Origin of the sequence: Bartonella sp. AP7XZML (assembly GCF_042195745.1) — a bacterium.
Classification (GTDB): domain Bacteria; phylum Pseudomonadota; class Alphaproteobacteria; order Rhizobiales; family Rhizobiaceae; genus Bartonella.
This window is the reverse complement of the sequence record NZ_JBHIOT010000095.1, coordinates 1-57,671: the sequence shown is the minus strand read 5'-3', so window position 1 is coordinate 57,671 and position 57,671 is coordinate 1. Positions and strand designations below refer to the sequence as shown.

At 38.0% G+C, this 57,671-nt stretch carries 52 protein-coding genes and 1 pseudogene (1 of these 53 running past the window's edge); 31 read left to right on the top strand and 22 right to left on the bottom strand.

Translation table 11 applies throughout. The features are described 5' to 3' along the window. A protein-coding gene (locus tag ACFILT_RS07320) for an energy transducer TonB (RefSeq protein WP_375612954.1) crosses the window boundary here: on the top strand, positions 1-568 show its 3' portion. Its footprint begins 203 nt before the window's first position; only the last 568 of its 771 coding nucleotides appear in the window; its start codon lies off the left edge, out of view; it ends in the stop codon at positions 566-568. A 967-nt stretch (positions 569-1,535) separates the two neighbouring features. On the opposite strand, the gene ACFILT_RS07315 is transcribed toward ACFILT_RS07320, so the two are convergent. After that, positions 1,536-3,626, bottom strand: a complete 2,091-nt coding sequence (locus ACFILT_RS07315; protein ID WP_375679025.1) for a lytic transglycosylase domain-containing protein — start codon at positions 3,624-3,626, stop codon at positions 1,536-1,538. 250 nt (positions 3,627-3,876) lie between these two features. Here ACFILT_RS07315 and dapA point away from each other — a divergent pair, with 250 nt between their 5' ends. Together dapA and smpB are read left to right on the top strand one after the other, a co-directional pair. Next, the gene (gene dapA, locus ACFILT_RS07310; RefSeq protein WP_375611210.1) at positions 3,877-4,761 is read left to right on the top strand and encodes a 4-hydroxy-tetrahydrodipicolinate synthase; all 885 of its coding nucleotides are present in this window, start codon (positions 3,877-3,879) and stop codon (positions 4,759-4,761) included. An 18-nt stretch (positions 4,762-4,779) separates the two neighbouring features. Beyond that, on the top strand, positions 4,780-5,256 hold the full coding sequence (gene smpB, locus ACFILT_RS07305; RefSeq protein ID WP_012231306.1) for an SsrA-binding protein SmpB: 477 nt from the start codon (positions 4,780-4,782) through the stop codon (positions 5,254-5,256). 48 nt (positions 5,257-5,304) lie between these two features. Here smpB and ACFILT_RS07300 read toward each other — a convergent pair whose 3' ends face one another. After that, positions 5,305-5,973 (bottom strand): uracil-DNA glycosylase, encoded by a 669-nt coding sequence (locus ACFILT_RS07300; protein ID WP_375679871.1) that lies wholly within the window; start codon positions 5,971-5,973, stop codon positions 5,305-5,307. A gap of 571 nt (positions 5,974-6,544) precedes the next feature. Here ACFILT_RS07300 and rpoZ point away from each other — a divergent pair. From rpoZ to panB, 11 genes are all read left to right on the top strand, one after another. After that, positions 6,545-6,943, top strand: a complete 399-nt coding sequence (gene rpoZ, locus ACFILT_RS07295; RefSeq protein WP_375679026.1) for a DNA-directed RNA polymerase subunit omega — start codon at positions 6,545-6,547, stop codon at positions 6,941-6,943. Positions 6,944-7,071: 128 nt separating this feature from the next. Further along, complete coding sequence (locus ACFILT_RS07290) at positions 7,072-9,297, top strand: RelA/SpoT family protein (RefSeq protein ID WP_375679823.1); 2,226 nt, start codon at positions 7,072-7,074, stop codon at positions 9,295-9,297. A 16-nt stretch (positions 9,298-9,313) separates the two neighbouring features. Beyond that, a complete protein-coding gene (gene pyrE, locus ACFILT_RS07285) occupies positions 9,314-9,892 on the top strand; it encodes an orotate phosphoribosyltransferase (protein WP_375679046.1) in 579 nt (192 codons plus the stop codon). A 93-nt stretch (positions 9,893-9,985) separates the two neighbouring features. Continuing rightward, a complete protein-coding gene (locus ACFILT_RS07280; protein ID WP_375606309.1) occupies positions 9,986-10,576 on the top strand; it encodes a DUF2062 domain-containing protein in 591 nt (196 codons plus the stop codon). A gap of 20 nt (positions 10,577-10,596) precedes the next feature. Further along, the gene (gene acpS, locus ACFILT_RS07275; protein ID WP_375634162.1) at positions 10,597-10,998 is read left to right on the top strand and encodes a holo-ACP synthase; all 402 of its coding nucleotides are present in this window, start codon (positions 10,597-10,599) and stop codon (positions 10,996-10,998) included. 79 nt (positions 10,999-11,077) lie between these two features. Beyond that, the gene (gene lepB, locus ACFILT_RS07270; protein ID WP_375611213.1) at positions 11,078-11,890 is read left to right on the top strand and encodes a signal peptidase I; all 813 of its coding nucleotides are present in this window, start codon (positions 11,078-11,080) and stop codon (positions 11,888-11,890) included. Then, positions 11,871-12,578: a ribonuclease III gene (rnc, locus tag ACFILT_RS07265; protein ID WP_375634160.1), complete on the top strand. Its 708-nt coding sequence runs from the start codon at positions 11,871-11,873 to the stop codon at positions 12,576-12,578. The genes lepB and rnc overlap by 20 nt, the downstream gene beginning before the upstream one ends. After that, positions 12,571-13,476, top strand: coding sequence for a GTPase Era (gene era / locus ACFILT_RS07260; RefSeq protein WP_012754937.1), 906 nt, complete (start codon positions 12,571-12,573; stop codon positions 13,474-13,476). Before rnc ends, era begins: the two co-directional genes overlap by 8 nt. A gap of 25 nt (positions 13,477-13,501) precedes the next feature. Next, on the top strand, positions 13,502-14,248 hold the full coding sequence (gene recO, locus ACFILT_RS07255) for a DNA repair protein RecO (protein ID WP_375631707.1): 747 nt from the start codon (positions 13,502-13,504) through the stop codon (positions 14,246-14,248). A gap of 23 nt (positions 14,249-14,271) precedes the next feature. Further along, positions 14,272-15,132 carry a pantoate--beta-alanine ligase gene (panC, locus tag ACFILT_RS07250; protein ID WP_375671825.1) on the top strand — a complete coding sequence of 287 codons (861 nt, stop codon included), beginning with the start codon at positions 14,272-14,274 and terminating at the stop codon, positions 15,130-15,132. After that, positions 15,129-15,944, top strand: coding sequence for a 3-methyl-2-oxobutanoate hydroxymethyltransferase (panB, locus tag ACFILT_RS07245; RefSeq protein WP_375679028.1), 816 nt, complete (start codon positions 15,129-15,131; stop codon positions 15,942-15,944). The genes panC and panB overlap by 4 nt, the downstream gene beginning before the upstream one ends. A 99-nt stretch (positions 15,945-16,043) precedes the next feature. Here the strand turns inward: panB and ACFILT_RS07240 are convergent. The 3 genes and pseudogenes from ACFILT_RS07240 to ACFILT_RS07230 all read right to left on the bottom strand — a co-directional run. Then, positions 16,044-16,186, bottom strand: a pseudogene (locus ACFILT_RS07240) (integrase); the annotation flags it as partial. Between the two features lie 351 nt (positions 16,187-16,537). Further along, the gene (locus ACFILT_RS07235; protein ID WP_375610152.1) at positions 16,538-17,155 is read right to left on the bottom strand and encodes a YfbR-like 5'-deoxynucleotidase; all 618 of its coding nucleotides are present in this window, start codon (positions 17,153-17,155) and stop codon (positions 16,538-16,540) included. Further along, on the bottom strand, positions 17,148-18,020 hold the full coding sequence (locus ACFILT_RS07230; protein ID WP_375679822.1) for a YgfZ/GcvT domain-containing protein: 873 nt from the start codon (positions 18,018-18,020) through the stop codon (positions 17,148-17,150). Before ACFILT_RS07230 ends, ACFILT_RS07235 begins: the two co-directional genes overlap by 8 nt. Before the next feature lie 64 nt (positions 18,021-18,084). Here ACFILT_RS07230 and ACFILT_RS07225 point away from each other — a divergent pair, with 64 nt between their 5' ends. Beyond that, positions 18,085-19,413, top strand: coding sequence for a dihydroorotase (locus ACFILT_RS07225; RefSeq protein WP_375679030.1), 1,329 nt, complete (start codon positions 18,085-18,087; stop codon positions 19,411-19,413). Positions 19,414-19,829: 416 nt separating this feature from the next. Here ACFILT_RS07225 and ACFILT_RS07220 read toward each other — a convergent pair whose 3' ends face one another. Next, positions 19,830-20,198: a TIGR02301 family protein gene (locus ACFILT_RS07220; RefSeq protein ID WP_375679032.1), complete on the bottom strand. Its 369-nt coding sequence runs from the start codon at positions 20,196-20,198 to the stop codon at positions 19,830-19,832. Between the two features lie 499 nt (positions 20,199-20,697). On the opposite strand from ACFILT_RS07220, the gene cysS reads away from it, so the two are divergent. The 5 genes from cysS to pssA all read left to right on the top strand — a co-directional run bounded on the left by cysS (position 20,698) and on the right by pssA (position 26,580). Further along, on the top strand, positions 20,698-22,206 hold the full coding sequence (gene cysS, locus ACFILT_RS07215) for a cysteine--tRNA ligase (protein WP_375679033.1): 1,509 nt from the start codon (positions 20,698-20,700) through the stop codon (positions 22,204-22,206). Positions 22,207-22,245: 39 nt separating this feature from the next. Beyond that, complete coding sequence (locus ACFILT_RS07210) at positions 22,246-22,917, top strand: DUF421 domain-containing protein (protein WP_375679047.1); 672 nt, start codon at positions 22,246-22,248, stop codon at positions 22,915-22,917. A gap of 115 nt (positions 22,918-23,032) precedes the next feature. Further along, positions 23,033-24,916, top strand: coding sequence for an ABCB family ABC transporter ATP-binding protein/permease (locus ACFILT_RS07205; RefSeq protein WP_375612940.1), 1,884 nt, complete (start codon positions 23,033-23,035; stop codon positions 24,914-24,916). 117 nt (positions 24,917-25,033) lie between these two features. Beyond that, on the top strand, positions 25,034-25,732 hold the full coding sequence (locus ACFILT_RS07200) for a phosphatidylserine decarboxylase (protein WP_375640554.1): 699 nt from the start codon (positions 25,034-25,036) through the stop codon (positions 25,730-25,732). Between the two features lie 8 nt (positions 25,733-25,740). Continuing rightward, positions 25,741-26,580 (top strand): CDP-diacylglycerol--serine O-phosphatidyltransferase, encoded by an 840-nt coding sequence (gene pssA / locus ACFILT_RS07195; protein WP_375611225.1) that lies wholly within the window; start codon positions 25,741-25,743, stop codon positions 26,578-26,580. Between the two features lie 70 nt (positions 26,581-26,650). Here pssA and ACFILT_RS07190 read toward each other — a convergent pair whose 3' ends face one another. From ACFILT_RS07190 to rpsF, 9 genes are all read right to left on the bottom strand, one after another. Beyond that, positions 26,651-27,400, bottom strand: coding sequence for an SDR family NAD(P)-dependent oxidoreductase (locus ACFILT_RS07190; protein WP_375679048.1), 750 nt, complete (start codon positions 27,398-27,400; stop codon positions 26,651-26,653). 2 nt (positions 27,401-27,402) lie between these two features. Continuing rightward, the gene (gene purF / locus ACFILT_RS07185) at positions 27,403-28,896 is read right to left on the bottom strand and encodes an amidophosphoribosyltransferase (protein WP_375610159.1); all 1,494 of its coding nucleotides are present in this window, start codon (positions 28,894-28,896) and stop codon (positions 27,403-27,405) included. Between the two features lie 82 nt (positions 28,897-28,978). Further along, the gene (locus ACFILT_RS07180; RefSeq protein ID WP_375629260.1) at positions 28,979-29,554 is read right to left on the bottom strand and encodes a CvpA family protein; all 576 of its coding nucleotides are present in this window, start codon (positions 29,552-29,554) and stop codon (positions 28,979-28,981) included. A 142-nt stretch (positions 29,555-29,696) separates the two neighbouring features. Next, complete coding sequence (gene radA, locus ACFILT_RS07175; RefSeq protein WP_375612937.1) at positions 29,697-31,073, bottom strand: DNA repair protein RadA; 1,377 nt, start codon at positions 31,071-31,073, stop codon at positions 29,697-29,699. A 6-nt stretch (positions 31,074-31,079) separates the two neighbouring features. Next, positions 31,080-32,570, bottom strand: a complete 1,491-nt coding sequence (locus tag ACFILT_RS07170) for a replicative DNA helicase (protein WP_375610161.1) — start codon at positions 32,568-32,570, stop codon at positions 31,080-31,082. 594 nt (positions 32,571-33,164) lie between these two features. Further along, positions 33,165-33,761: a 50S ribosomal protein L9 gene (rplI, locus tag ACFILT_RS07165; RefSeq protein ID WP_273791080.1), complete on the bottom strand. Its 597-nt coding sequence runs from the start codon at positions 33,759-33,761 to the stop codon at positions 33,165-33,167. A gap of 25 nt (positions 33,762-33,786) precedes the next feature. Next, positions 33,787-34,767 carry a hypothetical protein gene (locus ACFILT_RS07160; RefSeq protein ID WP_375629257.1) on the bottom strand — a complete coding sequence of 327 codons (981 nt, stop codon included), beginning with the start codon at positions 34,765-34,767 and terminating at the stop codon, positions 33,787-33,789. Positions 34,768-34,916: 149 nt separating this feature from the next. Next, the gene (rpsR, locus tag ACFILT_RS07155) at positions 34,917-35,165 is read right to left on the bottom strand and encodes a 30S ribosomal protein S18 (protein ID WP_012754957.1); all 249 of its coding nucleotides are present in this window, start codon (positions 35,163-35,165) and stop codon (positions 34,917-34,919) included. Next, complete coding sequence (gene rpsF / locus ACFILT_RS07150) at positions 35,165-35,572, bottom strand: 30S ribosomal protein S6 (RefSeq protein WP_375612935.1); 408 nt, start codon at positions 35,570-35,572, stop codon at positions 35,165-35,167. Before rpsF ends, rpsR begins: the two co-directional genes overlap by 1 nt. Before the next feature lie 335 nt (positions 35,573-35,907). Between rpsF and ACFILT_RS07145 the strand changes: the two genes are divergently transcribed. The 7 genes from ACFILT_RS07145 (at position 35,908) to gmk (ending at position 42,316) form a co-directional block, all read left to right on the top strand. Then, positions 35,908-36,495 carry an undecaprenyl-diphosphatase gene (locus tag ACFILT_RS07145; RefSeq protein ID WP_375679821.1) on the top strand — a complete coding sequence of 196 codons (588 nt, stop codon included), beginning with the start codon at positions 35,908-35,910 and terminating at the stop codon, positions 36,493-36,495. Between the two features lie 76 nt (positions 36,496-36,571). Further along, positions 36,572-37,516 (top strand): ACP S-malonyltransferase, encoded by a 945-nt coding sequence (gene fabD, locus ACFILT_RS07140; protein WP_375679035.1) that lies wholly within the window; start codon positions 36,572-36,574, stop codon positions 37,514-37,516. A gap of 18 nt (positions 37,517-37,534) precedes the next feature. Further along, positions 37,535-38,272 carry a 3-oxoacyl-[acyl-carrier-protein] reductase gene (gene fabG, locus ACFILT_RS07135; RefSeq protein WP_375679036.1) on the top strand — a complete coding sequence of 246 codons (738 nt, stop codon included), beginning with the start codon at positions 37,535-37,537 and terminating at the stop codon, positions 38,270-38,272. A gap of 260 nt (positions 38,273-38,532) precedes the next feature. Continuing rightward, positions 38,533-38,769: an acyl carrier protein gene (locus tag ACFILT_RS07130; protein ID WP_004860281.1), complete on the top strand. Its 237-nt coding sequence runs from the start codon at positions 38,533-38,535 to the stop codon at positions 38,767-38,769. A 101-nt stretch (positions 38,770-38,870) separates the two neighbouring features. Further along, entirely contained in the window at positions 38,871-40,133 is a 1,263-nt protein-coding gene (gene fabF / locus ACFILT_RS07125) for a beta-ketoacyl-ACP synthase II (RefSeq protein WP_375622331.1), read from the top strand. Positions 40,134-40,229: 96 nt separating this feature from the next. Then, positions 40,230-41,339 (top strand): endolytic transglycosylase MltG, encoded by a 1,110-nt coding sequence (gene mltG, locus ACFILT_RS07120; RefSeq protein WP_375611236.1) that lies wholly within the window; start codon positions 40,230-40,232, stop codon positions 41,337-41,339. Positions 41,340-41,638: 299 nt separating this feature from the next. Continuing rightward, positions 41,639-42,316 (top strand): guanylate kinase, encoded by a 678-nt coding sequence (gene gmk, locus ACFILT_RS07115; protein WP_375652280.1) that lies wholly within the window; start codon positions 41,639-41,641, stop codon positions 42,314-42,316. A gap of 29 nt (positions 42,317-42,345) precedes the next feature. On the opposite strand, the gene rsmA is transcribed toward gmk, so the two are convergent. The 6 genes from rsmA to lptF form a co-directional block, all read right to left on the bottom strand. Further along, entirely contained in the window at positions 42,346-43,176 is an 831-nt protein-coding gene (gene rsmA / locus ACFILT_RS07110; protein WP_375679820.1) for a 16S rRNA (adenine(1518)-N(6)/adenine(1519)-N(6))-dimethyltransferase RsmA, read from the bottom strand. Next, on the bottom strand, positions 43,167-44,180 hold the full coding sequence (gene pdxA, locus ACFILT_RS07105) for a 4-hydroxythreonine-4-phosphate dehydrogenase PdxA (RefSeq protein WP_273791070.1): 1,014 nt from the start codon (positions 44,178-44,180) through the stop codon (positions 43,167-43,169). Before pdxA ends, rsmA begins: the two co-directional genes overlap by 10 nt. Next, on the bottom strand, positions 44,180-45,136 hold the full coding sequence (locus ACFILT_RS07100) for a SurA N-terminal domain-containing protein (protein ID WP_375612927.1): 957 nt from the start codon (positions 45,134-45,136) through the stop codon (positions 44,180-44,182). Before ACFILT_RS07100 ends, pdxA begins: the two co-directional genes overlap by 1 nt. Before the next feature lie 109 nt (positions 45,137-45,245). After that, positions 45,246-47,606: an LPS-assembly protein LptD gene (locus ACFILT_RS07095; RefSeq protein ID WP_375679819.1), complete on the bottom strand. Its 2,361-nt coding sequence runs from the start codon at positions 47,604-47,606 to the stop codon at positions 45,246-45,248. Beyond that, on the bottom strand, positions 47,607-48,698 hold the full coding sequence (gene lptG / locus ACFILT_RS07090) for an LPS export ABC transporter permease LptG (protein ID WP_375645472.1): 1,092 nt from the start codon (positions 48,696-48,698) through the stop codon (positions 47,607-47,609). After that, positions 48,695-49,885: an LPS export ABC transporter permease LptF gene (lptF, locus tag ACFILT_RS07085; protein ID WP_375679041.1), complete on the bottom strand. Its 1,191-nt coding sequence runs from the start codon at positions 49,883-49,885 to the stop codon at positions 48,695-48,697. The genes lptG and lptF overlap by 4 nt, the downstream gene beginning before the upstream one ends. 396 nt (positions 49,886-50,281) lie before the next feature. On the opposite strand from lptF, the gene ACFILT_RS07080 reads away from it, so the two are divergent. From ACFILT_RS07080 to ACFILT_RS07070, 3 genes are read left to right on the top strand one after another with little or no spacing between them, the layout of a single operon-like run. Next, positions 50,282-50,728 carry a DNA polymerase III subunit chi gene (locus tag ACFILT_RS07080; protein WP_375612923.1) on the top strand — a complete coding sequence of 149 codons (447 nt, stop codon included), beginning with the start codon at positions 50,282-50,284 and terminating at the stop codon, positions 50,726-50,728. Next, positions 50,728-50,907, top strand: a complete 180-nt coding sequence (locus ACFILT_RS07075; RefSeq protein ID WP_375611245.1) for a hypothetical protein — start codon at positions 50,728-50,730, stop codon at positions 50,905-50,907. Before ACFILT_RS07080 ends, ACFILT_RS07075 begins: the two co-directional genes overlap by 1 nt. Then, positions 50,894-51,160, top strand: a complete 267-nt coding sequence (locus tag ACFILT_RS07070; RefSeq protein ID WP_375679042.1) for a hypothetical protein — start codon at positions 50,894-50,896, stop codon at positions 51,158-51,160. The genes ACFILT_RS07075 and ACFILT_RS07070 overlap by 14 nt, the downstream gene beginning before the upstream one ends. On the opposite strand, the gene ACFILT_RS07065 is transcribed toward ACFILT_RS07070, so the two are convergent. Next, positions 51,157-52,446 carry an MFS transporter gene (locus ACFILT_RS07065; protein WP_375679043.1) on the bottom strand — a complete coding sequence of 430 codons (1,290 nt, stop codon included), beginning with the start codon at positions 52,444-52,446 and terminating at the stop codon, positions 51,157-51,159. The two genes, ACFILT_RS07070 and ACFILT_RS07065, sit on opposite strands and share 4 nt — an antisense overlap. A gap of 572 nt (positions 52,447-53,018) precedes the next feature. Between ACFILT_RS07065 and ACFILT_RS07060 the strand changes: the two genes are divergently transcribed. Further along, positions 53,019-57,671 (top strand): pertactin-like passenger domain-containing protein (locus ACFILT_RS07060; RefSeq protein ID WP_375679817.1); only part of this gene is annotated, 4,653 nt, incomplete at its 3' end.

The window sequence follows — 57,671 nt, the reverse complement described above, 5'->3', positions numbered from 1 at the left end:
TAGAGAGTCGGATATTAATACAGAGCAAGAAGTATTACAGTCTGATCTCCTAGAGCAGGAGTCAGAAGGATTGGAATCCGTGGATGAAGTTCAATCGGAAGAACCTCAGCATATAGTAGAACAAGATGACTTAAAGCCTTTGGAAGAACCCCTACCTCAAAAAGTGGAGCATAAAGCGTTTATCAAAAAAACAATACCGATGCCAAAGGCTGTAGTAAAGCGCTCCAATGCAAAGGCGGTACGTTCTTCTTCCATCAACAAGGGCGGCGGTACAGCAGGGCTTGAAGATATGTTGTTAATGGAGTGGTTAGCAAAGGTACAGTCACAATTAGAAAGGCAAAAAAATTATATTGTGGGACAGCGCACCAATCGTACAAAAGGAACGGTGAAGTTAGAATTTATGGTGCATGAGCAGGGGAGTATTTTTTCTAGTCGTGTAGCAGTCTCTGCTGGTGATCCGGAACTTGATCGATTAGCGATGGCAGCCCTTCGACGCGTTGGTTCTTTTCCACCACCACCACCATCAAAAGTGAATAAAACAATTAGAGTATCCCTAATATTTAGCTGATTTTTTATGCGGGGCGCTTTTCTTATAAGATATTGATTTATAATGATTATTTATAATTTTAATGAAAGTTCAAATACAATTTATTCGAATTTTTTTGATGTTGAATCAATCAAAACCATCCGCTTACTTATGATACAAGTTGAGGAGGAGCATGGATAAAAAACTTCTAAAAAGCAGTGAATATACTTCTTATGAGTGCTCTAAATGAAAGGGCTTTTGCAACATTGGGAGTTAAGGGATGATAGAGCTATAGCTTTTATTACTTAAAGGTCTAATCGATTTTTATACCATTCGTGAGAGGATTTTCGTAAGTACTTTTAGATACACCGTTGTGAAATGGGCTTAGAAACATTAAAATAAAACAATAATATAAATAAGAAAAACATACTATTTAGGGATGCTCTGTTTTGTGTGAAGGATGTGAGCTTATATGTAAAAATGAGAAAAAAAGCAAAGCTTCATCTTCATCATTAAAAGATATTGACATATTTCAAAGTCGTAGAACCGAATGAAAAGGGAAGGGGCAGAAGAGAATTGTTTGTCTTTAAGGCTTTCTAACTCAATGAGTCTGTCTTTCTGTTATCAGAGATAATCCAAACGATATATATAATAACGTGCTCTTATTTGGTATAGAAATGTTATAAGCAGGAAAAATAGTCTTAAAAGATGCTGTTTCACAAGATTTGAATATTGACTAATAAGCAACAGTAAAAGGATGAGCTATTTGTTTCACTCTTCTCTTATATTTGTAATCTCTATGATATTGTCGTCTATGTTGAGAAGAAATGAATTATTTGTACTACCTGTTGATTTATAATGATAATTCATCATTTCGAATTTATTAATACTGAATCAATTAAAATTACTTTCTTATACGTCCTAAGAAAGTGGGTATGGTACTATTTAAAAAGGAATAAAAACACTTCTTATCAACGCTTTCAAATGCTATTTGGGAAGTTAAGGCATATTATTTCCGTCGACCAGAAAGCAAGTCGGTTTTTATATCTATTTTCCCAGTGAGTCTTGCTTTGTAGACACCATAATTTTCCATGACACGCATCACGTAATTACGTGTTTCTGTATAAGGAATACGTTCAATCCAATCAATGACGTTATCGAGAGATTGACCTCGAGGATCGCCATAACGTTTTATCCATTCATTGACTCGACGGGGACCCGCATTATAGCCAATAAGAGTTAGTATATAGGATCCATTAAAACGTTCTAATTGTTCATTGAGAAAATGAGCACCTAATGTTGCATTATAATGAGCATCACTGCTAAATTTTTTAGGAGACCATGCGATTGAGTATTTTTTTGCCAGTGCTTTTGCTGTTGTAGGAAGCAATTGGAGTATACCTTGTGCACCTGCTTTTGATATGGCTGTTGGATTAAATTCGCTTTCTTGGCGTGCAATGGCATAGATAAGCGATTTTTCTTCTACAGAAATATGAGCAGAAGCTGGTATAGCTCCCAGAGGATGAGAGAGTGCACCGACATTTTTCCCCTGAAAAACAGCCATTTTTCCAATTTTGAGGCTGGTATAATAGTCTCCATTTTTTTCTGCCATAACAGCCAGAAGAGCTAATTCACCGGGGCTTTCTATTTTTTTTCCGAGCTCTCTATAAAAAATTTTAGCAAAATCAGCATAGCCGGCTGCTTCAAGACGTTGAATTGCTTTGATCGCTTTTCGTGCACTAAAATGTTGTCGCTCAGCGGTTGTTGGTTTGGGAAAGAAAACTTTAAGCTTTTTTTGGTTGAGTCGTGCAGCGGCTAATTGACCATAGTAAGTTGCACCAAAATGAGCTGCGCGATGAAAGTATTGCTGGGCATTTTGATGTTCTTTTAGCGCTTCTGCTGTTCGTCCCATCCAGTAATATCCACGTGATGCATAAAAAGGTAAAGAAGAGAGTTGAGGAATACGTGAAAAATGCTGCATTGCCAATTTAGGATTATGAAGAAACCGTAGTGCATACCATCCTGCATGAAACTCAGCATCGACGGCCAATGCAGATGTTATACCAGTGTGCATTGCAACAAGTTGATAAGCAATTTTTGGTTTGTTTAAATCGAGCATTTCACGAGAAAGGGCACGTTGTTCTTTCCACAATGAATGAGGGTTCATAAGGCGGAATGCATCTTTTGATGTTTTCATCATGAGTGCTGCTGCATCATCATATTGCTCTGTTCGTCGAAGATGGCGTATTCGAGCAAACTGAAAAAGAGGATCTTTTTGCCATGATCTCTCTACAGCTTTTAATTTTTGTGTAGCTCTAGGATCATTTTTTTCAACGGCCACAAAAGCATTAAAAAGAGATTGAGCATGGGCTAATTTTGCAACGCGTGCTGCTGAATCAAAACGATGTGCATACAGCATAAACTGCATGCGTTTCAAATGATCAATAGGTTTTAATGCAGCGTTTGCATTTTTAAGAACAAATACTTCTTCTTTTGCATTAAGCTGTGTTTTATGCCACCATGGCGCAATAACGTGTTGAGCACGAGTGGTTTGTCCCGTTGCGATAAGTGCTTTAGCGAAGAGAGCCATCCCTTGTACTGTTTGGGGCGGGTGATGAGAAAATTTTTGGATGATTGCGCGTGTGACGTTGGTTTCGTTAAGAAAAGCACGTTCAGCATTGCGTTGCATCGTTTCTATACCTGGCCATCCTTTTAGCATGTTGATTGCATTAAATATTTCAGAACTGGGTATATTAGCTTGGTTTGACACCCCCAGCGCCCATGTCAAAATATGACGATCAAGGCTATGTTTTTCCATTGAATTACGAAGATTTATTGTTTTTGCAATATTGTTGTTTGCTAGTGCATCTAGCCCAGTTTTCAGTTGCTGAAGTGTAGCGGTATTGTGTGATGTAGTGTGTATCTGTTGAAGAGAGTCTTGAGCTTCTTTTGCGGTAAAGGGAGTAGGGCGAACCAAAGGGATTGGTACTTTCCCTTGCAAAAGGGGTGTTTGCGCGTATCCACTTGAAAATAAAATTCTTATTGCCAGTATAAGTGCAGTAAAGGTTGATACGAAAAGAGAGGTGGAAAATACACGCATAGAGAAAAGACCTTGAGACCTTGCTTTTTGTAAAAACTTAAGGATTTATAGAACACAAGCATGAAAAACGCGTTAATATAGACGGCTTATTTTAAAGAAATGTTCAACATTTAAGGAGGGGCATTTTCATCTTATGAGGGCTTTTTTTGAAATTCATCTTGCTTCAATGATAGAGCAAGATTATGCTCTATTTAAAATTTATAAAAGGCGATTATAAAAAAATAAAAGCAAACATTATAGGGAGTTTATCATGCTCAAGGGAGCTATAACTGCGCTTATCACACCGTTTGATAACAAGGGCGCGATTGATGAGAAGGCGTTTTGTGATTTTGTTGAATGGCAGATCACACAAGGGATTAACGGTGTAAGCCCTGTTGGGACAACAGGTGAATCAGCAACGTTAAGTCATGAAGAACATAAGCGGATTATAGAATTGTGTGTTGAGCAGGTTGCAAAGCGTGTTCCTGTTGTTGCTGGAGCGGGATCAAATAGCACAAGCGAGGCTGTAGAGCTTGCACAATACGCGCAAAAAGCTGGTGCAGATGCAGTTTTGGTTGTCACTCCCTATTATAATAGACCAAATCAATCTGGTTTATACAAGCATTTTTCTTCCATTGCCAAAGCTGTTTCTATTCCGATTATAATTTATAATATTCCTGGTCGTTCTATTATCGATATGGCTGTAGAAACGATGAAAGACCTTTATCAAGATTTTAACAATATCATTGGTGTTAAGGATGCAACGAGCAGAATTGAGCGCGTTAGTGAACAAGGTGAAAAGTGTGGAAAAGATTTTGTGCAGCTTTCCGGTGATGATTGTACGGCGTTAGGTTTTAATGCACATGGAGGTATGGGGTGTATTTCAGTTTCTTCTAATGTTGCTCCAAAGCTTTGTGCAGAGCTTCAAGCCGCTTGTTTTCGTGGTGATTATAAAACAGCACGAGAATTAAATGATCGCTTGATGCCTCTTAATCGTGCTCTGTTTATTGAACCTAGTCCAGCAGGTATTAAATATGCTGCTGCAAAATTAGGATTTTGTGGTGATACTGTGCGTTCTCCTATTGTTCCATTAACAGAAAGAACAAAGAAGATTATTGATGCAGCCCTCAGTCATGCTGGTCTTTTAAAAGCATAAAATGATATTGACAAAGCCATGAATAAAAAAAAGAACGCGCCCGTACGGAAAATAATTGCTGACAATCGTAAAGCACGTTTTAATTTTGAAATCCTTAATAATCTCGAGGCTGGTCTTGTCCTTCAGGGAGCGGAAGTGAAGTCCTTACGTTCTAATCATGCCAATATTGCTGAAAGCTATGCGAGTTTTGAGAATGGGGAATTATGGTTAGTAAACAGCTATATTCCTGAATATACGCAGGCTAATCGTTTTAATCATGAACCACGACGTTTGCGCAAATTATTACTTTCAAAACGTGAGATGGCACGTTTTTTTAATGCAACGTCTCGTGAAGGAATGACACTTGTTCCTCTCAAACTTTATTTTAATGAACGAGGGCGCGTTAAGTTGGAGATCGCTCTAGCGCGGGGGAAAAAGCTTCATGATAAGCGCGAAACGGAAAAAAAACGCGATTGGGGACGTGAAAAAGCAAGACTTTTAAAAAGATATGGCTAATGGATGCGATCTAGATATTCTTTATTTATAGCACTTTTTAAAACAGTTTTAGCATTGATCTAAGTATGTTTTTGCTGCTTGAAAGATTTGATGAAACATGGCGTCTGTCAAACGTCCAGTATTTGTATTATAACGAGAACAGTGATAGCTCGAAAAGATGCGTAATCTGCCGATGTTATTGATTTTGCCGTGTCCAAAAGGGTGAGCTAAAACTTTTGCATTAAGGGCACGTATTGTTGAATGGTGCGCAATGGTGCCTAAGGTAATAACGGCTTTAAGTTTGGGAAGATTTGTTAAAAGAGGTGAGAAGAAATAGCGGCACGTGTTAATTTCTGCACCGGTGGGTTTATTTTCTGGTGGAACACAACGAACAGAGTTAACGATTGCTGCATCAATAAGTTCAAGAGTATCGTCTGCTCTTTCTTCAAAGGTTCCTTGGGCAAAACCAAACTTTTTTAAAGTTGAATACAGTAAGTGCCCAGCATAATCACCAGTAAATGGACGTCCAGTTCGATTTGCTCCGCGTAATCCAGGAGCAAGCCCAACAATAAGAAGGCGTGTTGTGTCTGGCCCTTTATAAGGAAAGAATGGGCGCACTGGTGCGTTATACCAACTTGGTTCTTTTACACGCCAGCCAGCGATAAATTGATGAAGCCTAGGACATAAATTGCAATTTTGGGGTGGTTCTGGGCAAAGTGATGTTAATTGGCTATTCATGGTGTTAGGCATCAATCGTTTTTCTATTTTTTTGAGTCTTTATATAGCGTATATGACGGGTTATGTTTTGATAAACAATCTATAATGAATATAAATAAACTTTTTTAGAAATAAGTTTAATATAAACTTATTGCTCATTATTGTGTAAAGAGAGGTCATCTTTCAGTAATTTATTCGATGAATAAGAGTGCAATACACATGATGTTCAAAGAAAAAAAGTTTTCTCTTTAGATAAAGATATTATCATAAAAAGTATGTATAAGGCTGCTGTTATTGCAAAGGGTTTAAACAGCAGGTATTCCTTTTAAAAGGATAAGGACTCCAGACAAGTATTTTGTCAAGAAAGACCTCCCTTTGTTTGAAGTCAATCTATTGGAATGCTTTTAAAAGAAATTTTGATAACGAGCATGAATAGGTTATACATTTTTATAAATTTTCCAAGAATTTTTTTAAATAAGTTCTTTAATCAAAAAATATAAAAGTTTGTGTTGTTTTTCTTGTGTTTTATTTTGATTATTGTATATACTCCTTTATCCGCTATTAATTTTTTTTATTTGAGAAAGAGGCATAAATGGCCCGCGTAACGGTAGAAGATTGTATTGATAAAGTTGACAACCGCTTTGAATTGGTACTTTTAGCAGGTCATCGGGCGCGTCAGATTTCACAAGGAGCGCAGATTACGGTTGATCGTGATAATGATAAAAATCCAGTTGTTGCTTTGCGTGAAATAGCAGAAGAAACATTGTCGCCTGCTGATTTAAAGGAAGACCTTATTCATTCGTTGCAAAAGCATGTGGAAGTAGATGAGCCAGAAATGGCAAGTGAATTTATTACCCATTCAGGTGAAGTTGAAAGTGTTTTTAATACGTCGTCGCAAGAAGAAGGTACTTCATTTGATCATATGTCAGAAGAAGAGCTTTTAGCGGGTATTGAAGGTTTGGTTGTTCCAGAAAAAAGTGACGATTATTAATTGCAGCAATTTATGTTACAGGAGTAAAGATACCTTGTCATGTAAGGAGCAATTATTTTTCTTGTCTTTTATTGATAGGACATGTTCAATAAAGATTAGAGGTGTGAAAAGATAAAGGATATGCTCGTATGATGCGTCAGTGTGAGCTTGTTGGACGTGTTCAACGTTACAAGTCTGACGTAGATGAGGCTCTTTTAAACAGGGCCTATGATTATGCAATGAAAAAGCATGCACATCAAAAGCGTGCATCAGGTGATCTTTATTTTTCTCATCCTTTAGAAGTTGCTGCTATTTTGACAGATATGCGGTTGGACGAGGCAACGATTGCTGTTGCTCTTTTGCATGATACAATTGAAGATACAAGCGCTACACGAGCAGAAATTGATCAGCTTTTTGGTTCTGAAATTGGGAAGTTGGTTGAAGGGCTTACAAAGCTTAATAAGCTTGATCTTGTATCAAAGAAAGCCGTACAGGCAGAAAATCTTCGTAAACTTCTTATTGCTATTTCTGATGATGTTCGTGTTCTTTTAGTCAAACTTGCTGACCGTCTTCATAATATGCGTACCCTTGGTGTTATGCGTGATGATAAACGTCGGCGAATTGCTGAGGAGACGATGGATATCTATGCGCCACTTGCAGGTCGTATGGGTATGCAGGATATGCGTGAGGAATTAGAGGATCTCTCTTTCTTTTATTTAAATCCAGAAGGTTATCGTACGATTACCAATCGACTTTCTGAATTATTGAAACACAACCGTGATTTGCTTTCCACAATTGAAAATGAATTGACAAAACTTTTTTTCGAGCATGGCATTAAAGCGAATGTTAAAAGCCGTCAGAAAAAGTCGTATTCCGTCTTTCGCAAAATGGAAAGCAAGGCGCTCTCTTTTGAACAATTATCCGATATTTTTGGATTTCGTGTGATTGTTGAGTCCGTGAATGATTGTTATCGTGCTCTTGGTGTCATTCATACGACATGGCCAATGGTTCCTGGTCGTTTCAAAGATTATATCTCTATACCAAAGCAAAATGATTATCGTTCTATTCATACAACAATTGTTGGCCCTTCAAGACAACGTGTTGAGTTGCAAATTAGAACGGCTGCTATGGATGAAGTTGCTGAATATGGGGTTGCTGCTCATTCCATCTATAAAGAGCATGGTTCCAATTATTCGACTGTGAAGTTATCAAGTGAAACGAATGCCTATGCATGGTTGCGTCAAACGATACAATCTTTGTCTGATGGAGATAATCCAGAAGAGTTTTTAGAACATACAAAACTTGAGCTTTTTCAAGACCAAGTTTTTTGTTTTACGCCGAAAGGTCGATTAATTGCTTTTCCTAAAGGAGCTACGCCTATTGATTTTGCTTATGCCGTCCATACAGACATCGGTGATTCTTGTGTGGGTGTAAAAATCAATGGTCGTATTATGCCTTTAATGACCAAATTAAAAAATGGTGATGAGGTTGATATTATTCGCTCACACGCTCAAATTCCGCCAGCAGCATGGGAATTTCTTGTTGTCACGGGTAAAGCACGTTCAGCTATTCGACGAGCAAGTCGTGCAGCGGTACGTAAACAATATTCGGGTTTAGGATATCGTATTCTCGAGCGTTCATTTGAATATATGGGAAAGCAATTTTCAAAAGACCTTTTGAAGAAAGTTTTGCCACGTTTAGCACGTAAAGATGTAGAGGATGTATTGGCTGCTGTTGGGCGTGGAGAGCTGTTTTCCGCTGATGTGATTAAAGCGGTTTATCCTGATTATCAAGATCACCGTGTGGTACAAAAGTCATCTTTTAGGCCTGGGGAAGAAGGTTGGTTTAATATTGAAAATGCTCAAGGTATGATTTTTAAAGTTCCAGAAAATGAAAAGAATGCAAAGGTCGAGAATCATCAATCTAAAGCCTTGCCTATTAGAGGAACCCGTGGAGATATACCCGTACGTTTTTCACCGGAAGGAGCAGTACCTGGAGATCGGATTGTTGGTATTATGCAGCCAGGAGCTGGGATCGTTATTTATCCAATACAGTCTTCAGCTTTGATGGCGTATGATGATCAGCCAGAACGATGGATTGATGTTCGCTGGGATATTGATGCCCAAATGAATGAACGTTTTCCTGCACGGATGAATATTTTGGTTGTAAATAGTCCTGGTTCTTTGGCTGAAATTACACAAATAATTTCTGCTAACGATGCCAATATCCAAAATTTATCTTTTATCCGTACAGCACCAGATTTTACAGAAATTATGATTGATTTGGAAGTGTGGGATTTAAAACATTTGAATCGTATTTTTTCTCAGTTAAAAAAGGCAGGTTCAGTAAGTACAGTACGGCGGGTTCATGGATAAAAAGAAAGATTTTGCAATGAATACACAAGATGTCATTGATATTTTTAAACAAGCAGATGCTATTCTAGAAGGGCATTTTATTTTAACATCGGGGCGCCATAGTGCGACTTATATGCAAAAAGCGAAAGTATTCATGCATGCTAACTTGACGGAAAAGTTATGTCGTGGATTGGCTGAAAAAATCAAAAAATCTATCGAGGGAAAAATTGACTATGTTGTTGGTCCCGCAATTGGTGGTCTTATTCCTTCCTATGAAACTTCACGTCACCTTGGTGTTCCTTCTCTTTGGGTAGAGCGTGTAAATGGCATCTTTGAATTGCGTCGTTTTGAAATCAAGAAGGGTGCACGGGTTGTTATTGTTGAAGATATTGTAACAACGGGTCTTTCCATTCGTGAGACTATTGAAGCGCTTGTTGCAGCAGGAGCAGAGGTATTGGCCAGTGCATGTATCCTTGATCGTTCTGGTGGTAAGGTCAATGTTGGAGTTCCGTTGATTGCGCTTGCTGAATACGAGATAACCTCTTATGCTAGTGATGCACTTCCTGCAGAGCTTTCTGTTCTTCCCGCGATTAAACCAGGCGGTCGAAATATTTAATTGTCGTTCTATTTTTTTTGTGCAAAAGCTTAAAAAGATTAATTTGGATGATATAGATTATTTCATCATCAAAAGATGTATATTGAGAGTCATATGCTTTTTCGTCGTCGAGAACCAATAGATTTTGTAACGCGTATTCGACTTTGGTTATGGCCACGTCGTTCATTTTCTCGCTCATTTTGCTACATACATAAACGTATTTTGCGTATATCAGCAACACCGCATGAAGTAGCATTAGGGGTTGCTGTTGGCGTTTTTTTAGCTTGTTCACCTTTCTTTGGGCTGCATATTATTTTGGCAATATTTTTTTCTTGGCTTTTGCGTGCAAACTTTGCTGCCGCAATCATTGGGACAATTTTTTCTAATCCACTCACATTTTTATTGATTGTCATGGCTGATTATAAAGTAGGGTATTTTTGTTTATCACTTTTTAGCGATGTCAAAGAGATTTCTCTTTCGCAAATTCGTGCTCTATTTAATGGTTTGACATTGTCAAATCTCTCTCTCCTCTTTAAAGGCGCATGGGACACAATTATGAGTCCTATGATTTTAGGGGGAACTCTTTTAGGTATTGTTTTTGGTGGTTTATCTTATATAGGTGTTTACAGAGCAACGGTTCGTTTTAAACAAAAGCGATATCAAAAGATTATAAAAAAAAGGCGTTTAAAGAAGCGCTCATCGTAAGAAAGATCGGGTAATATCTTATGATTATTGGTCTTGGAAATGATCTGGTTGATATACGACGTATTGAGAAAATGTTGGTTCGTTATGGTGAGCGTTTTATCCAACGTATTTTTACGGATATTGAAAGAAATAGATCTGAAAATCTCAAAAAAAGCTCCTCTTCTTATGCAAAAAGATTTGCTGCTAAAGAAGCATGTGCTAAAGCCTTAGGAACGGGAATCGCTTGTGGTATCAATTGGAAAGACATGGGGGTAGTTAATTTGCCATCTGGTAAACCAATAATGCAATTAACAAATCGTGCGCAAATACAACTTCAAAAGTTATTACCTCCTCATCATGATGCAGTTATTCATCTTAGTATAACAGATGATTTTCCTTGGGCACAGGCATTTATTATTATCGAAGCACTTCCACGTGGATAGATGGCATGAGAGATTGTGCTTTTGTTATTTGAATATTATGATGAAAAAAATTATATCTGTGATGAGAAGGCAGTTGGTGATGATCCAAAAAGATAAAGTGCATAAAAAAGAAAAAAAAGGTGGGCTTCGTGAATTTATTTCTGTTTTAATACAGGCTTTGCTTTTAGCAGCGTTTATTCGGACACTTTTTTTCCAGCCGTTTAGTATTCCTTCCGGTTCAATGCGTCCTACTTTGTTGGTGGGAGATTATCTGTTTGTTTCTAAGTATGCATATGGGTATTCTCGTTTTTCCATCCCCTTTTCTCCTCCTCTTTTTTCTGGACGGATTTGGGCATCTCAACCTCAACGTGGAGATGTGGTCGTTTTTCGCTTACCAAGTAATCCGAAGATTGATTATATAAAACGCGTTGTTGGATTACCAGGTGATCGTATACAAGTCCGTCAAAGTGTCCTTTATATTAATGATGAGGCTGTTTCACGTCACTTTATGGGGGAGATTGATAATTCTGATATAACAGAGGTTAACTATCCTGTTGAGGTTTATCGCGAGACAATGCCTAACGGTGTCAGTTATGATACACTTGATTTAGCTTTCATCCCGAAAGTTGATGATACAGAAGTCTTTGAAGTTCCTCAAGGACATTACTTTATGATGGGAGATAACCGCGACAATTCAGATGATAGTCGTTTAGATGTAGGCTATGTTCCAGAAGAAAATCTTATTGGTCGCGCGAGCGTGATTTTCTTTTCTATCAGTAATGGTTCAAGTGCTTGGCAGATTTGGCGCTGGCCATTTGATGTGCGTTGGAAACGTTTGTTTTCTTTCATAAATACGGTTCATGATTTGCCGCTTATCAAGCAAGGAAACAACGATGAAACGTCTCATGATTGATCAGCTTTTCAAGCTGACGGGGCATCGTTTTAAAGATGAAGAGAGGTTAAAGAAGGCATTAACACACTCGAGTGTACAAGATTCGGAACAGGGGAATTATGAACGACTAGAGTTTTTAGGGGATCGGGTTTTAGGGCTTTTGATTGCAGAGATGCTGTATCAACTTTTTCCTCAGGCAAGTGAAGGTGAATTATCAGTCCGTTTAAATCATCTGGTCAATGCACAGACATGTGCTGATATTGCGCGTGAAATGAGGCTTCCTGATATGATCCGTGTTGGTTTTGAGATGAAAAATTTTGAGGGACGTCGACTTATCAACATGCATGCAGATGTCGTGGAAGCTTTGATTGCAGTAATATATCTCGATGGAGGATTGGAAAGCGTTCGCCCTTTTATTCAAAAATATTGGCAAAGTCGGGCAAAGAAAATGGATGCTGGTCGACGTGATGCCAAGACAGAATTACAGGAATGGGCGCATATCCAAGGCAATGCACAACCACATTATCAGGTTATAAAACGTTCAGGTCCAGATCACGATCCTGTTTTTATGGTAGAGGTCAGTATTTCTGGGTTTGCTTCAGAGATTGGGCAGGGAAGCTCCAAAAGATATGCTGAAAGAATGGCAGCTGAAAAAATTTTGCGACGAGAGGGTGTATGGAAAACAGTGGGAAAAAATAATCATGAGTGACGTTATGAAAACGCGTTCTGGGTTTGTTGTGCTTATTGGGATGCCTAATGCCGGTAAATCGACACTGGTTAATCAATTGGTTGGAACAAAGGTTTCAATTGTAACACATAAGGTACAAACAACACGAACTTTAATCCGCGGTATTGTCATTCATGATGATGTGCAAATTGTGTTGGTCGATACACCGGGTGTTTTTCGTCCCCATAAGCGCTTAGAACGAGCCATGGTCTCTGCTGCTTGGGGAGGGGCTAAGAGCGCTGATGTTCTGCTTGTTTTAATTGACGCTCAAAGTGGTCTTTCGGATGAAGTTGATATGATGTTAGATATTGTAAACAATATGAAACAAGAAAAAGTTCTTGTTCTTAATAAGGTTGATACAGTTGTTAAATCATCTCTTCTAGCGTTAACCACTAAAATAAATGAACGTGTAAAGTTTGCGCAAACATTTATGATTTCTGCTCTAAACGGTTCTGGTTGCAAGGATTTACTTCATGCGTTGAGTAACATGATGCAGGAGGGGCCATGGTATTATCCGGAAGATCAAATTTCTGATATGCCCATGCGTCATCTTGCTGCTGAAATTACGCGTGAAAAACTTTTTCTTCGTCTTCATGATGAACTTCCTTATTCCTCAACGGTTGAAACAGAAAACTGGGAAGAGCGTTCAGATGGTTCCGTTAAAATTAATCAAGTTATTTATGTCGAGCGTGAGAGTCAGAAAAAAATTGTCTTAGGAGCAAAAGGCGATACAATTAAAGCGATTGGTCAAGCAGCACGTAAAGAACTCATGGAAATTATGGATCAAAAGGTGCATCTTTTTCTCTTTGTGAAAGTGCGCGATAATTGGGATACCGATCCAGAACGTTATCGTGAAATGGGATTGGATTTTTTAAAATAAGATTTTTAAAAATAATTAAAGTAAAATGAAGTGGAAAGAACAAGCCGTTATACTTGGTACACGCCAATATGGTGAAACAAGTGTTATTCTTGAGATTATGACACGTGAACATGGTCGTTATATGGGAGTGGTAAAAGGGGGGCGCTCGCGTCGCATGGCAGCTCTTCTTCAACCTGGAAATTTTGTGGAGGCTGAATGGTGGGCTCGTTTAGACGAACATTTGGGACTTTTTCGGCTTGAAGCTCTTGATTTACATGCGGCACGATTAATCTGTCTACCAGAAGCACTTTATGCTTTGCAATTGATAGCGTTTCATTTGCGGCTTCTTCCCGAACGTGATCCGCACCCCATTTTATATGATATTTTACACCTTTTTATGCAGAATTTTGATGAACCATTTGTAAATGCAGAATTGCTTGTACGTTTTGAAATGCGGCTTCTTGAAGAACTTGGTTTTGGTCTTGATTTATCTTGTTGTGCTGCAACAGGTCGTCAGGAAAGGCTTCATTACGTATCACCAAAATCTGGTCGGGCTGTCTGTGAAGAAGCAGGGGAACCTTGGAAAAAAAAGCTTCTCATTCTACCACAGTTTCTTGTACAAAGAACGACTCGTCCTGCTGATTTTAGTGACATAATAAATGGTTTTATACTGACGGGTTTTTTTCTTATGCGTCATGTCTGGGAGCCACGAGATATAAAGCAGCCGTCAGTGCGCATGAATTTGATACAATTGTTTGAGCGCCAATTTGGTGTACAGGCATTAATTGGTTGATCTGATGATAATTGAATGGGAAAATGAGAATTTTAAAGACAATTGCTGAAGTCCGCCAATATACTTCAGAGGAACGACGTTTAGGTTTTTCGATTGGTTTTGTTCCAACAATGGGGGCATTGCATGATGGCCATCTTGCATTAGTACAGTATGCAAGAGCAATGTGTGATCGCGTAGTGGTTTCTATTTTTGTCAATCCAAAGCAATTTGGACCTCAAGAAGATTTTTCTCAATATCCAAGAGATTTGAAGGGCGATTGTGCTTTGTTAAAAGAAGTAGGTGTTGAATGTGTTTTTGCTCCTTCTGTAGATGAAATGTGGCCACTGGGGAATGATACAATTGTACAAGTGAAAAAATTATCACGTATTTTGATGGGAAAATTACGTCCAGGGCATTTTTGTGGTGTAACAAGCGTTGTTGCTAAACTTTTTAACATTGTCCAACCAGATAAGGCTTTTTTTGGGGAAAAGGATTTTCAACAAATTTTAATTATTCGGCGTATGGTTGAAGATTTGGCTTTTCCTATTGAAATCGTTGGAGTTCCTATTCTACGGGAGTCAGATGGTGTAGCGTGTTCTTCACGCAATCAGCTTTTAACATTAGAAGATCGTAAAGCTGCCAAAATTATTCCTGAAAGTGGAAAAGCTGCTGAAAAGCTTTATCATGAAGGTGAACGGTCGGTTGATAAATTATGCAAAACTGTTCGTGATATTTTACAACAAGAAACGCGTGCAATCATTGAAGCGATAGATTTACGGGATATGGAAACTTTATGCGTGGTTAAAGGAACATTGAATAAACCAGCAGTTTTACTTCTTACTGTCCGCTTTGGTGAGATAAGGCTGATTGATCAATATATATTGCAAGAGAAGGGTGGAAAATGAGTGTACATAAAACCGTAAAGCGTATAACATCTTCCGAAATACGTGCACGAAAGGGACAACAGCCAATTGTTTCTTTAACAGCTTATCAAGCTTATACTGCGCGGATTGCTGATCCATATTGCGATATCCTTTTGGTTGGTGATAGCGTTGGGATGGTTGTGTATGGGTTTGAGACAACGCTTCCTGTTAATTTAGATATGATGATTTCACACGGGAAAGCCGTGGTGCGTGGATCTCAAAAAGCTCTTGTTGTTATTGATATGCCTTTTGGTTCTTATGAGGAAAGTCCAGAGCAAGCTTTTTTAAATGCATCGCGCATTCTTGCACAAACGGGGTGTGGTGCAGTTAAGCTTGAAGGTGGCGTTTATATAGCCGAAACAATAGATTTTTTGTGTAAACGTGGCATTCCAGTGATGGGACATATCGGTCTTACACCCCAAGCAATGAATCGTTTTGGTGGTTTTAAAACACAAGGACGCAAGGAGAATGATTGGCAAAGAATTGAAGCAGATGGAGCAGCGATTGAAGAGGCAGGTGCTTTTGCTGTTGTTTTAGAAGCAATGGTTGAACCTTTAGCGGTGAAACTGACAGATAAGCTTTCTATCCCTACGATCGGTATAGGGGCGTCCAATCAATGTGATGGGCAAGTATTGGTTATGGAAGATATGTTGGGCTATGGTTCTCATGTGCCAAAATTTGTACGCCGTTATGGAGACCTTGAACAAGCCATGGAAACTGCAATAAAGAATTATGCAGAGGATGTCAAATCTCGTGCTTTCCCAGCGGATAATGAAGTTTATAAACTAAAATAAACTTCAGTTTAAGATGAAAGGTTTGACAAGAGAAAATTTGTTATTTTGATAATGAATGTGCATTATTTAATATATTTTGTATACAATTTGAACTGTGATTTTTTCCATTTCTTTAATGAAGTCACGCCTCTCATGCAAAACAGAACGCCATTGGGTCGCTAATTCACGTGCTTTTTTAAAGAAAGCTTTCTTAAGGTACCCAATCCTATTTCGCGACGGCGTTCGTGAATAGTATAGTGGTAAGTCCCTTATGAAGTGTATAAAATTTATAGAGTACTCCCGTCTTTACGCTTCATAAGAGAGCAAGCCGGCATTATTACACACTTTGCCAATTTTCAATGCTGCGACAGCGCTTAGCACTTGAGATGGTTCATAAGAAGCATTTTAACTCTTTCTTTAAAAAATTTTACCCACACGCCAGACCCGCTTGTGGTGTGCAAGAGAATGATTTTGATTGATTCAATATAAACAGATTTGAAATGAGTGAAGCTTACGATATTAGGAGCTCTCATTCAAAATGAAAAAACAATGAATTATTATTATAAGTCAGTGTGATGATTCTGTAATGACAAGGAATCAACAATGCGAAGGGGCTATAATCTTTGGACATCCAAGTCATTAAAGCGCGTTAAAAATGCGTTTTCAATGTGTTGGGTAGAATAGGGGGATAAATTCAGATCATCGGGTAAAATATTATTGGGAGAGCCAAAATAGTGAAGGGCTTCTTCTGTATTAAATCCAGCAAGCGTAATCGCTTCATAATAGGCAGCGATACGGTCGGCTTGTTTAATTTTTTTTAAAAGTTTTTGAGAAAGATCAACGGGAAGAGAAAAGCGCATGTGGATAGCATCTTGGATGCGCTTTTCAACGCGTTCATATTGTTTTCCTATGACAGCTTTAAAAGGGGAAATCATATCGCCGATGACATATTCTGGAGCATCATGAAGAAGGGCATAAAGACATTCGTTGCTTCCCGATTGTGGAAAAAGTTTTTGAAATATTTGTTCAACCAAAAGTGAATGTTGTGCAACAGAATAGGCATGCTCTCCTCGTGTTTGACCGTTCCAACGTGCTACGCGAGCAAGTCCATGGGCAATATCTTCAATTTCAACATCAAAAGGAGAAGGGTTGAGAAGATCAAGTCGCCTTCCAGAGAGCATTCTTTGCCAAGCGCGGGCTTCTCCATTTTTTAATAATTCAGCTTTAGCCATGAGTGTTTTCTATAGTATTTTCAGGAAAGGTAAAATTCATATTTTCAGCAATGCTTATAGTGACAGGAATGTTTTTTACAGTAAAGGGGATGTTATGATCCATAGCATCTTTGACGTGGTCAATACGCATTAAAGCAAGAGCCTCATTTTCTACACATGTTCCCAAGTAGCCAAGCACTTTTGTTCCTGCTTCAATGCTAGATTGAGGGGTTAATTTACACTGGCCTTTTACAATAAAAATACGGCGACGTGCTGCACGGCGGTGGTGCATTCGTGAAACAATTTCTTGTCCAATATAACATCCTTTATTGAATGCAAGTCCATTGATTTGATCGTAATTAATATCATGAGGAAAGACTTTGCCAATTTCATAGTCTTGTTCACTTTCCGCAATTGCATAACGGATACGCAATTGATTCCATGTGTCATGATATTCTGAAGTTAAAAAAGGTTTTTTGCCATAGATTCGTATTATTTTTTCTTGTTGTGGGAAGCGTTTATCAGCAAAACTTGAATCAAAATTTAAAGCATCTGATTCATTATTCAAAGAAACTGTAACAAGCTCTTGAAATGGTTGTGTAATTTCTACTTTTTTGCGCAGCTTATAGAGCAACAGACGCTTATGGAGCGTATCAGCTAAAGGCATCCTGATATCAATCAGGTAACCATCTTCTTTTTTTCCGATAAGAAAATCAGCAAGAACCTTTCCTTGTGGGGATAAAAGGGCTCCAGGGAAAAGTTCCTGTGGACTGATTTTTTTTACATCTGTCGTGATCAGGGATTGTAGAAAATCTGTTGCTTCTTCGCCTGTAATTTGAATAAGCCCGCGGTTTTTTAAGCAAATGGCATTTTGTTTTTTAATCATGGTTCTTGCCTTTCTGCTCAAAGTTACATAATCGATAAGTGAGCAATATGTAAGGAGCGTGGTTATGTTTAAAGCATTTGATACAATTTTTAAAGGTGCAACACTTGTGAATCATGATGGAAGAAGCAAGCGTGATATTGGTATTACAAATGGTCGTATTGCTGAAATAGGCGACCTTACATGTGCATCCGCTAGTGAGGTCATTGATTGTACAGGGCTTCATATTTTACCAGGAATTATTGATAGCCAAGTGCATTTTCGTGAACCAGGAAATGAATATAAGGAGGATTTGGAAAGTGGCTCGTATTCTGCTGTGTTAGGGGGTGTTACGGCAGTTTTTGAAATGCCTAATACCAATCCATTGACAACATCAGAAGAAACATTAAGCGATAAGGTTCAACGCGCATTTCATCGAATGCATTGTGATTTTGCATTTTGGGTTGGAGGAACGCGTGAAAATGCTCATGAACTATCTGAATTAGAAAGACTTCCTGGTGCGGCTGGAATTAAAGTCTTTATGGGGTCCTCTACCGGTGATCTTTTGGTTGATGATGATGAAAGTGTACGCCTTATTTTGAAGAATACACGCCGTCGTGCGGCTTTTCATTCTGAAGATGAGGCGAGGCTCAAAGAGCGTAAAATATTGCGTATTGAAGGGGATGCATCGTCACATCCGATTTGGCGTGATGAAGTTGCGGCATTAAAATGTACGCAGCGTTTGGTAAAAATTGCTCATGAGACGAAGGCTCGGATTCATGTGTTACATCTTTCGACAGAAGAAGAAATTGATTTTCTAAAAAAACATAAGGATGTTGCAACAATTGAAGTGACACAACATCATTTGACGCTCACGGCTGATGATTATAAGAAGTTTGGTACATTAATTCAGATGAATCCGCCTATTCGTGAGCCGCGCCACCGTGACGCTCTTTGGTACGGTGTTCAACAAGGAATTATTGATGTCTTAGGTTCAGATCATGCGCCTCATACTCTTGAAGAAAAACTTCAACCTTATCCCTCTTCACCTTCAGGTATGACAGGCGTGCAAACAACAGCAGCAATTATGTTGACACATGTGAATGCAGGAAAAATATCTCTTGAACGTTTTGTTGATCTCACTTCACATGGCCCTAGTCGTATTTTTGGTATAAGTTGTAAAGGGCGCATTGCTGTTGGGTTTGATGCTGATTTAACCATTGTTGATCTTAAGCGAGAAGAAATTATTACGAATAGCTTAATTGGTTCGCGTACCGGTTGGACACCTTATGATGGTCAAAAAGTTAAAGGTTGGCCTGTTGGGACTATTATCCGTGGTATGCGCGTTATGTGGGAAGGTGAAATTGTTACACCTTCACAAGGAGAGCCTGTTAAATTTATGGAAACTTTGGTGTAAACAAATTAAAATTATAAGTATGCCGTAAAATACCATCTTTTAGATGGTGATATAGGGTATGTCAGCCTCTTTGGTACATAAGTGTTTTTTTAATGCGAGGTGAATATTCTTAGGCTTGTTTGTAGAAACTATGCAGCAAATTACATGTGTTAGAAGCCAAGAGAAACCTTGTTCAACAAGAACCTAGATTATTTACAGAGCAAATTTAGTTAAAAATCTTTGTCCGTTAAAGTGTGGGGAGGAAGCCAAAGAACGGTTTTGTATGGGGAAAAAGGCGCATATGAATAAAAGCGTATCAAGATATTATTCTTTAAACGTCTCTCTATTTTCAGAGCTGGTTTATTGCTCCCCGCATTTGTGAAAGGAGTATCATTGATATCGCTAAGATTGAGAGAGCTACTTTTTGTATAGATTAATTATTTATAATGCATGAGGAGGTTTTCAGATAAAATTCTTCCTTCCTCAATATATTTTTGATTGGCTTCAATGGCTGCTTGTGTACAATGATGATAATTTTCTGAGAAAGCACGATACGCTTCATTAAACGCTTCATAAAAATAAGCACGTCTTTGTGGAATGGGGCGTTCTGCTTCAATCAGTGCATTCATATAGTCATACCATTGGTTTGTTGGAGGCTCGCAAAGATTTTGGAGAGAATGCAATGATCCCAAAATTTCTGCTAGTCGGAGTAATTTTTTTTCATAGGGTGGAGATTGTTGTGCAAAGGCTGGCATTGAAATGACAAGAAATATTAAAATAATGATGTTTATCAATCTATACTGCATTATTTTTATTGCTTTCTTTGAATAAAGTTCTGTAAAGATGAAATAATTTTGTCATGAGAACGGTGTAAAAAAATAAAGTTAATTGCTACATTATTCTCAATTATTGATTATAAAATATAGGGCGTAAGAGGCAGTAGGGAACCCATTGTGGAATATTGAAAATACTGACGAAGCTTTGTGTGGTTAAAAATTTAAGATTTTCTGCCTGCAAGCTATCTATTTTTCACATAGATTTATATTGTATTGCCTATAGATTTTTTTCTAAGCTCATTTTCTTTAATGAGAGAAAGCATCTCTAATGATAGAACGCTTTTGTCCAATCAAATAAAATAGATTGTTTTTATGATAAACGATGAATACAGCCGTAAATACAATGGGAAAATGGTAAGAAGAATTTACTATAAGATACAAGTTTTTAGCTTAAACCGCGTAATACAATGATTTGAGATAAGATACATCTAAAAGGATCGGTGCATAATATCGTCCATGGAGTCAATAAATGAAAGAGTTGCGATTTTATAATACGCTAACACGTAAAAAAGAAAAATTTACACCAATAGATGCGACAAGAGTACGTCTTTATGTTTGTGGACCGACAATTTATGATTATGCGCATATAGGAAATGCACGTCCTGTTATTGTTTTTGATATTTTATTTCGCTTATTGCGTCATATTTATGGTAATGAGCATGTTCTATATGCGCGTAATATTACAGATGTCGATGATAAAATTAATGCACGAGCAGCTAGCGAATATCCAAACGTATCATTGAATGAGGCTATTCGTCACTTAACAGAACGTACATATTCTCAGTTTCAACAAGATACCATAGCACTTGGTTGTCTGTTGCCAACCAGTCAGCCACGCGCTACTGAGCATTTAGAGGAGATGCGCTCTTTAATTGAAAGATTGCTTGAAAAGGGGCACGCTTATGAAGCGGAAAATCATATATTATTTTCTGTAAGTAGCATAAAAAATCCTCCCCATTATGGGGCATTTGCAAATCGTTCTTTAGATGAAATGAGGGCGGGGGCGCGTATCGATGTTGCTGCTTATAAAAGGGAAGAGATGGATTTTGTTTTGTGGAAGCCTTCTGTGGAAGGAGAACCAGGTTGGGAATCACCGGGCGGAATTCCTGTTTTAGGTCGTCCAGGTTGGCATATTGAATGTTCTGCAATGTCAATGGCAAAGTTATTAGCGCCCTATGGCGGTGGTTTAACCTGTGATGATCCGACCGCCAATGTTTTTGATATCCATGGTGGTGGAATTGATTTAATTTTTCCTCATCATGAAAATGAGATTGCACAAAGTTGTTCAGCTTTTGGGACGGAGCGAATGGCTAATTTTTGGATGCATAATGGTTTTTTACAAGTTGAAGGCAAAAAGATGTCGAAAAGCTTTGGCAATTTCATAACTATTCGTTCTGTTTTAGAGAATAATTTTGGGGAGTTTAATGGTATTTTAGCCGATGAAATGAAGCAAAATTGGGCTGGTTTGTCTGCGCGTTTTTCGATGTTGCAAACACATTATCGTGAACCATTAAATTGGACAGCTCAGCGTTTAATACAATCGAGCAGCGAACTGTATCGTTGGTATGAATGGCTTCGCAGCAAAAAGAGTGAGATGAAAAACAATGAAGCAATTGATGATACTTTGATAGATGCACTTAGTGATGATCTTAATACTCCAAAAGCACTGACTCTTTTGCGAAAATTTTATAAAGAAGGAAATGCTTTGGCTCTTCTGAATGGGATGAATTTATTAGGACTGTTAAGACAAGAATGGATTAAAGAAATAGATTGCCCATTATTTATGAGAAAAACTTTCCTTGATACAAAATTTATTGATCAGCGCATTGCCGAAAGACTAAGACTTATCCATAATAAAGAGTGGGAAGCTGCGGATACAATTCGTGATGAGCTTGCAGCCGAGGGGGTTCTTTTAAAAGACAGTAAGGATCCGCAGAGTGGTGAGCGCATAACTGTGTGGGAAATAAAGCGACACTAATGTCTCTATTCCAGCAGCTCCATAAAAAAGGAGAATATGATGGAATTTTTATATCATTATGGGTATGTCGCACTAAAACTAGTTGTAGGACTTATCGCTTTCCTCTTGATTTTAAGAACCACAGGTCGTGGTAGTCTTAGTCAAATGACGCCAGTTGATTTGGTAAGTAATTTTGTCATGGGAAGTATTATTGGAGGCGTTATTTATAGTCCGGATGTTAGCAGTATTCAATTGTTGATCGTCTTATTTATTTGGCAGACTTTAGTCACATCTCTTAATTTTCTGATGCGCTATTCAGTTTTTTTTCGTCGTCTCATTGCAGGACGACATATTGCATTGGTTTTAGATGGAGTATTTCAAGTGGATAAGATTAAAAAATTAGGTATCAGTGTGAATGATCTGATTACAATGTTGCGCATTAAAGGCTGTAGTTTACATGAAGCTGCTTTCGTTCGTTTAGAAACCAATGGCGATTGTTCCGTTATTAAAAAGGAAGAAGGAAAGAAGTCTATCATTTTAATACAAAATGGTGAAATTCTTGATAAGGGGCTGAAAGAGATTGGTAAAACAAAAAAGTGGCTTCATGCAGAACTGAAAAAAAAACATGTAAAAGTTGAAAATTTATTTGCAGCAGAGTGGTATGAGAATATAGACCCAAATAATAAATTATATAGTGGATTATTTCTTGTTCCTTTTTCAAAAACAGTCTAACTTCAAAAAACGGGTAGGTATAGCTTATTGGAAGCCGTAATGAAGAGATGAATCTATAAATAACCACAGAGGGTATTTTGCCTGTTTGTGCGGATGATAGAGAAGTAAGGACTTTATGAAACGCAATGAAATGACAAAAACTGTATCATCAGATACAGGGAAGACTCTGCACACACTTTACAATTTATGGCCCTATATGTGGCCGGTAGGTCGGCGTGATCTAAAAATGCGTGTGCTATGGGCAATATTTTATCTTGTTTTGGCTAAGCTCGTTCTCATATCTGTACCGTATTTATTTAAATATTCTACGAATGTGCTTGATTCAAGCTTTCAGCTACCTGAATGGTTCCCATCCAGTTGGATTATTCCCATCATGCTCGTTTTGGCATACAATGTCGCGCGTATTATGCAGGCTGGATTAAATCAATTACGCGATTCCCTGTTTGCCACTGTTGGTCAATACGCTGTTCGTCAATTAGCTTATAAAACCTTTGTACATATGCATGAGTTATCTTTGCGATTTCATTTGGAACGCCGAACAGGTGGGCTTTCTCGTGTGATTGAGCGTGGAACAAAAGGAATTGAAGCGATTGTAAGATTTTCAATTCTTAGTACAGTACCGACAGTTTTAGAATTTATATTAACGGCACTGGTATTTTACATAAGTTATGGGTGGCATTATCTTCTCATTGTTGTTGCAACGGTTGGATTATATATCTTGTTTACCATTAAGGCGAGTGATTGGCGTATTCGCATTCGACAAAAAATGAATACAGCGGATACTGAGGCGAATACTCGCGCTGTTGATTCTCTTTTGAATTTTGAAACGGTCAAATATTTTGGTAATGAAACTCTAGAAGCCGATCGATTTGATGCTTCTATGGTAGGTTATGAAAAAGCCGCAACAAAGATTTGGACATCTTTAAGCTGGCTTAATTTTGGTCAGACTCTTATCTTTGGTATTGGAATGACGATCATGATGCTGATGTCAGCTTATGAAGTTTTTTATAAGACACAAACTTTAGGAGATTTTGTTTTTATTAATGCGCTTTTAATGCAACTTTCCATTCCACTAAATTTTATTGGTTCAATGTATCGTGATATTCGACAAGGTTTAACGGATATTGAAGCAATGTTTGATCTTTTAGATGTTCAGAAAGAGATCGTTGATAAATCGGATGCTAAACCGTTAGAGATAAGCGATGGGACCATTTGTTTTCATCAGGTAAAGTTTTCCTATGATTCGAGACGTCAGATTCTCAGAGATATTGATTTTGAAGTTCCTGGAGGAAAAACAGTCGCTATTGTCGGTCCATCGGGTGCCGGTAAATCTACTATTTCTCGGTTGCTTTTTCGGTTTTATGATGTTGATGCAGGCTCTATCACAATTGATGGGCAGGATATTCGTGACGTAACACAAAAGAGTTTGCGTGAAGCGATTGGCATGGTCCCACAAGATACGGTGTTATTTAATGATACAATTGCCTATAATATTTGCTATGGGCGTCCAAGTGCTACAGATGAAGAGATGCGCAAAGCTGCTGAAATGGCACAGATATCAAAATTTATTGAGATATTACCAGAAGGTTTTCAATCTATGGTAGGAGAGCGTGGTCTCAAATTATCAGGTGGTGAAAAACAACGTGTGGCTATTGCACGGACACTCTTAAAAGCCCCTCCACTTCTTATTCTAGATGAAGCAACAGCGGCTCTTGATACGGCGACGGAACAGGAAATTCAACAAGCATTGGATATTGTAAGCCGTGGACGTACAACATTGATTATTGCTCACCGTCTTTCTACTGTTATCAATGCGGATGAAATTTTAGTTCTTAAAAGTGGTCGTATTATTGAAAATGGGACGCATACAGAGCTTTTACGCAAGAAAGGTCTCTATGCTTCAATGTGGAATAAGCAGCTTGAAGCATCGCAAGCGGAAGAAAAATTACGTAAAATGCGTGAAGAAGATGAGACGAGTGTTGTTAATCGTAAAAAATAAATAGAGCAAAATGTAATCTATATCTTTATATGGAGTGATTGATTAAATACATAAAAAGACACAAGAGGAACAAAAAGCTTTGTTGCTTGTTTAAGTTTACGATGAATAGGAAATTATATGAGTATTCTGCAATCTTTCCATAATAGCTTTGTACCGGTTCATAAAGAAGGTTATCCTTTTATTGTAGCGTTTTTTGTTATTTCGCTCATTCTTGGTTGGATATGGAGTCCGTTGTTTTGGTTTGGTCTCGTTCTCACGGTGTGGTGTGTATACTTTTTCCGTGATCCAGATCGTGTGATCCCTTTGAATTCAAATTGGGTTATGTCGCCTGCAGATGGGCGTATTTCATTTGTGGAATCATGTGTTCCACCTGAAGAATTAGGATTAGGGAAAGATGAAATGATCCGTATTTCCATTTTTATGGATGTTTTTTCATGCCATATTAATCGTATTCCTATCAGTGGTACAGTAGAGTCTATCGTTTATCATCCAGGTCGATTTACTAATGCTGACTTTGATAAAGCTAGTCAGTTTAATGAGCGTAATGGGGTGGTAATTGATAGCAAACATGGTAAAATTGGTGTCGTACAAATAGCGGGAATGGTTGCACGCCGGATTGTTTGCTGGTCAAAAGAAAACGATGCCGTTATGACTGGTGAGCGATTTGGATTGATTCGTTTTGGTTCTCGCCTTGATGTTTATATACCAACTGAAATGAAATTGCGTGTTGCAGTTGGACAGACAGCAATTGCTGGAGAAACAGTTTTGGGTTCTTTTGATGATAAGAGTGCCACAACGGATTTCAGATACGATTAGGACTCACAATGAAAAATTTTTCGCCATTTTCTTCATTCAATCCTGAGGGGCAGCATGATGATGTTGCAAATCGGCGGCGTTCACCTACATCAATGCGGTATGTTATTCCTAATATCATTACTATTTTAGCAATTTGTGCAGGGATGAGCAGCATTCGTTTGGCTTTTGAACATCGCTATGAAGCTGCTATTTTAATGGTGCTTTTGGCCGCAGTTTTAGATGGTGCTGATGGTCGCATTGCCCGTTTAATAGATGGTAGTTCATCTTTTGGGGCACAGATGGATTCTCTTGCTGATGTTATAAATTTTGGTGTTACCCCTGCACTCATTGTTTATTCTTTTATCTTGAATCAAGCGAATCATATTGGGTGGGTTGCTGCCCTTGTTTATTGTGTTGCTTGTTGTTTGCGATTAGCACGTTTTAATGTGATGTTAGATAACCCCAATATACCTAAGTGGCAGAGAAGTTATTTTGTTGGTGTTCCAGCACCAGCAGGAGCATTATTACTTTTATTGCCTACCTATTTAGGCACTCTTGGTTTGGTTCCCAATTGGGGGTGGGCATTATTTTTTAGTCTTTATACTGTAATTATTGCTTTTCTTTTGATTAGTCGTTTACCGGTATGGAATGCAAAAACAATTGATCAAAATTTAAGGCGCGATATCGTTATACCGTGCATGTTGGTCATTGTTATTTATGTCGGTTTTCTTGCGACTTACACATGGGAAACTTTATTGATTACAGCTGTTAGCTATATGATTTTTCTCCCTTGTAGTTTTATCGCTTATAATAAACGTGCTACTTTAGAAGAGAAAAAGGCTGATGCTAAAGCTATCCAAGAATTATAAAGTGCTTCATTCTTCTGTCGAAAAGCACAGGAAAAAGAGAGAGTCAAACGATTTACTTCTCATATGATGATCAATCAGGTACATGATAATCTACAAACCGATTTTTATGGACATTAAAGAGTTTTCCAGTTTCCTTTAAATCAGGTGATAACAAATGGACTATCTTTTTTGCAACCTCTTGTGGTGAAGGGAGAGTTTGTGGATCTTCACCGGGCATAGCTTCAGCGCGCATGGCAGTGCGTGTGGCACCAGGGTTGACACAATTAATCTTAATAGGGGTTTGTTTGAGTTCTTCTGCCCAACAGCGGGCAATCACCTCTAAAGCTGCTTTAGAGGCTGCATAAGCTCCCCAGAAAGGGCGCGCAGCATGCGCAACGCTTGAGGATAACAGGATGGCTCGTCCAGCATCAGATTCACGTAATAAAGGCTCAACGGCTTTCATTAAGCGCCATTGGCTGAAAAGATTTATTTGAAAAACATCTTCAAATACCGTGTTTTCTATATGCGCTATTGGTGAGAGTGTTCCAAGAATTCCTGCGTTTGCAATGATAATATCAAGTTTTTTCCAGCGTTTGGCAATTGAGATAGCAAGGGTATCGATGTTTTCCATATGATGCAAGTCAAGGGGAACAAGGGTTGCATGAGCTCCTTTTTCTCGGATTTGATTATCTAATTCAGTAAGTCCACTGACTGTTCGTGCAAGAGCAATAATATGAGCGCCGCGTGCAGCAAGCTCGAGTGCCAAATAATAGCCAATCCCTCTTGATGCGCCAGTAACAAGTGCAACACGCCCATGGAGACTAAAGTCACGTTTTGTCATCATTAATCTCTTGTTTTAAGAACAGATGATTGATGAATTTTGGAGAGATTTTCTTGATCAACCAGATGCGTAGGATAATATCCAGTAAAATAATGGTCAGTAAATTGTGGATCGGCGTTATTCCGTTTTTCCCCTGCTACAGCAAGATATAATCCATCCGTTGAAAGAAATTCTAATGAATCCGCTCCAATAAAATCACACATAGATTTTAAATCTGGATATTGATTTGCTAAAAGGTTTTCAGCTTTAGGTGTATCAATACCATAAAAGTCAGGATAAAAAATCATAGGGCTAGAAATGCGCATATGAACTTCTTTTGCTCCTGCATCGCGAAGCATTCGTACAATTTTAAGGGATGTTGTTCCACGCACAATAGAGTCATCAACCAGAATAACACGTTTTCCTTCAATCACAGGACGGTTTGCCGAATGTTTTAACTTGACGCCAAAAGCGCGAATTTGTTGTGTTGGTTCGATAAAAGTGCGGCCAACATAGTGATTACGAATAATACCAAGCTCGAAGGGAATTCCAATTTCTTGTGCATAGCCAATTGCAGCAGGCGTTCCTCCATCAGGAACAGGAACCACAACATCACCCTCACAAGGGGCTTCCTGTGCTAAACGGATTCCCATATTTTTGCGTGTTGTATAAACACTACGTCCTCCAACGATTGAGTCCGGACGGGCAAAATAAACATATTCAAACAAGCAAAGTTTTTCTGGTTTTGTATTTTCTGGTTTTATAATTTTTTTCGTAATTTCCCCATTTTTTTGTATTTCACATATGATGATTTCTCCATTTTTAACATCACGGACATATTTTGCTCCAATAATATCAAGAGCACAAGTTTCAGAACAAAAGATAGGCTTACCATCAAGTTCCCCCATCACGAGAGGTCTAATTCCTGTTGGATCGCGTGCCGCAATAAGCTTTGTACGTGTGAGCGCTAACATAGCATACCCACCTTCTACTTGCCGAATCGCGTCAACAAAACGATCAGAGGACGATTCATAACGTGAGCGGGCGATAAGATGGAGAAAAACTTCTGAATCTGACGTTGATTGACAGATAGCACCAGAAGCGATGAGTTCACGGCGTAATGTGAGACCATTGGTAAGATTACCATTATGCGCAATAGCAATACCTCCAACTTTCAATTCAGCAAAAAGGGGTTGAACATTGCGTAATGCCACTTCTCCAGTTGTTGAATAACGGGTATGTCCAATAGCACGATTTCCTGGTAAGCGCGCAAGTGTTGCAGGGTTTGTATAGTGATCGCCAACAAGACCTAAATGCTTTTCTTGATGAAATATTTTATTATGGTAAGAAACAATCCCAGCTGCTTCTTGCCCACGATGCTGAAGTGCGTGGAGTCCAAGAGCTGTTAATGTTGCGGCATCTTCATGCCCAAGAATACCAAAAACTCCACATTCTTCATGAAGGGTATCATCATCTAATGAAAATTCTTGACAGAAAACATCGCTTTTTATCATCATATTCTTTCAGTTGTGATATGGAGGAATCATTAATATCACATTTTACATCATTTAGTTCTCTTTCCTCATGAAAAACTATTCTCTATTTTTTGAAAATTATCTTTTCATGAGAGTGTTGCTCATACGTATGTTTATTGCTGTCTTTAAACAAATTTTCCGTCTTTTCGAGAACAGATCCAATATCTTTGGGGAGTATTTCCCAAACTTTTTGTCCCAATGAATCTAAAATAGGCCTTGTTTTTGCATTTTTTAACCAATTCGCTTGAAGCTCGGGTTTAATCAGTGCATTAAGCAGTAACATACCGATGACCATGATAAGTAAACCACGAAGTGCTCCAAAAATAAAACCAATAGCACGGTCAAGGATACCAATTCGACTATCAATAATAAAATCAGAGATCTTCATTGTAATAATTGAAGTAATAATGAGAACAATAATAAAAATTGTGACCAATGTTGTGATCAATGCAATCATTTTATTAGAGAGATATTGTTCAAAGAAAGGTAAGACAGGTTTGAATAAAAACAGTGTCGTAACAGCTGCAACTGCCCAAGAAATCAACGATAACACTTCACGTGAAAATCCTCGAAGCATAGCAAGAAAAGCGGACAACAGGATGATTACTACGACAATTCCATCAAGGATTGTTATGATCATTTGTTTGTTCCTTATACATAAAGTTGTGTTCTTTTAAGTCTGTGTGCAAATATATTTTTTGTTATGCCATTTTTTGTTCTTATAGCAAGGATCTTTTGTATTTTATAGAGTTTTTTCTATATTATCATATCTGTGGTGCAGATCATTTTTTACTTACGGTAAGAGTAGCAACGAGTTCGGGAAGGTCGGAGAAAGTTTTTTGTTGAAAGTTGAGCGACTTCATCATTTCGGTTGTTGTTGTGGGGTGAAAGGCTCCTTGAAAGCCGAGTTTTTTTGCTTCATTGATGCGCTGTGCTGAATGTGCAACAGCGCGGGTAGCTCCTGAAAGACTGACTTCACCAAAATATACATAATCCGTTGGCAATGCGATATTGGCAAGAGAAGATACCAAAGCAGCGGCTACAGCTAAATCAGCAGCGGGTTCTGATATGCGATATCCACCTGCTACGTTCAGATAGACATCATGCTGTCCAAAACGAATGCCACAATGGGCTTCTAAAACGGCAAGAATCATAGAAAGACGATTTCCATCCCATCCGACAACCGCACGTCTTGGTGTCCCAAGGGAAGAAGGAGCAACAAGCGCTTGAATTTCTACGAGTATCGGGCGTGTCCCTTCCATTCCTGCAAAAACAGCAGCGCCTGGTGCTTTTTCATTACGTTCCCCTAAAAATAATTCGGATGGATTTATCACTTCACGTAATCCTTTATCAGACATTTCAAAGACACCAATTTCATCTGTTGGTCCGAAGCGATTTTTTACAGTTCTAAGAATGCGATAATGATGTCCTCCTTCACCCTCAAAATAGAGAACGCCATCAACCATATGTTCAACGACTCGAGGACCAGCAATTTGTCCATCTTTTGTAACATGCCCAACAAGAACAACGGCGGCTCCTGTTTTCTTGGCAAAGCGGATCATTGCCTGAGCACCGATACGTACTTGTGTGACAGTGCCAGGTGCTGAATCTGCTGTATCTGACCATAGGGTTTGAATCGAATCGATAATCACCATATCAAGGTTTTTATGTTCGCTTAAGGTTGCCAGAATATCTTCAACATTGGTTTCAGCAGCAAGTTTCACTTCTGTATTGTTAGCTTCAAGCCTTTGTGCGCGCAGACAAATTTGCGCAATAGCTTCTTCACCTGAAACATAGATGACATTATATCCTTTACGTGATAAAGCAGCGGCTGTTTGTGTCAGCAATGTTGATTTACCAATACCCGGATCACCTCCAACAAGGAGTGCTGATCCACGGACAAAGCCCCCACCGGTAACACGATCAAGTTCAGCAATACCAGAATGAATACGTGGAGCATCTTCGATATTTCCAGAAAGAGATGTGAGTGTGACAATGCGTCCTTTACGAGCATTCTGCTTAGGACCACTTCCTATGCCGCTATTTATAGTTTCTTCGATAAGGGAATTCCATTCCCCACAAGCGCTACATTTTCCTGCCCAACGGGAATGGATGGTTCCGCAATTTTGACAGATAAATTGAATACGATTACGCGCCATGTCGATTTAACCAATTTGCTCTGGAAGGTAATTGCTATCGGCCAGATCACTAAAGCGTGTGAAATCAGATTGAAAGGCAAGGGGCACGATTCCTGTCGGCCCATGGCGCTGTTTTGCAATAATAACATCAGCTTTTCCAAAAGCTTTGTCCATTATTTCTTGCCATTTCGTATGTTCCAAGCTACCTAGTTTTGGTTCTTCATTTTTGAGATAATATTCTTCGCGATAGACAAACAGAACGATGTCGGCATCTTGCTCAATTGAACCAGATTCACGTAAATCTGAGAGCTGTGGACGTTTATCTGTTCTATTTTCTACTTGACGAGAAAGTTGAGAGAGAGCGATAATAGGAATATTCAATTCTTTTGCTAATGCTTTTAATCCTGTGGTAATTTCTGTGATCTCTTGAACACGATTTTCTGATGAACGCTTTGAACTGCTTGTCATGAGTTGGATATAGTCAATAAACAAGATATCTAAACCATGTTGCCGCTTGAGACGCCGCGCACGAGCAGCTAATTGCGTAATTGATATTCCCCCAGTTTGATCAATATAAAGTGGTGCCTTTTGTAGTTGGTTCACCGCACGAATAATTTTTGAAAATTGTTCATCTGAAATATTGCCACGCCGAATATCAGAAGAAGAGACTTCTGTTTGTTCAGAAATAATACGGGTTGCAAGCTGTTCGGATGACATTTCAAGTGAGAAGAATCCCACAATGCCGCCTTCATTTTCTTGGATATTGGCATTACGATTATAAGCATTAGCAATATTAAAGGCAATATTGGTAGCCAGTGAGGTTTTACCCATACCAGGGCGGCCCGCAAGGATAATTAAGTCAGATGCTTGTAATCCTCCCATTTTTTCATCAAGTGTTTTAATATGGGTGGCTATCCCTGATAATTGTGAAGAGCGCTTTTTCGCAGCACTTGCCATATCGATAGCTTTTTTAATAGCCTCATTAAAATTTTCAAATCCACCTCCATATTTCCCTTTTTCTGCTAGCTCAAATAATTGATTTTCAACAGTTTCAATTTGTTGGGTAGGCGTGAGTTCTACAGGAGCATCAAAGGCTGTATTGACAACTTGAGTTCCAAGGTTAATCAAAGACCGTCGGATAAAGAGATCGTAAATGACGCGTCCATAATCTTCAGCGTTAATAATAGTGACTGCCTCTGTGGCTAAGCGAACAACATATTGGTATACAGTAATATCTCCAATTTTTTCTTCCATTTGGATATAGGGCTTGATTGTAACTGGATCTACACGTTTTCCTATTTTAATAAGGTGAGATAAAACATGATAAATTTTTTGATGCAATGGTTCAAAAAAATGTTCTGGTTTTAGAAAATCTGAAACGCGGTCAAGAGAATCATTGTTGATAAAGATGGCACCAAGCAATGCCTGTTCAGCTTCAATATTATGCGGAAGTTGCCGAAAAGAAGGAGAATCCTCTTTCTTTGAAGAGCTGACATTAACAACGTTAGTTTCTTCCATAATATTTTTCCACTAAAATTCTAAGTCTAGCTACTTTAGGCGATAAATTGAAAATCGTATAATTAAAAGAATAGAGCTACAAATCTTCATTTTAAGTTAAAATTATATAATTTTTTAAAACTCTCTTTTCGTTCCTCATTTATCATTTGTGTATTATTTATCTAACGTCTATCTATTTTATTTTATAATATGTGATTTTAAAGTGGAAGTTTTGCTACTCTAAATTTAAGTATTTTTAAGTTACTTAACCTTAAAATTCCAATATCTGTGTAAGTAGAATTATTTTTTTATAACTGAAATTATTTCAGATCATGTGAGGATATAATCAACTTAACGCTCATACAAACTTTAGCCTTAAGGGTAGAACTTTAAATTATTTTTGCTTTATATGCTGGAAAAAAAAGACATTTCACTCTTAGTGATATTATCATTCTCGGCATGTAATGCCTTTAAATAATATATTTCTAATTCTTTCATAAAAATTAGGTTCTTTATGTACGATAGCCATAAAATACTCACTTTTAAAGTGTGAGTATTTTATGAGCGATATTTAAAATGGAATAAAAAATATAAAACAGAAAGCAAAAATAGCAATTAAGCTTCTTGATGAGAACTGTTTATATCGTTGTCATTAATTTCTTCTGCCAATAATTCTTCCTGACTTTCTTCTAATAATTCTTCTTGAATATTATATATTTCTTTAGCCGAAGTGAGGGTTTCACCTTCTGCTTGGCGTTGTGCTTCACTGGTAGAACGCGCAACATTAATAATCACAGAAATTTGAACCTCTGGATGTAAGCTAAGAGTGATAGTGTGAAGACCGATCATTTTTATTGGATGATTAAGTTCGATTTGATTTCTTCCAATAGAAAAGCCTTCATCTGTTATGATTTCAGCAATATCACGTGTTGACACAGAACCATAAAGTTGTCCTGTTTCACCAGCAGAACGAACAACAATGAATGATTGTCCATCAAGTTTTTCAGCAATTTTTTGCGCTTCGCTTTTGCGTTCAAGATTACGTGCTTCAAGTTGTGCACGTTGTACCTCAAAATGTTTTTTATTAGCTTCATTTGCGCGTAAAGCTTTACCTTGAGGCAAGAGAAAATTACGCGCATAACCATCTTTAACTGAGACAATATCACCCATCTGACCAAGACGAGGAATGCGCTCAAGTAAAATAATATCCATAGTTTTTCCTTTCGAACAAATAAATTTAGTGGAGTTTTTTGCGTGATTGAAAATTGTATTGAATAGCAGCCCAAATTCCCATCAAAAGCATCATGAAAACAATAGGTGGAGTAAAAACGACTGTAAAAATAGCAATATAAACAAGAGAAAGTATAATAATCCGACCGTTTACCCCTTTTGTAATATTGTGAAGATATGCTAGACCGCTAATTAATATGATGACAATGTATGCAGTACTAAAGACACGGGTACTCAAGTTAAGAGAAGCGCTCAACTCAATCATCGATGCTATGCAAACAATAATAAAAATAATAATTCCAGAAATTGGAAGGCGGAGAGTTTGGCTCCAATCATCACGGGGTCTTTTCAGCCATTTCATATGTTGTGCTGCTATCATGGAAAAGTAAAGGTTACCAATGAGAAAAACCAAACTATAAATAGTCAAAGAAAAAGCAGTAAAAGTTGCTGTATGCGTCATTAAAAGCTCATTAAAAGCGCGTATATCGGCTTCTTTTATTGACTGTGTTTGTTGCAGAGTTTGTGCTATGTTTTCGGTGATTTTTTTTGCAACGATGGGTGTGGAAGGACGTGTTTGAACATAGAGCCCAATGAAAGTTGCTATAAGAGCGATAAAATTAGTTAAATGAAAAATAACCGATGATAATGGATACCATATCAGTTCGTTTTCTTTTTGCGCTGGTCGTGCAAGCCCAAGAAGCCAAGAAGCATAGACAGCAGGAAGGAAAAATAAGAACATAAAGCCAAGAGCAATATAGGTATTAGTGGTTATGATAAGAACAACAGTGGCACTTATGAGGGCGATGAGACTGGCTAATGTTCCTTGACCGAACGCAACAATAAAAATTGGCAATGAAAGAAAGCAGCCAAGAAGAAGAGAAAAAAAGGGCGCGATATTTGCAACACTGATGATTGCCAGTCCTATCACAACAGCAAACAATCCTGCCAAAATACCGGTTAATATCTCATAAGTACGATTTTTTTTCATTTATTGCTGTCCTGCTTTCTGCAGTTAGAGGCGTGTCAATACCCCAACTTTGACATTTAATAGCTTAACATAGGATACAACAAGCTATTTTTTAACCATATAAGAAATGCAACTGGAGAAACTCTCCAGTTGCATAGCGTATTGATTGCTTACTTTATAACGTACGGAAGTAAGCCTAAAAAGCGAGCACGTTTGATAGCATTAGCTAATTCACGCTGTTTTTTCTGACTAACAGCAGTAATCCGTGAAGGAACAATTTTCCCACGTTCGGAAATATAACGTTGTAACAACTTGATGTCTTTATAATCAATTTTGGGAGCATTGGTCCCTGAAAAAGGACATGTTTTACGACGACGATGAAAGGGGCGACGTGCAGAGTTTTGATTAGTATCAGTCATCATTCTACCCCTTCTATAGTATTTTCACGTTGACGACGTGGAAAACGAGGACGCTCTTCATCATGTCCAATGTGACTATTGCGATCAAGGTGTGAGAGCATAGCAGATTTTTCTTTTTCGTGTTTTTCTACGCGAATGGTCATATAACGCAAAATATCTTCATTGATGCGCATCTGACGCTCCACTTCAGCAATTGCTGAAGCTGGTGCATCAATATTGACTAAGACATAATAAGCTTTACGGTTTTTACGAATACGGTAAGCAAGAGGACGAAGTCCCCAATTTTCTATACGCCCAACTTTTCCACCATGCGCTTCAATGACACCTTTGTAGAGACTCAAAAGTTCATCAACTTGCTGCGGTGCAATGTCTTGTCGGGCAAGGAACATATGTTCATAAAGAGCCATTGTTTTGCCTTTCTTCAATTAAATTTCACCGGTTTTAGCGCAAAGCCTCTGCGACTTGTCTTTTTTGGAAATCCAAAGAAGAAAGGACGCGTTTACAATTCGAGACATCTCAGAGCGGAGATACGGGAGGCCGGAAACATTGTATTTCCTACTGATATTTTACAGCCCTCCGTTCAACCTCCAGCTAAAGTGCCGGCAACGAATATTTCATATCTACAGGTTATCTTTTAAAATAGCAAGTTTATGCACACAAAAAAATTGATTTGTTAAATCTTGATATATTTCCTTCTTCTACAAAAAGATAATACTGTAATATAAAGGCAAAGGAGGGAAAAATGGACTTTTTAAACCAGATTGATGTTACACTCTTTGAAATGTTTGTCGGCAATCATCAAGCTTGGTCGATTGTAGTTTTGTTTAGTATTTTTTGTGCAAAGTTTTTAATTTATATTATTCCTCTCCATCTTTGTGCGTTGTGGTTTTGTGGTGGGGAGAGGGAACGGTGTGTTGTGCTAAGCATTTGCATGAGTATTTGTGCATCTCTTTTCATAGGTTATCTCATTTCTCTTTTTTATTTTCATCCTCGCCCATTCGTGGTAGGGCTGACGACACCGCTTATTCAACATCGTGCAACAGCTTCTTTTCCTAGTAATCATGCCTTGACCATTGCATCTTATGCAGCTAACTTTTATTTTTACCGATACAAAGTTACTTTTAAATTTGCCACCGTGTTTTTGTGCTTGATCTGTTGGGCGCGCATCTTTGTGGGTGTACATTATCCCTTTGATATTTTAGCAGGTGCACTTTTAGGAAGTCTCATAAGTTTGGGTGTTATTCAGTTTATAGCACCCTATTTTCCTAAGTTTTTATATCAAATTCCGCCCTTAAAATATAATTTTAAGTGTGGTATTCGTTTTAAATAAAGGGCTTTATCTTGATTTGTGCGGATGAATAAGGTCAAAAGAAAATAATTTAATTGTACATTTTAGGAGTTGATAAATGGGTGCAGCTTTTGTTTTTCCAGGGCAGGGGAGTCAACTTGTTGGTATGGGGAAAGCGCTTGCAGAGCAATTTATTGTCGCACGGATGGTTTTCGAGGAAGTTGATGATGCTTTGGGTGAGAAATTATCAAAGATCATTTTTGAGGGACCAGCAGATGTTTTAACGTTAACAGCAAATGCACAACCGGCATTAATGGCTGTATCTATGGCTGTCATTTGTGTGATGAAACAATTAGGGCTTCGTATAGAAGAAAAGGTAAGGTTTGTTGCTGGTCATTCTTTAGGAGAATATTCGGCTCTTTGTGCTGCTGGTACATTTACTCTCACAGATACGGCAAGACTTTTGCGTATTCGTGGCAATGCTATGCAGGCTGCTGTCGCGGTTGGTGAAGGTTCTATGGCTGCATTAATTGGTTTAGAAGAGTACATTGTGGAAGAAATTTGTGAAACTGTTTCTGGAGAAGGACTATGTCAGATTGCTAATGATAATGGTGGTGGGCAAATTGTTATTTCCGGTAAAGCAAAAGCAGTTGAGGCAGCGGTAGAGATTGCATCAACAAAAGGTGCAAAACGTGCACTTCTTCTTCCTGTTTCTGCACCTTTTCATTCATCTTTAATGCAACCTGCTGCTGATGCCATGAAGAAAGCACTTTTGACTGTTAACAAAATGTCCCCTATTGTTCCTTTGATTGCCAATGTTTCTGTTGCACCTGAGAGCAATCCAGAGCGTATTACTACTCTTCTTGTCCAACAAGTGACTGGGAGGGTGCGATGGCGTGAAACAATAGAATGGATCGCTGCTAATGGAGTTGATACGCTTTTTGAAGTTGGTTCTGGAAAAGTATTAACAGGTTTAACGCGTCGTATTAACAAAGATATAAAGGGGGTAACCATTGGAACAGTTGATGAAATAGAATCAGCGCTAGGTATGCTCGGCGTTTAATCTATAAGGAGTTAAAAAATGTTTAGATTAACAGGACGTAAAGCTCTTGTAACGGGGGCTTCGGGAGGAATTGGTGAGGCAATTGCACGCTGCTTTCATGCACAAGGAGCCATTGTTGGACTTCATGGAACACGCGAAGAAAAGCTTAGAGAAGTGGCGGCAGAATTAGGGCAGAATGTTTTTGTATTCCCCGCTAATCTTTCTGAACGCCAATCGATTAAACAATTGGCTGAAGTTGCAGAAAGAGAAATGGATGGCGTCGATATTTTGGTTAACAATGCGGGAATCACTAGGGATGGTCTTTTTGTGCGTATGCAAGATAAAGACTGGGATGATGTTTTAGAAGTTAACCTAACAGCTGCTTCTCTTTTGACGCGTGAATTAATACATTCTATGATGCGCCGCCGTTATGGAAGGGTTATTAACATTACATCTGTTGTTGGTGTTGTGGGAAACCCTGGACAAACGAATTATTGTGCTGCAAAAGCAGGCTTGATAGGTTTTTCTAAAGCATTGGCACAAGAAATTGCTTCGCGAAACATCACTGTCAATTGTATTGCTCCAGGATTTATTAAATCTGCAATGACAGACAAGCTTAATGAAAAGCAAAAAGAAGCCATTATGGCTGCGATTCCGATGAAGCGTATGGGAAGTGGGCAAGAAATAGCCGCTGCTGCTGTTTATTTAGCAAGCGATGAAGCAGCCTATACGACAGGTCAAACACTCCATATCAATGGTGGAATGGCAATGATTTGAGTATTTATTTTATTCCACATTGATTTATGAGTTGTATTATTTTAGATAGTAACGATTGAAATGGATAGATGCATCTATTTCTTTAATATGGTCGTTGATCAATTGATGTCGGAATGTCAGATTGGTTCATTTTGTAGGGGATATCCACAGGATGTTTTAAATCATTACTAAAATCTTTTAAAGTAATGCATCTATTGCTTGATTAGATGAACCGATATAGTTAACCAAATTATAGGAAATATAAATTCGAGGATTTCAACATGAGTGATACAGTAGAGCGCGTTAAGAAAATTATCGTGGAACATCTTGGGGTTAATGCTGATAAAGTTGTAGAAAATGCAAGCTTTATCGATGATCTAGGGGCTGATAGCCTTGATACGGTTGAACTCGTTATGGCTTTTGAAGAAGAGTTTGGGGTAGAAATTCCAGATGAAGCTGCTGAAACGATTTTTACAGTTGGCGATGCAGTCAAGTTCATTGATAAAGCTTCTGCGTGATTACTAAAGGGCAAAGGCATAAATTGCTTTTGCCTATATTCTTCGGAGCTCTTTTGAAAAGAGAGCTTTGAGAGGTGAAGTTTAGTTCAAGGTTAGAAGTTATGAGACGTGTTGTTGTTACTGGTTTAGGGTTGGTATCTCCATTAGCTGGTAATACTGAATATAGTTGGAAACGACTTCTTGAAGGAAGAAGTGGTGTCCGACGTATCACTGAGTTTGATGTGTCAGATTTGCCATGCCAGATTGCTGCGCGTATCCCCTTAGGGGATGGAACAGAGGGGACTTATAATGCTGATTTGTATATGGAACCTAAAGAGCAACGTAAAGTTGATGCATTTATTGTTTATGCAATGGCAGCTGCTAACCAAGCGCTTGCAGATGCCGAATGGTTTCCTAAGAGTGATGAAGATCAGATTTGTACAGGCGTGTTAATTGGTTCGGGAATTGGGGGAGTTGAGGGTATTGTTGAAGCTGGTTATACGCTTCGTGATAAGGGTCCACGTCGTGTTTCTCCTTTTTTTATTCCAGGTCGTTTGATTAATCTTGCTTCTGGTTATGTGTCTATTCAATATGGTTTACGGGGGCCTAATCATTCTGTTGTAACGGCTTGTTCAACAGGGGCGCATGCGATTGGTGATGCGGCACGTTTGATTATGTTTGGTGATGCAGATGTCATGGTGGCAGGGGGAACCGAATCTCCAATAAATCGGATATCTCTTGCAGGTTTTGCAGCTTGTAGAGCTCTTTCCACTTGTCGCAATGATGATCCTGAACGGGCGTCACGTCCTTATGATACTGATCGTGATGGTTTTGTGATGGGGGAAGGAGCAGCTGTTGTTGTTTTAGAAGAGCTGGAACATGCAAAAAAACGAGGAGCGCGTATTTATGCTGAGGTTATTGGCTATGGTTTATCTGGTGACGCTTACCACATTACAGCGCCTTCAGAAAGTGGTGAAGGGGCTCAGCGTAGTATGATAGCTGCTCTTAAGCGTGCACAAGTGAATGTAAGTGAACTTGATTATATTAATGCTCATGGTACATCTACGATGGCTGATTCCATAGAGCTAGCGGCTGTTGAGCGTGTTTTAGGGAGTTATGCACCACAAGTTTCTATGTCATCAACGAAATCATCTATCGGGCATTTACTTGGTGCAGCCGGTGCTGCTGAGGCTATTTTTTCTATTTTAGCTATACGGGATAATATAGCCCCAGCGACACTTAATCTTGACAATCCATCGATTGAAACGAAAATCGATCTTGTACCACACAAACCGCGTGAACGAAAGATTGATACGATTCTTTCTAATTCTTTTGGATTTGGTGGGACAAATGCATCGTTGGTGATGCGACGTTTTAGGGGATAATAAGTATTTTTATTTAATTTTTGCTTTTGAGTTTTCTACTTTATTATAAGGTGAATAAGAAATTATAATATTATCCTTAATCGCTATTGAGGGGTTATGTCCGATGTGAAAAATGGAAAATCATTAAAGGACGTAAGTGATTCCTCTTCGAATCATTTAGCAGATAGTTATGACATGTTAATACATAAAAAACGAAAGAAATCATCTATCGTCCGTAATCCGTTGGTCATTCTCGGTCATTTTTTTCTTATGCTGATTGTGATTATTCTTTTTGCCATAAGTATTCCTCTTTATATTGGAAAAAGTATTTTTGAAGAAAAGGGAAAAATTGAGGAAGAACAAATTGTTCTTATCCATCCTGGTACCGGAATTCGTGAAATTGCTTCATTGCTAGAAAAACGTGGTTTCATTCGATCATCAGATATTTTTGTTTATGGGGTTGGTTATCACCAAAAAACAACGCATCTGAAGGCTGGTGAATATTTAATTCCAGCTCATGCTTCGATGCAGGATATTATGGATATTCTTGTGAAAGGAAAATCTATAGAGTATACATTTACAGTACCTGAAGGTTTAACGGTTCAGCAAGTTTTCGATCGATTAGCTGCGAATGAAATTTTGATTGGAGACCTTCCAAAAATTTTGCCTCCAGAAGGTTATTTAATGACGGATACTGTTCGTTTTATTCGGGGAACAACGCGTAAAGAGATTGTAAACAGGTTGCGTGAAGGACAGACAAAATTAATTCATGCTATATGGGCTACGCGTTCACCTGATTTACCCATTAAATCAATTGATGAATTTGTTATATTAGCTTCAATTGTTGAGAAAGAAACGGGAATTGCAGCAGAAAGACCAATGGTTGCTGCGGTATTTTATAACCGCCTTACAAAGCATATGCGTCTTCAATCGGATCCAACAGTAATTTATGGTCTCTTCGGAGGAAAAGGAAAACCATCCGGTCGTGCAATTTATCGTTCAGATCTTGAGAAGGAAACACCATATAATACTTATAAAATTAATGGTTTGCCCCCAACGGCTATTGCAAATCCAGGTCGAGATTCTTTAAAAGCGGTGGCACATCCACCAAGCAGTGATGCACTTTATTTTGTTGCTGATGGTTCAGGAGGGCATGTTTTTTCTCGAACTTTAGAGGAACATAATATGAATGTTCGCAAGTGGCGAGAATTAAAGGCAAAACATTGAATTTATAGTGATAACACATCTTTTTGCATCGTAAATGAGAATCCCAATTATAGTAAAATTTTTCTATTTAAACTTTTTATGAGAATGATAAAAAATCATTTTCTTGTCTGTCACAAGTGGGGTTGGCGTATGGAGAAAAATATTTAAGAAAGAAGTGAATATACTGCTAATACCTTATCTCAAAAAAGAGCAGAATAACATTGAGAATTGCTAAGAAAACACATTGATTAGGAGAGAGGTTGAGATAATGTATAATTCAAATTTTGGAGAAACATTTATGAACAAAGTAGAGTGATGTAATGACAGTCTTTGAAAGTAAATTGAGTACTATAAAAATGAATCAACGCCGCGGTTTTTTATTTATTCTCTCTTCGCCTTCAGGTGCTGGTAAATCAACAATTTCTCGATTACTTCTAAAAGAGGGACAATTAGAGCTTTCCGTAAGTATGACTACAAGGAAAAGGCGTCCTAGTGAAGTAGATGGGCTGCATTATTACTTTATTTCAAAAGAAGAGTTTGAATATAAGCGTGATAGGGATGAATTTATTGAGTGGGCAGAAGTTCACGGAAATTATTATGGCACTTTACGTGAAACTGTTGAAAGCGCATTGAATGCTGGCCAAGATATGTTATTTGATATTGATTATCAAGGTACCGAGCAGCTGCAAAAAAAGATGCTAGGAGACACTGTATCTGTTTTTATTCTTCCACCATCAATGAAAGAGCTTGTTTCGCGTTTACATCGTCGAGCAGAAGATAGTCAAGATACTGTCAATTTGCGATTGGAAAATGCACGAACGGAGTTAAAGCATTGGCTTTCTTATGATTATGTTGTGATTAACGAAGATTTAGATCAGTCTTTATCTTTTATTAAATCAATTTATTTAGCTGAAACCGTAAAACGTGAGCGTTGTTCTTATCTTGGCTCTTTTGTTGATGGGCTTATTGCTGAAAAAATCGATAAATGTTGTGATTAAAAAAGGTTTTATAACACAAAGTGCATTTTTTAGAGCACTAGATGCGCTAAAGTTACAAATTCAGAAATCGAGAGCGTTTCAGCACGGCGCGTTCCATCAATTCCAGCTTTTTCTAATAGCTTTTCACCTCCAAGTATTTTGAGATTTTGACGAAGCATTTTTCGTCTTTTCCCAAAGGCGGTTTTTGTGACGAGGCTTAGTTTTTGTGCAGAGCAGGAAAGAGGTTGTATTCGCGGAATAATATGAACAACGGAAGACGTTACTTTAGGTATTGGTATGAAGGCTTGAGGGGGGACATCAAAAGCAATTTTAGCAGTGGTACGCCAGCCAGTTAAGACACTAAGACGTCCATAATGAGTAGATTGAGGTTTAGCTGTAATCCGTTTGGCAACTTCACGTTGAAACATCAATGTCATTGATTCATAAAAAGGAGGCCATGGTTCAGTCAAAAGCCAATTTAATAAGAGTTGTGTCCCAATATTATAGGGAAGATTTGCAATAATGCGCGGTTTTACAGGGCTTGTTTCAAAGAGTTTTGAGAAATCTTGCTTCAGTGCATCATTACAAATAACTTTTAATTTTTTAGGATAGTGTTTTTCTATTTCTAAGAGAGCCGGTATGCAGCGCTCATCGCGTTCTATTGCTGTTACAATGGCACCCTTTGCTAGCAAGGCACGTGTGAGACCTCCGGGACCTGGACCAATTTCAAGAACAGGTTTTCCTTCTATATTGCCTGCTTGATGAGCAATTTTAGATGTTAAATTAAGATCAAAAAGAAAATTCTGCCCCAAAGATTTATGCGCTTGTAATCCATATATATCAATGACCTCACGCAGAGGAGGGAGATTATCTATTGGCATGGTATTAAACTATTTTTTGCAAGTTGATTTGCAAGTTTAAGAGCAGCAATAAAGCTTTCGGGAGAGGCTATCCCTTTATCAGCAATGTCAAAAGCAGTTCCGTGATCTGGAGACGTGCGAATAAAAGGTAGACCTAACGTGACATTAACAGTGCTGTCAAAGTCTAATGTCTTAACAGGGATAAGGGCTTGATCATGATACATACAAATGGCAACGTCATATGCCTTTCTTGCACATTCATGGAACATTGTGTCGGCAGGTAGCGGGCCTGCAATATTGAGTCCTTTCTTTTTAAGATATTCAATAGCAGGAGTGATAACTTCAATATCTTCTTTGCCCATTGCACCTCCTTCTCCAGCATGAGGATTAAGACCAGCAACAGCTAGTCGGGGTGACGTTATTTTAAACCGTGTTTTTAAGTCACATTCAGTAATAAGTACCGTTTGAATAATTAAATCACGGGTAAGCTGTGAAGGAACATTTTTAAATGGAATATGAACAGTTATTGGTACTGTTTTTAATCGAGGTCCTGCTAACATCATAACTGGATGATAGTATTTATGAAAAGCTTTATGGGCTAAATCAGCTAAAAATTCTGTATGACCTGGAAATTGAAAACCGGCATCATAAAGATTCTTTTTTGCAATAGGACAAGTGATAAGTGCACATGCATGGCCATTTTGAATCAATTGAACACAGCGTTTAATTGCTTCAATAATTCCAGCGGCATTATTCGATGAAGGTATACCTAATTGATCACTTTGTTTGTTTTTTAACGGTATGATAGGAAGAGCGTTTTGAAAATTTTTTGCAGGATTATTGCTTAAAACAGATTGCACCTCAACATCAATCTGTAAAAAACGAGCGCGCGAACGAATAACATCTGGATCAGCAAGAAGTACAAAAGGTGGAATTTGGCGCGTAACACGCAAATTCCACGCTTTTAATACTATTTCAGGACCAATTCCGGCAGGATCACCACCGCTAACAATAAGAGCAGCCATTATGAATTTTGAATGCGTGCCACTCGGCGCAGTTCTCCTAAATATTTGTCGCTTAATTCTTCAAGTTTTTGCGGGCTTCTTTTTTTACTATCTTGAAGAGAAAATATCAGTCGAGCGACATAATCATCAGAAACTCTTTTTATTTTGCAGACAGCAATTGCTTCAATTCCATCAGATGTTTCTTGTAATTTTGTCATTTTTCCAGCAGGCGTTTCAAGAATAGCTTGTTCCCATGCATTAGGAAGTTGTGGCTCCAGAAACTTTCCTAAGTGGCGGATAGTAACGTCTAAAATACCTCTTGCTTGATTGTGAGCATTGGCACATCCACGGAAATGTGCGCGAAAATTACTTGCTTCTCTTTGACGTCTTTCAAAGATCTCTGAACGACGATGCGCAGGAATGACAAAAACAATTCGCTGTAATGTATATTCGTTGGTTGAAGGTTTTACACCACCATTTTTTAATATTCTGCGTACAGCTTCTTGTTCGCTAATCATACCTGTTTCAGCTTGATAGCGTGCGCTAACAAGACGCCCCCATCCTATTTGTCCACGGATGTAATCTTTAAAGTGTTGCACTGTGATCTCAGTTTGGATCAGAATCTGGTTGAGCTGATCAATCGTCATATTATTTTGTGTCGCAAAATTCTCAAAAGCTCTATCAACTTCATCATTGCTTACTTCAATATTAAGACGTTTTATTTCAATATTTTTTAGCTTTTCGTCAATAAGCTCTTTTTTAGCCTGTGCCACCAAATTGCCTTGCTTTTGTTGTAATCTAAGAAAAGCAAGGCGTCTTTGTATATCATAATTTGTGATGGGGTTGCCATTAACTGTAACAACAATAGAAGTCTGCGCAAAGACTGTCGGAATCAAAAATCCATTTATTAACAGGCTACTTACGCTCAAAGACGCAATATAAAATAAAGCAAGAAAACGCTTTTTCAATTTATTCATGTAAATAGGCTTTCGCATTGTTTATTAATTCTCATCAACAACTTAAAATACACGCTTTCTTTCATAAAAACAATGATAAGTTAAATGACTGATACATTCCCTTTATAAATTAATCTATCTTTTTTCCGATATCTGCAATCGTACGCAATGAAAGAGAGAAATTAAAGTTTTGCAAGGGTGCTTTCCTGCCTGGATTCGTTACCTGTTGATAACCGAATGTTAACCCGAAACATTCATCCATATAACTCAAGCTAATTCCTCGCTTTATAAATGTACCAGATACTAAATCATAACCGGCGTTGCTATTAATGGACCAATAATCTGCTAATTTAAGTCCTGTTTGAAAAGAAATTTCTTGGCGCTCTTGAGAATATTCATAGTCTGGTTGCTTTGCGATATAGGCATATTGTAGAGCCGCCCAAAAATTTTGCCATTTTTGTGATGCTTCGATTTCACTACGGCGGATTTTTCCTGTTTTTTTGTCAAAGCGTCCACGCGTTTCTAAGGAAAAACCACTTTTATGGGTTGTACCAAACATTGCAACATAGTCTGAACGTTTTGCCTCTAAGCTAGAATGAGTACCGACATTGATAAAGTCCTTTTCTGCAAAAGAATTCTTTCCTGCTAGATGGAAGGATTGTCCAATGAGACCATAAAGAGACCAATTATCATTAAGGCTTCCAGAATATCTTATACCTATATTGGCTCTTGTACCACCTTCTACACGATCATAACCAGAAAATTTGTCTCGTTGAAAGAGAGTGGTTGCATCAAAGACAAAGCTTTGAGCATCTTCATTAGGAATTTGTCCAATATATTGTTCATTATTGCGTATAAAAATTTGTGCAGTTGGTTCTATAATATGTGTAGAATGATCAGCTGTAATGAGGAAGGGATAACGTAGTTCCAACCCTGCTGTTGCCATGCCACGAATTGCTGAACCATGAATTGCGGATAAGGCATTGTTTTCTATAGAATCTGTGTGATTTTCGCTTGCATTGGTTGTAATGATATCAGCTCGTAGAGAGAGAAGAGGGGTTAAGATGAGTCCGTTGTGCGTGTTGAAGCGCTTTTTCCACTGAAGCTCGTTTGTTAAACGCAAACTATTTCCAGCCATACCAGAAAGTTTTACTGTGTTGAGAGGGTTTCCGTTCTGGTCGGGTGAACTGAAGTCAGCATGGCGACGATAAACTGATTGCATATTACTATGGAAGGTAAGCTCTCCATTATAAATGGGTTCATCTGGTGTGAAAAAATAATCGATGCGTGGTAAGACCCACGCTTGCCGAGAGTGACGTTCATAATGAGGATCATTCAATATTGAATCTTGAACTTTAAAATGATAAAAACGCATATCAAAATAATTTTTTCCTGCAAGACCATTCAAATAGATCTGAGAAAGTTGTGTAGGATTGTTATAGTTTTCAAGTTTATAGGCACGACTAAAATGCCGATCTGATTGTGCAAGAATATCCCATCCATAAGTCCAGTGTGAATTAATACGAAAATCCCCCTTTGTCGCCAGCATATAACGGTTTTTATGTTGGGCATCAATCGTATCATTATCAAATCTATGCGGTTTCATTTGATATATATGAGCAAAGCGAATGTTATAACGTCCCGTTTTTAAACGCTGACGCCATTCCCCTTCGGTTAAAAGCCCTTGTTGGGTATAAACCGTAGAAGAAAGGGTAAAATCATAATGGGGGGCGAGATTCCAGAAATAAGAATTCTTTATCCCCATACCGAGATAATCAGTATAAAAAAAATGAGGAGTAAGCAGACCGCTAGCACGCCTGACAGTTGGATCATAGATCTCAAAATTTGGAAATTTTATAATCGGTACACCAAAAACTTCAAAACTGCTATTTTCAAACCGAATTTTTTTGATGTTATTATTCCATATGATCTTTCTTGCTTTAATTTTCCATAGGACGTCTCTATCTGGTTTATAAGAGCAAGGTTCACAGGCTGTATAGGTTGCATTTTCAAAGACTGTTATGTGGTTGTGTTTGCGTGTAGCATTTTGGGCTGAAAAGTGAACATTGTTGGCTGTATCAATACGTAAGGCGTTTACAAAACCCTCGCCAAGATCTTTGGTCATATCAATTTGGTTGGAATAAATTTTATTACCATCCTTTTGAGTAATTTCAACGTTCCCTTGTGCTATAAGCCGTCCTGTTTTTTGATTGTAAATAATTTTTTGAGCGACAACTTTATTGCCATCATATTCGATTTGAACATTACCGTGTGCAGAAACAGTGTTTTCATCACGATTGTAGATGAGTTCATCCGCAGAGAGCAAAAGAGGAGGTTCCGGATTTTGAATGCGACTTTGAGAAGGAGATAGAAGGCTTTGAGCGTGCGCACAATAAGACAAAGCACTTCCTAAAATAACCCCCACAACACTTTTAAAAGCGAGAGCACTTAATTTTGTTAAAATAGTTTTTTTAAGTGTTAATGCTTTCACTTAGCCATCCTCTTTATGAAGTAAAAAAGAGATTCCTAAGAATAACGCAATAACAACGGGTGTCCAAGCTGCAATAATTGGTGGAATATATCCAGCATTACCGAAAGCTTGAACAAGTACGGAAATAACATAAAGCATAAACCCAGCTATTACGCCACCAAGAATCAACATTCTAGATTGCCCAAAACGTGTAAAATTTAAAGATACAGTTGCTGCAATGAGGGTCATTGCCACAAGCAATGCCGGTAATGCAATCAAAGATTGGAAATACATATCAAAATTATTAGCAGAATAGCCAAATGAACGTGCAATCATAATTTTTTTTGGCAATTGGTAAAATGGAATAGTTGCGGGATTCACTAAACGTTCCGTTAAAAATTCAGGTTTTAGATTGGTTTTTATTTGCAACACGGTAAATTTTTCAGGAGGATGCCCTATTTTATAGATTGTTCCATTTGTTAATAGCCAAAATCCATTAGTCAAGGTTGCTTTTGGGGCGTTAATCCAATTTTTAACGGTTGCATTGTCATTGTATTGTACAAAGGTGGCATCGAGAAGAGAAAGTCCTTGATCGGTGATAGATTTAGCACCAATGGTTGTTCTGCCTAAATTTGTACGTTGTGTTAACCAGTGGATACTTGTATTGTGAAGAGGTGTTAGTACATTGTGATTGCGCCATTCAGTCATCTTTTTTTCTGCTTGAGAAAATCCCCATGCAGCAAGTGGATTAATGAGAAGAATTGAAAATAATCCTAAAAGAAAAGCTCCAAAACAAGCTGGCATAAGAAATTGCCATGCAGAAACACCGATTGAACGAGTCACCACAAGTTCAAGTTTTTTGTTGAGCGAGATAAGCGTTGCCATTGCAGAAAAGAGTGCAATGAAAGGGATAAGTTGTTGCATGATAAAAGGGATGCGTAAAACAGAGAGGAAAAATGCATCTTTTGCTGTATAATGCGGAAGGGAAGATAGCCTACCGGAATTCTCTGTGAAATCGATTAAAAGAGCAAGAACAAAAATGCTTCCCCAGAAATAACAAGTTATTTTAAGATAACGTATAAAAAAATATCGTCCAAGTGTCCACCCAATCATGATATTTCATCCGAGGAATCTTGAGATTTTCGATGTTCAAATTTGTTCATTATTTTTTGAAAAGCGATTTGAAGTATCTCATTAACTTTTGTGGGAAGCCCAATTTTATGATTCGTTAAAAGCATAAAAAAGACAAATGCACTTGTTCCTATAGGTATAATATAAAGGAGAGGAACGTATGCAAGATCGCTTTTTGCTTTTTCTGCGAAAAAATATCCTATCCAATACACCAGAAAAGAAAGGGCAATTGCCGAGATATTTGCGGAATGACGAGCTTGTCGATGGGAGCGTACATCCCCTGCTGCTGCTAATGCAATAAGTGAAAAAACAATAGGGTAGAGCCATTGTGTTAATCTGCGGTGAAATTCAGCTTTATATTGGAGTGGTTTTCGTTGATAGTAGGGATCTTTTGGGTCAGGGTTTTGTAAATAAGAAAGAGACCGATCTTTTGGATAAAGAGTAGGTGTTTTATCACTAGGGATAAACTCTCCTAGGCTAAAAGTATATGAGCTAAATTGCACGATTGAAACACTGTTATTTTGATGATTGACTCTTTCTATTTCACCGTTATTGAGAACCAGAAAACTGCCGTTTTTATTGCTCACAATGGATGCGTCTGTTGCATAATAAAAAAGATCAGTCTTAGGATCACGCTGGTCGGCAATGAAAAGGCGTTCAAGTGTTCCATTTGGATTTCGTTCACCAATTTCTATGTAAAGGTTATTGGCGAGTTTTTGGAAGCTCCCTTCACTAATGAATAGATTAATAAGATCAAAATGAGCGCTTGCTAGCATTTGTCGCATATGAAGACGCGCTTGAGGAACAACAAAATTAGCTATAGAAAAGGAGATACAGGATGCAACAATAGCAAGAAGAAGGATAGGTTTCCAAACAATACTTTTAGGAAAACCAGAGGCATTGATGACAGCAAGTTCTGAGTCTTGATGCATTGCTGAGAGGATGGTTGTAATTGCGATAACTAATGCAAACGGAATGACAACAAAAATAACAGAAGGAACCAATGAGAGTGAAAATTGTAAGACTGTGAGGAGTGTTTGTTTACTTGTTGTGAGAAAGTTTATCCGTGCAAGAATTTGTATAGTCCAACTAACGCCCACTGCTGCAATCATGACAGAACTAAACAAAACAAGGACACGTTTCAGGATGTAGAACTCAATAATACGCATAAATTGGGGAAAATCCTCAGTTTTTAATTCGATAGCAAATATTCTTACTGCTTTCGGTTAAAATGTAATAAAGTTTGAAAAAATATCCTTTCATGAATTGGATATTTTTACCAAATAAATAATATAAAATTGCCTATGAGGTCCTCTTTAAATTTTCCGTACATTATATTTTATTTTCAACTATAGTCTACAAAGAATCTAGAAAATAACTTAAAAAACTTTTTTATTAACGTTGAAGATAAAAATTTTTGTCTTTTAAAGACACGTGCAAAAAGATAATGCATCTCAATCAAAAAAGAGGGTTTATATCTTGAACCGTTTCCTTTGTATTAGGGATATAGAAGTTTTTTTAAAAAGATGTTAGCTTTTTATAAAGAATGATGAAGGCTTAAGAGATTGGATATTTTATTCTATCATTTGACGCAGTCAACGCTGAAGGATATTTTGCCGACGCTTGTGGAGCGTGCATTGGCTCGTTTTGGTAAAGTAACAATACAGTGTGTGAGTAAAGAACAACGCGATTCTATAGATATACATTTATGGGTTTATACTGATGAATCATTTATTGGACATGGAACGGAGTGTGATCAATATCCAAACTTTCAGCCTGTATTTCTTACGACAGGACAAGAAAATCCGAATGATTCAAAGATTCGTTTTCTCATAGAGGGAGCTGTTTGTTCGGATATTGATGCTTATCAACGGCTTGTCGTGATATTTGATGGTAGAAGTGAAGAGCAGTTGAATCTCGTTCGTGCACAGTGGAAAAAATATAAAATGGAAAATCATAATTTAACGTATTGGCAACAGACTGAAGATCGTCGCTGGGAAAAACAGGTTTAATGCGTCTTGTATCTATTGTTCTGATTTTTATAGGATTACTGGGAATAGTAAATCCTGCACTTTTTATTACGGAAGGCTCAGGGGGAGGGCGTTGGGTTTTTATTGTGATTTTTCTTTTAGGCATGTTAAATATATGGACTATAATTAAAAAAACGAAACGCCATAATGATAATTATTGATCGAATTTTGCTTGTTTTATGGGCTGTGATGTTGGCCTTCTTTTGCGTTTCATGGTTGGGGACAACGCATATCTTATCAGAAATGTTTGCTGTTTCTTATATAAGCAATATTGCAGATTTTTTATTTTTCTTTTTGAGTGCCTTGTTCGCGGGAATATTGTGGTGGAAAATACCTCAACCCCTGTCTTTAAAAATGAAACTGGCAGCATTTTTGCTGCCAGTACTTATTTTATTCTTCTTTATTATATTTTAGTTGGATATTTCATCATCTGTAAATCCGACGAAGCAAATCAGTGAAATAAAAGAAGCAAGAAGCAAATAATAGCCGATATAAGATGTATCAAAATGTTGTACCAGATATTCTGCAATATAAGGCGCAAGAGAGGCTCCTACGATACCCGATAAGTTGAAAGTAATAGAAGAACCAGTATATCGAATTGCTGTTGGGTATGGTGAAGCCAAAACAGCACCAAGAGGACTGTATATCATCCCCATGATAGACAAACCGATAACAGACATTGCAAGGACTCCTATAACTCCAGAATTTAAGAAATAAGGAATTGCAAAAGAATAGATACCGGTGATGATTGTAACCCAAATCATCAAAGTTCGACGTCTAATACGATCAGCGAGTTTTCCAGTGATGACAGTAAAAATTCCACAGAAAATAGCACCAACAATTTCGACTTGAAGAGCTTGATGAAATGGCAATTGCAGATGGTTTGTTGAGTAGCTTAACAAATATGCAGTGACCAAGTAAAACAAAACAAATGTTGCCATACCAGAAAATATTCCAAGAAATAGGATTCGTGGACATTTTAAAAAGACATCGATGATAGGAACTTTGACACGTTCTTTACTTTCAAGAGTTTTTTTGAATTGAACAGTTTCATTGATTGAAAGACGGACCCATAATCCTATAATCATAAAAATAACTGAAGCAATAAAAGGAATGCGCCATCCCCAAGCTAAAAGTTCTTCATGATCAAGGAAATGCAACAGACCTAAATAAACGGCAATAGATAAAAATAAACCGATTGGAACACCCAATTGGGGGAACATCGCGTACCAGCCGCGCTTTTCTGGAGGGGCATTTTCTGTTGCGAGCAAAACAGCTCCTCCCCATTCTCCTCCTAATCCCATTCCCTGTCCAATACGGCACAAGGTCAAGAGGAAAGGGGCAAACCATCCAGCGGTTTCATAAGTAGGAAGAAAACCAATAATGACTGTTGAAAGACCCATTGTGAGAAGAGAAGCAATAAGTGTTGCTTTTCTTCCAATTTTATCTCCAAAATGTCCAAAAACAATTGATCCAAAGGGCCGAGCAAAAAAGGCCGCTCCAAAGATCAGGAAAGATTGTAAAATGGCAATCTGATCATTTTGTGTTGGAAAAAACACATGAGGAAATATGAGAGCTGCGGCAGTGGCAAAGACATAGAAATCAAAGAATTCAATTGTTGGGCCAATAAGGCTTGCAAACAAAATGCGACGAGGGGAATTTCTGTTGCTTGTAGCTTTCATTTCTGAGTTTATAGACATGAATAGAATGTCCCTTTCAGTATATGACAAATCAAATGACGAGTTAACTGACTATAACTATAGAAATTTCAAATCAGTGTCGAGTCAATATTATGACACTTCGTTATATATTAGAACAATGATTATGGACTGATGAGTATGAATAAGTGGTGTATATATTATCCATATTGAATAAAATAAAGACACTGCTTTAAATGCTGTAGAAGATGGCAATAGGTGGCCATAAACGCAGCTCTCATTCACATTGCTGTTTCCTTTAAAGTTTAATGCCATTTTTATCTATTAAGGAATCAATCTTATTCGTAGATCAGTGTTTAGTGTCTCAAAATATTAAAAATATTTTTCATGGATGCAATTATAACACTTTTAAAGTGTATCTAAAACAAATTAAATCTTTTAGTTGTGCATGCATTTTAAAACACATGGTGTATATTTGATCTGTCAGAGCTTAATCCATCGAATGCTTTGCTATCTTAAAAGACATGAGGTTGAGCAATTACGTTGTGTTGTTTTGATCTATGCACTTTTTTCTAAATGGGAGAATTTAAATTTAAAATTATGGAGTGTAAATAATGCAACGCAAATTGAAATTAAGTTTTTGTGCGGTAATGGCCAGTGGTTTTTTTGTCAAGATTGCGAGTGCATATGGAGTAGCTACACCAAGAGAAAAGTTATTAACACCAGTAAGTATCAGTGAACACCTAGAAGAGACAAGAAAGTTGTTATCGGAAGTGAGGGGACTAAAAGAAAAAAAGGGGGGATCAAAAAAGATAGAGAATAAACAGACAGTAGAAGGAAGTGATCTTTCAGAAGAGGAAAGGAAGAGATTAGAAAAGCTATTCTTTGAAGTACTCACAAATTCAATAATAAGCGATGGTGCTACGATCTATATTACTAACCGTGACTCTGAAGGTTCTGAAATAAATAGCTTTAACTATAAAGATGCAGCTTATTCCATTAATAATACGGTTAGAGAAGGGGGAAAACTCTACATTGATGCAGCAAGTGTTAGCAGGGATACGACAATTGAGCATGGTGGGATTGAGTTTGTCCAAAACTTGAGCAGTTCGGAATATGCCGCTGTTAAAAAAGGGGGGAAACAAATTGTTGAGAGTGGTGCAAATGCAGAAGGGGCTCAAATCCATGGCGGTGAGCAGATTATTTTTGGTAAGGGGTTTCTTGGGGATGGTTTGTCGCGTGAAGATAAGGCAAGTAGTGCTTATGGCACTGAAATTCATGCTGCAGATGGAATGCTAGGAATACAAAGTGTCTATAGTGGGGGGATGGCTGTTGACACAAAGATTATGGAAGGTGGTGTCCAGAATCTTGATGGTAAAGAGAATTTTCATAACGGTTTCTCAGAAGATGCTGATACAGCCGATATAAAAGATGAAGATTTTACAATTAATGAGGGGGCTTTTGCACTGAGTACCGAACTTTTTAAAAATGGTATGCAGAATATCTTTGCAGGAGGGAATGCGAGCGAAGTTACTTTATACGATAGAGCTACTCAGAAGATATATGATTCTGGATACGTGGATAATCTAACAATTAATCATCAAGCACAATCATGGGTTTTTGCCGGTGCGATATTAGATAAGGATACAAATGTTAATGATTTTGGCAACCTCTATCTCTATGCTGGAAATGGTGAAGCTGTTACGGAAGTAGAAAATCTTAATTTAAATGGAGAAGATAGCAAACTATACATTATTGCGTCTGAAGATAACGGCAAAAAAACTGAGATTAATGTTAAGAATTTAAAAGGAAATGGGAGAGTTATTTTTACGTCTTTAGGGACTAATAAGCATTATTCACAGCTTAATATCGATGATCTTTCAGGTTCTTTACATTTCGATTTTAATGTCAATTTTGCCAAGCAGCTTAGTGATTATCTTGTGATTAAAAAAAGGGGCTCTGGTTCTCACACAATAAGTGTGGCTGATTCTGGGCGTGAAATTACAAATTCTTCTTACAAAAAGCTTAAATTAATTACTGATCGCAGCGGAAATGCCCATTTTACTCTGACAAACACTTTTGGTGAAAAAATCGGAACTGTTGATGCCGGAACCTATCGGTACAGTTTGAAACATAGAAACAATAAGGGTACTGGTAAAATTTGGTACTTAGATGCAAACCACACCATTGATGAGACAACTTCTCAAGTTTTTGATAGAGTATTGAAACCATATACTGGTTCATCAAGTGATTTACTTACAGAACTCACAATTGATCAAGGAACAACTGTTTCTATTGCAGATCCTAGCTTTGACACGAGTAGCAAGGAAGTTGATAGCAATGGAGAAACTTCAATTAGTAATACAGTTAAAGATGGTGGAAAGCTTTCCGTTTATAGCGGTGGTTTTAGCTTGTATACGACAATTCAAAGAGGTGGCACTGAGCTTATTAAAACACAGGGTCTTTCACAGGATACTATTGTTCATAAAGGTGGGCAACAAAAGGTTAAAGAGGGGGGAAAAGCTGAAGGGGCTAAAATTTACGGAGGTGAGCAATTTGTTTCAGGAAAGTCTGATATCAAAGGTGAGATGGTAAGAAGCAGTGCCTATGACACTATCGTTTCTGGTAAAAATGGAGTGTTAGGATACCAGAATGTGTATGATGATGGAGAGGTTTTTAGCACAAAGATCATGGAAGGAGGGGTACAAAATCTTTTTGTGGAAGAAGATCTAGACCATTATAGCAGTTTTGCCTTTGATACGAAGGTCTTTTCTGGTGGACAGCAACATGTTTTAGCGGGAGGAATCGCGATTGGCGTTCTTTTAGAAGGAACTGCTTTTCAGGCAATAGATTTAGGAGGTTATGTAAAAGATTTAACCGTTAAGGATCAAGCACAATCGTGGTTACATGGTGGCGCAACATTGGAAGGAAAGACAACGGTTAATGATTCTGGACGGATTTATCTTTATGCTGGTGCAGAGCAATCTCGTACTGAAGTAGAAAAAATTGTCTTAAATGGTAGAGATACAAAATTGTACGCGATTGCCTCTAATATAGATGGTGAAAGTTCTTTGATTGAGAATCTGAGTGGGAATGGTCGTGTTATTTTTACTTCTACCGTGTTTAATCCACATTACTCTAAACTTGAGATCAATGATCTTTCAGGGAGTTTACATTTTAGGTTGCATACTAATTTTGCAGAACAGCGCGGTGATTATCTTCTGATAAAACAAGGATCAGGTAATCACACCATAAGTGTTACCGATTCTGGTGTTGAAATTACCAATTCTCCTCTACAAGATCAGAATTTAGTTTTGGAGCTTGATTTAATTCATGTTCAAAGCGGAAATGCGCATTTTACTCTGACAGATTTTTCTGGTGAAGAGACGAGTACGATTGATGGTGGAGCCTACATGTATGGCTTAAAGACAAAAGATGATAATGGGGGAAAGACTTGGTCTTTGGCTACATCACAAATAACTTCTGCTCCTGTAATTCCTTCACCTCATGTGGAGTCGCCTATAGATAAGCTTCCTGAAAAAGAAGAAAATATGACATCGGCAAAAGATTTTAGTATCTCTGATGTAATTCATTACAGCATTGGGGAAGGAGGAGGAATTCTACAAAGCTCTTTGCTCGGTGATGATAACGTAGTTTATGTCTCTGATGATGGAGAGCAAGGTGTTCTTAAGAAGTCTATTAATAATACAATTCAGGGATCAGGAAGACTTTATGTTGAAGCTGGTGGTTTCAGTAAAAATACAACCATTGAAAATGGTGGTACTGAGATTGTAGGGGAACAGGGGGTCTCAGAATCTACGATTATTTACGAGGGTGGAAAACAAAAAGTGGAGGGGGGAGGCTCTGCATTGAGAGCTGAAATTTATGGTGGGGAGCAGCTTGTTTTCGGAAATGGTTATGTAAATGGTGGAATTGTGGGGAGCAGTGCTTATAACACGACACTTTATGGTCAAGGTGATACGCCGGGACAGCAGAATGTATATGATGATGGGATGGCTGTGGGAACAAAAGTGATGAGTGGAGGAGTACAAACTCTTGCTAAGTGGTTTCCTAATGATGATAACTTTGCAGAAAAAGCCGGCGGTTTAGCTGTAAATGCTGAAATCTTTTCAGAGGGTGTGCAGCGTGTTTTAGCAGGAGGTGAAGCAAATACAGTCATTTTACGCACTGGTGGTGTTCAAAAAGTCTATGCTGGTAGCATTGTAAAAAATCTAACGATTGAAGGTAATGCTAATTCATGGATTTCTCCTGGTGCAATATTAGGAGGAGAAATAAAAGTTCAGGATTTTGGTGGGCTCCATCTTGATGCTGGAGATAATGGTCAACAAACTATAGTAGAAAACATTGAATTAAACGGAGAAGACGCTCAATTATACTCCGTTGCTCGTGGGTTTGACGATAAAAGTACACACATTCAGCAGTTAAGCGGTGTAGGAAAAGTCATTTTTACTTCTACAGAATCCGATTTACATTACTCTAAGCTTTATATTGATAATCTTTTGGGGAGTCTACATTTCGATTTTAATGTCAGCCTTGCAGAAGGAGAAGGTGATTATCTCTTTATCAAAAATGGCCGTGGTTCTCACACAATAAATATTTTAGATTCCGGTATTGAAATTGTTGATCCTTCTTCAACAGAACTTGATTTAATTGTTGATCAAAGTGGAGGCGCACATTTTACCCTGAGAAGCTTTTCTGGTGCAAATGTTAAAACTATTGATGGCGGAACCTATACGTATGGTTTAAAACAGAGAATTGATGAGGATGGGGGTGAAAAAGTTTGGTATTTATCTGCAGTATTTATTGATAATGTTTCATTTCTCAACAGTTTACCACGTAGTAGAAGCAGATCTATGCGGCATTTAAATCAAAATCAATCAGTTTCTTCTCTTTCAACGATTACAGCACCACAAGAGCATGCTATTAAATTGCCACGTCGAAGAAAAAACCGCCAAAACTTAAGGCAAAAATCTCAGGCTTCTGTATCTCCAACTATTTCCTCTCTTGGAAGTCACGTTATTGAAGTCTTAGGTTCAGGAAGTTCTCATCCTCTTTCTGATGAAAAACAACAAACTGCTGTTTCAACCTCTTCTCAATCTTTAGCCGATCAAATGATTGTGCGTCCAGTTCATAAAGAACATCCTTTTCCACAATTGAGTGAGAATCTTTCAGTTTCTCACTTTTTGACCACTCCCTCTACAGATGCGGTATTGTCTATGTCTGCGGCTCCAGCGATGATTTTTCAC

Excerpts from the sequence above, each read along its gene's own strand:
- ACFILT_RS07315 (WP_375679025.1), bottom strand. The coding sequence starts at position 3,626 with ATGCGTGTATTTTCCACCTCTCTTTTCGTATCAACCTTTACTGCACTT.
- dapA (WP_375611210.1), top strand. The coding sequence starts at position 3,877 with ATGCTCAAGGGAGCTATAACTGCGCTTATCACACCGTTTGATAACAAG.
- smpB (WP_012231306.1), top strand. The coding sequence starts at position 4,780 with ATGAATAAAAAAAAGAACGCGCCCGTACGGAAAATAATTGCTGACAAT.
- ACFILT_RS07300 (WP_375679871.1), bottom strand. The coding sequence starts at position 5,973 with ATGAATAGCCAATTAACATCACTTTGCCCAGAACCACCCCAAAATTGC.
- rpoZ (WP_375679026.1), top strand. The coding sequence starts at position 6,545 with ATGGCCCGCGTAACGGTAGAAGATTGTATTGATAAAGTTGACAACCGC.
- ACFILT_RS07290 (WP_375679823.1), top strand. The coding sequence starts at position 7,072 with ATGATGCGTCAGTGTGAGCTTGTTGGACGTGTTCAACGTTACAAGTCT.
- pyrE (WP_375679046.1), top strand. The coding sequence starts at position 9,314 with ATGAATACACAAGATGTCATTGATATTTTTAAACAAGCAGATGCTATT.
- ACFILT_RS07280 (WP_375606309.1), top strand. The coding sequence starts at position 9,986 with ATGCTTTTTCGTCGTCGAGAACCAATAGATTTTGTAACGCGTATTCGA.
- acpS (WP_375634162.1), top strand. The coding sequence starts at position 10,597 with ATGATTATTGGTCTTGGAAATGATCTGGTTGATATACGACGTATTGAG.
- lepB (WP_375611213.1), top strand. The coding sequence starts at position 11,078 with ATGATCCAAAAAGATAAAGTGCATAAAAAAGAAAAAAAAGGTGGGCTT.
- rnc (WP_375634160.1), top strand. The coding sequence starts at position 11,871 with ATGAAACGTCTCATGATTGATCAGCTTTTCAAGCTGACGGGGCATCGT.
- era (WP_012754937.1), top strand. The coding sequence starts at position 12,571 with ATGAGTGACGTTATGAAAACGCGTTCTGGGTTTGTTGTGCTTATTGGG.
- recO (WP_375631707.1), top strand. The coding sequence starts at position 13,502 with ATGAAGTGGAAAGAACAAGCCGTTATACTTGGTACACGCCAATATGGT.
- panC (WP_375671825.1), top strand. The coding sequence starts at position 14,272 with ATGAGAATTTTAAAGACAATTGCTGAAGTCCGCCAATATACTTCAGAG.
- panB (WP_375679028.1), top strand. The coding sequence starts at position 15,129 with ATGAGTGTACATAAAACCGTAAAGCGTATAACATCTTCCGAAATACGT.
- ACFILT_RS07235 (WP_375610152.1), bottom strand. The coding sequence starts at position 17,155 with ATGGCTAAAGCTGAATTATTAAAAAATGGAGAAGCCCGCGCTTGGCAA.
- ACFILT_RS07230 (WP_375679822.1), bottom strand. The coding sequence starts at position 18,020 with ATGATTAAAAAACAAAATGCCATTTGCTTAAAAAACCGCGGGCTTATT.
- ACFILT_RS07225 (WP_375679030.1), top strand. The coding sequence starts at position 18,085 with ATGTTTAAAGCATTTGATACAATTTTTAAAGGTGCAACACTTGTGAAT.
- ACFILT_RS07220 (WP_375679032.1), bottom strand. The coding sequence starts at position 20,198 with ATGCAGTATAGATTGATAAACATCATTATTTTAATATTTCTTGTCATT.
- cysS (WP_375679033.1), top strand. The coding sequence starts at position 20,698 with ATGAAAGAGTTGCGATTTTATAATACGCTAACACGTAAAAAAGAAAAA.
- ACFILT_RS07210 (WP_375679047.1), top strand. The coding sequence starts at position 22,246 with ATGGAATTTTTATATCATTATGGGTATGTCGCACTAAAACTAGTTGTA.
- ACFILT_RS07205 (WP_375612940.1), top strand. The coding sequence starts at position 23,033 with ATGAAACGCAATGAAATGACAAAAACTGTATCATCAGATACAGGGAAG.
- ACFILT_RS07200 (WP_375640554.1), top strand. The coding sequence starts at position 25,034 with ATGAGTATTCTGCAATCTTTCCATAATAGCTTTGTACCGGTTCATAAA.
- pssA (WP_375611225.1), top strand. The coding sequence starts at position 25,741 with ATGAAAAATTTTTCGCCATTTTCTTCATTCAATCCTGAGGGGCAGCAT.
- ACFILT_RS07190 (WP_375679048.1), bottom strand. The coding sequence starts at position 27,400 with ATGACAAAACGTGACTTTAGTCTCCATGGGCGTGTTGCACTTGTTACT.
- purF (WP_375610159.1), bottom strand. The coding sequence starts at position 28,896 with ATGATGATAAAAAGCGATGTTTTCTGTCAAGAATTTTCATTAGATGAT.
- ACFILT_RS07180 (WP_375629260.1), bottom strand. The coding sequence starts at position 29,554 with ATGATCATAACAATCCTTGATGGAATTGTCGTAGTAATCATCCTGTTG.
- radA (WP_375612937.1), bottom strand. The coding sequence starts at position 31,073 with ATGGCGCGTAATCGTATTCAATTTATCTGTCAAAATTGCGGAACCATC.
- ACFILT_RS07170 (WP_375610161.1), bottom strand. The coding sequence starts at position 32,570 with ATGGAAGAAACTAACGTTGTTAATGTCAGCTCTTCAAAGAAAGAGGAT.
- rplI (WP_273791080.1), bottom strand. The coding sequence starts at position 33,761 with ATGGATATTATTTTACTTGAGCGCATTCCTCGTCTTGGTCAGATGGGT.
- ACFILT_RS07160 (WP_375629257.1), bottom strand. The coding sequence starts at position 34,767 with ATGAAAAAAAATCGTACTTATGAGATATTAACCGGTATTTTGGCAGGA.
- rpsR (WP_012754957.1), bottom strand. The coding sequence starts at position 35,165 with ATGACTGATACTAATCAAAACTCTGCACGTCGCCCCTTTCATCGTCGT.
- rpsF (WP_375612935.1), bottom strand. The coding sequence starts at position 35,572 with ATGGCTCTTTATGAACATATGTTCCTTGCCCGACAAGACATTGCACCG.
- ACFILT_RS07145 (WP_375679821.1), top strand. The coding sequence starts at position 35,908 with ATGGACTTTTTAAACCAGATTGATGTTACACTCTTTGAAATGTTTGTC.
- fabD (WP_375679035.1), top strand. The coding sequence starts at position 36,572 with ATGGGTGCAGCTTTTGTTTTTCCAGGGCAGGGGAGTCAACTTGTTGGT.
- fabG (WP_375679036.1), top strand. The coding sequence starts at position 37,535 with ATGTTTAGATTAACAGGACGTAAAGCTCTTGTAACGGGGGCTTCGGGA.
- ACFILT_RS07130 (WP_004860281.1), top strand. The coding sequence starts at position 38,533 with ATGAGTGATACAGTAGAGCGCGTTAAGAAAATTATCGTGGAACATCTT.
- fabF (WP_375622331.1), top strand. The coding sequence starts at position 38,871 with ATGAGACGTGTTGTTGTTACTGGTTTAGGGTTGGTATCTCCATTAGCT.
- mltG (WP_375611236.1), top strand. The coding sequence starts at position 40,230 with ATGTCCGATGTGAAAAATGGAAAATCATTAAAGGACGTAAGTGATTCC.
- gmk (WP_375652280.1), top strand. The coding sequence starts at position 41,639 with ATGACAGTCTTTGAAAGTAAATTGAGTACTATAAAAATGAATCAACGC.
- rsmA (WP_375679820.1), bottom strand. The coding sequence starts at position 43,176 with ATGCCAATAGATAATCTCCCTCCTCTGCGTGAGGTCATTGATATATAT.
- pdxA (WP_273791070.1), bottom strand. The coding sequence starts at position 44,180 with ATGGCTGCTCTTATTGTTAGCGGTGGTGATCCTGCCGGAATTGGTCCT.
- ACFILT_RS07100 (WP_375612927.1), bottom strand. The coding sequence starts at position 45,136 with ATGAATAAATTGAAAAAGCGTTTTCTTGCTTTATTTTATATTGCGTCT.
- lptG (WP_375645472.1), bottom strand. The coding sequence starts at position 48,698 with ATGATTGGGTGGACACTTGGACGATATTTTTTTATACGTTATCTTAAA.
- lptF (WP_375679041.1), bottom strand. The coding sequence starts at position 49,885 with ATGCGTATTATTGAGTTCTACATCCTGAAACGTGTCCTTGTTTTGTTT.
- ACFILT_RS07075 (WP_375611245.1), top strand. The coding sequence starts at position 50,728 with ATGCGTCTTGTATCTATTGTTCTGATTTTTATAGGATTACTGGGAATA.
- ACFILT_RS07070 (WP_375679042.1), top strand. The coding sequence starts at position 50,894 with ATGATAATTATTGATCGAATTTTGCTTGTTTTATGGGCTGTGATGTTG.
- ACFILT_RS07065 (WP_375679043.1), bottom strand. The coding sequence starts at position 52,446 with ATGTCTATAAACTCAGAAATGAAAGCTACAAGCAACAGAAATTCCCCT.